Below are 56,367 nucleotides of genomic sequence, written 5' to 3'. Positions count from 1 at the left end.
GAGCGGGCCGGGCGGGTTCGCCGAGCATCTCGACGAGGTTCCCGTCCTGCTCGCGCTCCTGGCCGACCTGCGCGCGCTCGCAGCGGTCGACCGCGGCTTCGACAGGTACACGTTCGCGGGCGGCGCGTCGGTCTACCCGTTCGCGTGGAGCGTGCTCCTCGCGGCGCGCGAGGAAGGGCTCCGCGGCGTGATGACGACGATGCCGATCCGTCGTGAGCCCGAGATGAAGCAGCTCCTGCGCGTGCCCGACGAGCTCGCGATCGCCGCGGTGCTCGCGCTCGGGTACCCGGTCGCCGAGCCGAAGCGGCTGGCGCGCGCGCCCGTCGCCGAGTTCACCACCGTCGACACGTTCGACGGTGCACGCTTCGCCGGCTGACGCCGGCACGGCGGTCGCGTCACGCGGGACGCAGCTCGACGAGACGCACGAGCGGGATCCGGCGGTCGGTGCGCGTCTGGTAGTCGTTGTAGTACGCGCGGTCGGCGGTCAGCCCGGCCCACGTCCGCTCGTAGTCCTCGCCCTCGAGCACCTGCGCGTCGGCCCAGAACGCGCCGCCCTGCACGCGCACGAGGACCTCGGGGTTCTTCTCGCGGTCCGTCAGGTTGAGGTACCACGCGGGGTGCTTCGGCGCGCCGGAGAACGAGGCGACCACCACACGGTTGCCCTCCGGGTCCATCCAGAACGGGAGCGCGACCTTGTGCTCGTTGCCGCTCTTGCGCCCGATCGTCCGGAGCACGACGTGGTGCATGCCCGCGAGGACCCAGATCTCGTCGGCGTCGGACGACTCCATCGCGGCGACGTGCTGCCGGCTGATGCCGGGGATCTCGTCGCGCGACGGCTCGACGAACGCCTCGTTGGCCTGGCCCTCCGGGCGTGTCTGCTCGCTGTCGGACATGGCGCGGCATCGTACGCGACCATGACCGCATGACGACCCTCGGACCGCGACGCATCGCGCTCGACGGGCCCGCGAACTTCCGCGATCTCGGCGGCTATCCGACGGTCGACGGGCGCACCGTGCGCTCGGGACGCGTCTTCCGCAGCGACTCGCTCTCGCACCTGAGCGATGCCGACGTCGCGCGCCTGGTCGACGGGCTCGGTCTCGTCACCGTGGTGGACCTGCGCGCCGCGAACGAGGTCGCGACGTACGGCCCCGCACCGCTCGCCGGTCGCGGCGTCGCCGTGCACCACCTGCCGATCGTGGACGAGACGCGTCGCCGGCCGGGCGACGGCGAGCCCGACCCCGTGTCGCGCCCGATGGCGGAGCTCTACGGGATGATGCTCGAGCGCTTCGCGGATCGGTTCGTCGGGGTTCTGCGGGTCGTCGCCGACCCGGTCAACCAGCCCGTCGTCTTCCACTGCGCGGCCGGCAAGGACCGTACCGGCCTCGTCGCGGCGCTCCTCCTCGGCGTGCTCGGCGTCGACGACGACGTGATCGCGCTCGACTACGCGACGACCGCCGAGCACCTCGACGAGCTGCTGGCGCGTCAACGGTCCCGAGGCGCGGCGGGCAACGAGGCGGGGAACGTCGACCCCGCGCTGCTCACCGCGGAGGCCCACGTGATGCGCGACGTGCTCGCGGGGATCACCACCGCGCACGGCTCCGTCACCGCGTACGTGACCCGGCACGGGCTCGACGCGCGCGAGCTCGCGTCGCTGCGCGCGAGGTTGCTGGCCTGATCGCGCGTCAGTCGTCGACGCCGGGCACGGCCTCGGGATGGTTGAACGAGCCACACCCGTTGCAGCGCAGGACCATCGCGTGGAGCTGGCCGGGCACGACGCCCGTCGTCAACACGCGGCCGCAGACGCCGCAGCTCATCGCGATGTGCGCGGTCGGCCCGATCACGAGCACGGTGCCGTGGTCCCCGGAGCGCGCCTGCACGACCGTCACACCGTCCTCCGGACGCGGCGGCGGCACGGGTCGCAGCGGGAACACGAGCACCGCACCGGTCTAGCGCGCGGAGGTGTTCCGAACGTGACTCCGGTGTGAACGATTGCGCGAACTTTGACGGGCCGCGTCAGCGGAGCGCGACGCCGCGCGCGATGTCCCACCCCGGCCAGTACGGCGCGCTCGGCGCCGCGGGCGGTGCACCCGAGCCGACCGCGAACGCGTGGAGCCCGCCCCAGCCGTCGACGGTCGCACCGCTCGTGCCGTCGGGCGCGAGCGCGACGCCGCGCGCGATGTCCCACCCCGGCCAGTACGGCGCGCCCGTCACCTGCGGCGGGTCGACCGTCGACGACCCGATCCGGAACGGGTGGAGACCACCCCACCCGTCGATCACGTAGCCGAACCTCCCGGAGGGGTCGATCGTGATGCCCCGCGCGATGTCCCACCCGGGCCAGTACGGCACGCCGGTCGCGGTCGGCGCCTTCCCCGAACCGATCGAGAACGGGTGCAGCCCACCCCAGCCGTCGAGCACGAAGCCGCCGGAGCCGTCGGGCATCAACGCGACGCCGCGGACGATGTCCCACGCGCGCCAGTACGCGTTCGACGTGATGACGGGCGCGCTGCCGGCGCCGGCGAGGAACGTGTGCAGGCCGCCCCAGCCGTCGGCGACGACACCCCACCCGCGGCCCGAGAACGCGACGCCGCGCGCGATGTCCCACCCCGGCCAGTACGGCGCGTTCGTGATCGTGACGGCCGAGGCCGACGTCCCGAAGGCGTGCAGGCCACCCCAGCCGTCGAGCGTCCAGCCGCTCAAGGCGCCGCCGGCCGGAGGCGCGGTCGTGGTCGTCGTGCTGGTCGACGTGCTGCTCGTGGTCGAGGTCGTCGTCGGGGGCGGCGAGCCGTTGACGGCGTAGTGCTGCACGTCGAAGCGCGTGCCGTTCTCGTCGATCGGCGTGACCGTGATCCCCGTGCTGTCGACGTCGACCTTGAGGAAGTGGAACACGGACGCCGAGGTGGTGTTGCCGGAGGGGCACGTGCGGCCACCGCTGCCGATGCCGAACGCGTCGTACGAGCTGCACATGTCGAGCGGCTCGGGCGTGGCGCCACCGCCGCCCGTGACGTAGCTGACCATCGGCGAACCGGGGATCATCGGCTTGTTGCGCTCGTAGAAGTGCGCGTGCCCGTTGAACACGATGTTCACGCCCGCGCGCGCGAGCACGCCCTCGAGACCGTTCTGCCCCTCGAGGAACTGGTCGCTCGTCTCGTGGCTGCTGTCGCTGTAGAGCGGGTAGTGGAAGAACGCGAACTTGATCGGCGTGTCGGCGTGCGCCGCGAGGTCCTGCTGCAGCCACTGCATCTCCGCGCCGCACGGTCCGCAGCCGGGCATCCCGTTCGACCAGTGGCCCTCGAAGTCGCTCTGGTAGCCACCGGTGCCGTCGGCCCACGCCGCCTGCAGCACGTAGAAGCGCGCGCTGCCCCAGTCGAACGCGTACCAACCGTCCGAGTACGTCCTCGACCCGGCCATCTGCGTGAGGCAGCAGTACGTCATCGGCCCGAACCGGCCACCCGACGACGCGACCACGGAGTCGACGGGCCAGTCGTCGAGGTGCACGTTGCCGTTCGTGAAGCCGTGGTTCCCGAACGCGGGGAAGCCCGGGGTCGTCGCGCCGATCTTGCCCCAGTAGTCGGGCGTGAAGACGTTGCCGCCGTCGACGTCGCCGTAGTCGGTCTGCGAGCCGTCGTTGTACGCGTTGTCGCCGACCGTCACGACGAAGTTCGGATTGCTCGCCGCGATCTGCGTGAACACCTTCGCCTCGTCGGGCGTGCCGGCACCCCAGTCGCCGATCACCGCGAACGAGAACGCCGAGCCTGCACCCGCCGCGGTGCGGAACGTCGGTGCCGCACCGGCGAGAAGGTCGGTCGTCCCTTGCAGCACGCGGTAGCAGTACGCGGTGTCCGGGGTCAGCCCGTTGATGCGCGCCCCCCACTGGTACGCGGTCGCCGTGCCGACCGTGATGCTCTTGCCGGTGGCCGTCACCGTGGACGTGCCGCACGACCCGCGCGCGGTCCCGTACGTCACGACCGGCGCGGGCGACTGCGTGTCCGTCGCGAAGTTGACGAGCATCGACGACGCAGACGCGTCCGTCAGGTACGGCGTGCGCAGCAGGCGCGGCCCGGCAGCGGACGCCGGGGCGGCGGCCAGGCCCAGGAGCGCGACGAACGTCGTCGTCGCGACGACCACACCCAGCGCCCGCCGGCTGCGCGCCGGGCTCGATCCCTGCCTCACCCTCGTGCCCCCGTCCCCGGTCGTGCCCTCGCCGACCCCGATGTCGCGCGCCACGGCCCGGGACCACCTGCCGGCGCCACGTTAGGGTCCCCTGATCACCGCGGAACAGGGCGCGCGCCGCGAAACGGGTGTTTCTCCCCGGAGCGTCAGGCCGCGGCGTGACGGCGGCGGGCGAGGACGGCCGTCGCCGCGGCCGCCAGGACGGCGCCGTAGAGCATCTCCAGGCCGAGGCGGTCGGGCGCCTCCCGCTGGATCGCGGTGTGGAACCGGTCGACGGCCCGGGGCAGCGGGCTCCGCCCGAGGAAGTGGCGGCCCGGCTTGTCGAGGTCGAGGAGCACCGCGCCGAAGATGGCGGCCGCCAGCGCCCGCCGGGGCGGGACGCCCGCGACGAGCGCGGCCGACAGGGCGCCGAGCCCGAGCAGCCCGTCGCGCTTCGCGATCACGAGGAACCGCTCGTGCGTGATCTCCGGATCACCCCAGTGCGGGGTGAGGTCCATCGCGACGTGCGACGCGACGCCGAGCGCGAACGCGGCGGCGGGGCTGCGCCGACAGGTCGTGCCGACGATCGCGCCCGCGAGGACGTGGCTCGTGACGAACATCGCGAACGTTTCTAGTCGCGGGACAGTGGCCAGCCCGCGCGCCGGACGCGCGCACCGGGGATGGGCATGGCGTGGACGGGTAGCCCCCGCGGCCGCGACGCTGCCCGCATGGCCGACCACGAACCGGACGCGCTGCTTGCCCTGATGCCGTTCGCCCAGACGTGCGGCGTGCGCCTCCTGACCACCACACCGGGCGAGGTCAGGGGCGAATTGGACTGGGCCGCCGAGCGCTGCACGACGGCGGGCGTGCTCCACGGCGGCGCGTTGATGACACTCGCCGACAGCCTCGGCGCCGTGTGCGCGTTCCTGAACCTGCCCGCCGGCGCGACGACGTCGACCATCGAGTCGAAGACGAACTTCTTCCGCGCGGTGCGCGACGGGACGGTCTCCGGCACGGCGAAGCCCGTGCACGTCGGGCGAACGACCATCGTCGTGCAGACGGAGCTCCGCGACGGGCAGGGCCGGCTCGTCGCGCTCGTCACCCAGACGCAGGCCGTCTTGCAGTAAGGGCCCAACGCCGCGCATTCGCGCGCGACGTGACCGGCCTGCAGCGCGTCGTACGCGGGCGGCAACACGTTGCCGCGAAGAGGGGTACTTCTGACGATCCCGCCTGCGCGGGCGCGTCCGTACGCTCGCTCGTGGGCGGGGTCCCGCGTCGGGGGGGCAGGGATCACGCGTGGCGGAGACCTGACGCGAAACGGCGGTACACATGTCCAGTCGGCGGATCCTCGTCTCGAGCGCGCTGCTCGGCGCGCTCGCGCTCGTCCTGTCGGGGTGCCTCTCCCCGTGGTCACCCCCGCCGGCGCCGGACCCGGCCACGTTCAGCAGTCACCTGACGCGCGCGCCGTACCTCACCGACGCCGTCGGGCTGCACGTGCTCGTCAACTGGGGCACCGACCAGTCCGGCACGGTCGGCTCGGTGAAGTGGGGCCCGTTCGACACCGGCAGCGGGACCTGCACGCTGTCGAACACCCAGACCGCGACGAAGCAGACCGTCGTCGTCGCGGCCGCGACCTCGTACCAGTGGAAGGCGCCGCTGACGCTGCCGAACGTCGGACCCTTCTGCTACCGCGTGTACCTCGGCTCGACCGACCTGCTCGGCACGGCGCCGTCGCTGCAGTTCGAGGCCAACGTGCAACCCGGCTCGACCGAGTCGTTCTCGTTCGACGTGATGGGCGACTGGGGCCAGGTCGACGCGAACGGCAACAACCCCGATCAGGCGAACCTGCTGTCGCAGGTGCGCACGAGCGGCGCGCGGTTCGTCGCCACGGTCGGCGACAACGGGTACCCGAACGGCAACCAGCAGAACTACGGGGACCTCCACCAGACCGGTGCCGACACGAGCGCGATCTACGGCCCGACGTTCTGGACCGTCCCCGGCACGTCGATCCCGATCTTCCCGACGGCCGGCAACCACGGCCTCACGACGAACGCGGGCGCGCACACCGACCTCGTCAACTGGCCGCAGGACGTCGCGGTCGCGTCGTCGAACGGTCGCTACACCGGCGACACGTACTGCTGCATCAACGGCACGACGTCGGTGAACTACACGAGCGCGTGGTACGCGTTCGACGCGGGGAACGTCCGCTTCTACATGCTCGACTCCGCGTGGGGTGACACGAACCCCGGGACCGCGTCGCCGTACGCGAACGACGCGGCAGCGCACTTCGCCCCCGGGACACCGGAGTACCAGTGGCTGCTGAGCGACCTGCAGGCGCACCCGACCGGGCTGAAGGTCGCCTTCTCGCACTACCCGGTGTACTCCGACAACAACACCCAGCCCTCGGACACGTTCCTGCAGGGACCGAGCAACCTCGAGGGGCTGCTCACCCAATACGGCGTGAACCTCTGGTTCAACGGTCACGCGCACGTCTACGAGCGCAACGTCCCGAGCGCGCCCGGCGCCCCCGTCACGTACGTGACCGGCGGCGGAGGCGGCACGCTCGAGCCGATGGGGACGTGCCACGCCTACGACGCGTACGCGATCGGCTGGTCGTACTCGTCGAGCAAGGGCTCGAAGTGCGGGTCGGCCGTCGCCCCGACGTCGACCAGCCAGGTGTTCCACTTCCTGAAGGTGACGGTGAACGGCACGTCGATCACGGTCACGCCGACGGACTCGCTCGGCCGGACGTTCGACGTGCAGACCTACGACTTCTCCAGCACCGCGCCGAACACGGTGATCGACGCCGCGCCCGCGTTGCAGACGAACGCGACGAGCGCGTCGTTCACGTTCCACGCGACCGCGACGCCGGCGACGTTCACGTGCAAGCTCGACGGAGGCGCCGCGACCGCGTGCACGAGCCCGGTCAGCTACTCAGGCCTCGCCCAGGGGACGCACACGTTCACGGTCGCGGCGTCGAACAGCGGCGGTACGGACCCGACGCCCGCGACGTACACGTGGACCGTCGACACGACCGCGCCGTCCGCACCGTCGGCCGTGACCGCGAGCGCGGCGTCGCCGACGTCCGTGAACGTCTCCTGGTCCGCCTCCACCGACAACGTGGGCGTGACCGCGTACGACGTGGCGCGCAACGGGACGATCGTCGGGTCGGTCGGCGGCACGTCGACGTCGTTCACCGACACGACCGCCTCACCGTCCACGACCTACACCTACTCGGTGCGGGCGCGTGACGGGGCCAGCAACGCGTCGGGGTTCACCGCCGCAGCGCCGGTGACGACGCCGAGCTCCGTGGTCCCGATCTTCAGTGACGGGTTCGAGTCGGGGAACCTCTCGGCGTGGACGTCGTCGTCCGGCCTGACCGTCGAGGGCACGACCGTCCACTCGGGGACGAAGGCGGCCGAGGGCAACACGACGAACGGTGCGACGTACGCGAAGAAGACGCTGTCGTCGACCTACACGGACGCGTACGCGCGCATCTACTTCGACATCCCGAGCTCGTCGAGCCAGGTGAACCTGCTGCGGTTCCGTGACGCATCGGGCAACTCGCTCGGATACCTGTTCGTCAGCACGTCCGGGACTCTGGGTCTGCGCAACGACGTCGCGGCCACCACGACGACGAGCACGACCGCCGTGTCACCGGGCTGGCACGCACTCGAGCTGCACATGCGCGTGAACGGCACGTCGAGCACGATCGACGCGTGGCTCGACGACGTCCACGTCGACTCGCTGTCGTCGACGACGGCGAACCTCGGCACAGCCGCGGTCGGGCAACTGCAGATCGGCGAGGTGCAGACGGGCCGCACGTACGACGTCGTGTTCGACGACGTCGCGTTCGCGACCCAGCACATCGGGCTGTAGCCGCTGCTTGTGTGGTTCGGCCGGGTGTCACCGGGCCGAACCACACAAGGTCGCTACGCAGGGTTCGGCACGGGACCGGTCCAGCCGGGGAGCAGACCGTGCTCCCACGTGAGCTCCTGCGCGCGCACCGTCTGACCGTCGAGCGCCGCGGCCTCGGGTGCGGTCGCGAGCCAGGCGACCGCGGCGCCCACAGCATCGGGTGGCGCGGCCGCGCTCGCGTCGAAGCCGTACTCCCCCATGTCGATCGCCATGCGCTCGGTCGCGACGAACCCGGGGTCGACGTTGACCGCGACGACGCCGGTGCCCGCGAGCTCGCGGTGCAGCACACCGGCGAAGCGGTGGATCGCGGCCTTCGACATCGCGTACCCGAGCCCCCAACCGCCCTCGCCCGCCGCCGCGGGCGGGTCGATCCACGCGACGCTCGACGTGACGTCGGCGACCAGCCCGCTCCCGCGCTCCACCATCTGGGGGAGGACGAGCCGCGCGAGCACGAGGGGCGCCATGACGTTCGCCTCGAGGTGCTTGTCGAGGAGCTCGATCGGCGTGTCGAGGAACCGGTCCATGTGGCCCGGCCCGATGTAGCGCCCGTTGTTGACGAGGACGTCGACGCGACCCCACCGCTCGAGCACGGTCGCGACGGCGGCGCCGAGCGACGCCCGGTCGAGGAGGTCCGCGGGCAGCGCCAGCGCGTCACGTCCCTCGCCGCGCACGAGCGCCGCCGTCGAGTCGAGGCTGCCGGGCAGTGGGCGCGTGTCGCTCTTGGCCACGGTCGACGAGTGCTCGCGTGCCTCACCCTCACGGACCGTGCGCGCCGTGACCGCGACGTCGAACCCAGCCTTGGCGAGCCAGACCGCGCACGCCTTGCCGATCCCGCGGCTCGCGCCGGTCACGAACGCGACGCGTCTCGTCACTGCTTCGTCTCCTCGATCCCCAACGCGCGCGCCCACTCGAGGTTCACGCGCGCGGATCCGACGTGCGCGATGTGCACGACGTGCCCCTCGCCCTGGTTCGGGTCGCCGTACGTCACCGTCGTCCCGTCGCGCTCGGCTTCGCGCGCGAGACGGTCGAGGTCCTGCCAGTACGCGACGTCCTCGCGCGACGGCGTGAACACCTCGTGCACGAGCGGGACGTGCATCGGGTCGCCGAGCATCATCCCGTAGTAGCCGAGATCACGGAGCTGCTCCGCCCACGCGCGGAGGCCGTCGAGGTCGTCGCGCGCACCGCCCCACATGCCGCTGATCGGGTAGCGGATCCCGGCCGCGCGCGCATCGACGAGCACCTTCGACCGCAGGAACAGCGTCTCGCGACCCTCGGCCGTCCACCGGTAGCCGAGCGCCTGGTGGATGTCGCCGAAGCGCGAGACCGCGCCGCCCATGTACGCGACGCGCGGCGACGCGACCGCGATGTCGTACGCGTTGCGGATCGCGTCGGCAGTCTCCAGGATCGGGTACACCGCGGTCGACCCCGGGACGAGACCGAGATCCGCCTCCGTGCACGTCAGCAGCGCATCGATCCCGTGCACGTCGGCGGGACCGTGGACCTTCGGCACGAGCACCCCGGTGAGCGACCGGCCCATGACGGCACGGAGGTCCTTCAACGTCTGTCCGGTCGGCGGCGGTTGCACGCGCGCGAACACGAGCGGCGTCCGCGTGCCGGCGGGAGGCAGCCCGTCGAGGACCTCCCGTACGACCGCGCGGGCCGCATCACGCGCACGCTCGGGGAACGGCGTGCGCGGCTCCTCGAGGTCGATCACGATCGAGTCGGCGCCCGACGCGAGCGCGTGCTCGATGCCGTCGCGCCGGTCGCCGGCTACGAACAGCACCGAGCGCAGCGGCCGGGCCCGCGTCTTGGCGGCGTCACCGGTCACCGCGCACCTCGGGCTGCAGCGCGCGGACCGCGCCCTCGCACGCGGTCCCGTCGAAGAACGCCGGATTCGTCCGCGTGTGCAGCCGGACCGCGTTCTCGAACACGAGCTCCCGGAACGCACGCGCGTCGAGCAACCCGCGCTCGACGAGCTCGTAGGCCTCCGGCACCGGCTCCGTCATGTCGGGCACGTCCCAGTGCGAGATGTCCGATCCGAGGACCGGCCGCATCCGCGCGCCGAGCGGGTTGACGTCCTCCCGGAAGGCCCAGGTGACGAGCGGGTCGTCGGCCTCGCACCCGAAGTAGAAGTTGTCGACGAACAGGTCGCGCAGCTCGTGCTCCTCGGTGATGCCGCACGCCTCGAACTCGTCCAGCACGGCGGGCCGCGCCGCCGGCCGGGCGTAGAACGCGCGCAACCGGTCGAGCTGACCCCGGACGGTGTCGTCGCCGTACTCCGCGAACCACCCCATGAGCGCGTCGACGTCGAGCCGGTCCGGATCGAGACCGCCGATCGCGTCGCGGTTGCGCTTCTCCCAGTGGCCGACGAGGCCCGCGTACAGCGCGCACGCCCACGCCACACCACCTTCGAGGAAGCCGATGTTGAGCGCCGGGAACCGTCGGGTCACACCGGCGAGGAACAGGGACTTGCACAGTGACTCGTGCGCGGCCGCGAGCCCGTTGACGTGGTTGAACACGTAGTTCGAGATCGAGCGCGTCACACGATGGTGCTGCAGCGCGCTGTGCGCGACGGGCGCGACACCGAGCTCGACGCACGCGGCCCAGAACGGGTCGTAGTCGTGCTCGCTGTCGAGCCCGAACATGTCGAGCCGGTAACCGTCACGCCCGACGGGACGGCGCGCGTACCCGGCGATGAGCACGGACTTGAAGCCGAGCTCACCGACCGCGTAGCACAGCTCCTCGACCGCCTGCGCGGGCGTGTTCATCGGGACGAGCGCGCCGACGGTGCACCGGTCCTGGTACGGCGAGAACACGCGCGCGTGGTAGCGGTTGACGGCACGGCACAGCGCGGACGACAGCTCCTCGTCGGTCACCTCGAAGAACGCCAGGCTCGTCGACGGGTAGAGGATCGTGAAGTCGATGCCGAGCTCGTCGAGCCGCTCGTACAGCAGCGCGGGCAGGTGCGCGGTCGCGCGGTCGCGCGCGTCGTGGGTCGGCCATCCCCACCACGAGGGCATGGCGCGCCACTGCGCGCGGACGGAGGGATCCGCCCGGTCGGCGAGGTTCGACGCGGTGTCGGTCGGCGCGGCGCCGCTCGCGACGTAGCGGTCGCGCAAGCCGGCACCCCCCGCCTCCTCCAGATAGGTGAGCAGCTCGTCGTCGAGCAGCGGCCCGATCTCGACGAAGTGGCCGTCGGCGTCGACGACCGGGTGGTCCAGCGCGGCCCGCACGGTCGCAGCACGGCTCGTCGTCTGGGTCATGGGGAGATATTTTCGTCGGCTCCCTCGGGCCGGGCCGTCCCCCGCATCCGCGCACGGCCCGACTTCGTCCGCACATTCCTCGACGGCCGGCGGGCGCACGCCGCACGAATGAGGCGGGCGGCCCATTGTCCGACGGCTCTGTCGCGCGGATAGTGGTCGCACGTCGTCCCCGGGTGGCCACCCGGGCGGCGCGGGCGACGCTGTGAACCACCGGCTGCAACTGGTCGCCTTGGCCGGCGGGGAGCGAGAGGCGAAACCGACGCCCTGTCGTGTTCACCTCGAGCTCCAAGGAGACAACGTTGCGCCATTGGAAGAAGCTCGCGGCCCTCGGGGTCGCGCTCGTCACGTTCGCCGGCATCGGGCTCGCGTGGGCGGCCTGGACCGCCGGCGGCACCGGCAGCGGCTCGGCCAAGGCCGGGACCGCGAAGGCACTCACCACGTCGGACGCGTCGGCGTCGGTCGTGAACCTGCTCTACCCGAGCGGTTCGGCGGACGTCGCGGTCACGATCAACAACCCCAACCCGTACCCCGTCACCGTCTCGTCGGTCACGGGCAACGGCGCCATCACGTCGGGCAACACGACGTGCGACGCCAGCAACGGCGTCACGTTCACGAACCAGACGGGCCTGTCGATCGTCGTCCCGGCGAACGGCAACGTCACGAAGGTCTTCGCGAACGCGGCGTCGATGAGCAACGCCTCGGTCGACGCCTGCCAGGGCCAGACGTTCACCATCCCGGTGAGCATCAGCGGCGCCAGCAGCTAGCACCCCGACGGCCCGGAGCGCGTTCCCCCGCGCTCCGGGCCGCCGTCACTCCTCCCACAGTCCGCCCGCCCGCCCGACCTTCGATCATCCGGAGCCCCGCAGCCCATGCACCGCTCGAGACCGACCAGGATCACCGCCACGGTCGTCACGGTCGCCGTGATCGCCGTCCTCGTGGTGCTCGTGGTCAGCCACGCGCGCACGCGCCGGCAGGACGCGATGGCGGGCACCCACGGCGCGTCGAACGCGCCGACGGTCCACACGGACGACGCCACACCGCACCCGTTCAGCCTGCGCGGTGAGGTGGACGGGCTCTATCCGAGCGCGACCCGCACGCTCGCGGTGCGTGTCGACAACCCCAACGCGATCCCCCTGCGCGTGACCACGGTCGCCGTGACCGTGCACGACGCGTCGCCGCGCTGCCTCGCGACGAACCTCGCGACGTCGGGCTTCTCGGGCGCGCTCGTCGTGCCCGCGCGCGGCTCGGACTCGATCGGCGTGACCGTGCGCATGGCGCGGACCGCACCCGACGCGTGCCAGGACGCCACGTTCCCGCTGACGCTCTCGGCTCAGGCGGCGAAGGCGTGAACGCCCGGCGGGTGCAGCAGCTCCTCGTCGCGACGGTCATCGCCGTGCTCGCGGCCGCGTCGCTCGACACGGTCGCGTACGCGGCGTGGCAGGCGCACGGCGCGAGCACGACCGCGTGGGGGAAGGCCACCACGATGCCGTCGGGTCCGACACCGAGCGCGTCGGCCTCCGGCACATCGGTCACCGTCTCGTGGAGCACGGTGAAGGTCGGCGGATCGCCCGTCGGCGGCTACGTCGTCAAGTCGTACGACGCCACGACGAACGTGCCCCGCACGGTCGGCGCGTCGTGCTCGGGCACCCTCACGACGACGAGCTGCACGGAGACGAACGTGCCGTCGGGCTCGTGGCGCTACACGGTCACACCTCACAGCGGGAGCTGGACGGGCGCCGAGAGTGCGAAGAGCGCGGCCGTCACCGTCGCGGGCGTCGACCACTTCTCGGTCAGCGCACCGTCGTCGGCGACCGCCGGCAGCGGCTTCAACGTGACCGTCACCGCGCGCAACGCGTCGAACGCGACGCTCACGACCTACCGCGGGACCGTCCACTTCTCGAGCAGCGACGCCCAGGCGACGCTGCCCTCCGACTACACGTTCACGGCATCCGACAACGGTGTGCACACGTTCTCCAACGTCACGCTCGCGACGGCGGGGACGATGACCGTCACGGTGAACGACACCGTCACGACGAGCGCGACGGGGAGCGACAGCGTCGCCGTGAGCGGCGCCGGCCTGGACCACTTCACCCTGACGAACCCGGGCTCACAGACGGCCGGCCAGGCGTTCACCGTGACGGTCGCCGCGCTCGACGCGTACGGCAACCCGGCCAGCGGGTGGACGTCGACGAACGGGTGCGTGACGTTCTCGGGTCCGTCGAGCAGCCCGGGCGGCAACGCGCCGACCTACCCCGCCAACAAGAGCTGCAGCAGCGGGACGAGCCGGCTCTCGTTCGACTCGAACGCCCAAGCCAGCGCGTCGATCACGCTGACCGATGCCGGCAGCACGACGCTGACGGTCTCGAACGGCACGAAGTCCGGGACGACCACGTTCACGGTGCTGACGACGACGGCCGCGAAGCTCGCCTGGACGAACGCGTCGACCAACGGGACGCTGTCGAACCCGTGCCTCTTCACGTGCAGCGCGACCCACGTCAACAACAATGGTCTGTTCAGCGCGACGGTCAGCGTCACGGACACGTACGGCAACACCGTGACCGACGTCGGCACCGGCCGCACGGTGAAGGTCACGACGAACGGCGGCACGTTCACGGCGCCGACGTCCGGCTCGTCGGTCACGTTGACGATCAGCGCCACCGGGCCCGCCACGTCGACCGCGAGCTTCACGTTCGATGGCCAGACCTCGTTCTTCCCGTGGACCGACAACCTGACCGCGGCAACGCAGTCCGGTCCGGTCTACTCGCAGGCGACGGCAACCGTCTCCAAGTAACCGATCGCGCCGGGAGGCCGTCGCGAGGTGGGGCCCATCCCCCTGGGGCCCCACCTCGTGACGTGCTAGACGGACCGCATGGGTGCGCTCCTGCATGCCGCGCGCCGCGTTGCGCGCGCGGTCCGACCGCTCGTCACGATCACGGCACCGCCCGACGGCGTCGTGGTCGAGCACGACGTCGAGGTCCGCGTGCGCGACGGCACGATCCTGCGCGTCAACGTCTTCCGCCCGGCCCGCGACGGTCGGTTCCCGGTCCTCATGTGCGCGCACCCGTACGGCAAGGACCGGCTCCCGCGGCGGCGCGGCGCCCGATACGCGATCCCGCGGCAGTTCCGGTTGCTCCCGCAGAGCGTCCCCTTCACGGTCTCGGCGTGGGCGGGCTGGGAGGCACCCGACCCGGGGTACTGGGTGCCGCGTGGCTACGTCGTCGTGAACGGCGACCTGCGCGGGTGGGGTCGCTCCGACGGCGTGGGCGAGCTCCTCTCCGAGCAGGAGGCCGACGACTACCACGACCTGATCGAGTGGGCGGCGGGACAGCCGTGGTCGACCGGCAAGGTCGGGCTGAACGGCGTCTCGTACCTCGCGATCTCGCAGTGGGGCGCGGCGTCGCGCCGCCCGCCGCACCTCGCGGCGATCTGCCCGTGGGAGGGCTTCGTCGACGCGTACCACGACTTCGCGCGGCGCGGCGGCGTGCGCGAGGACGGGTTCGTCATCATGTGGACCGCGCTGCTCCGGCTGCAACGCCGGAGCCCCGTCGACCTGCGCGCGCAGCAACGACACCGCCCGCTCTTCGACGAGTGGTGGCGTGCGCGCGTGCGCGACGTCGAGCGCGTCGAGGTCCCCGCGCTCGTGTGCGGCAGCTTCTCGGACCACTGCCTGCACAGCAGCGGGACGTTCGAGGGGTTCGAACGCATCGGCTCGACTGACAAGTGGCTGTACACCCACCGGGGACCGAAGTGGGCGATCTACTACTCGCCCGAGGCGCTGGCCTTCCAGGACCGCTTCTTCGGTCACTTCCTGAAGGGCGAGGTCAACGGGATGGAGCGGGTCCCGCGCGTCCGCGTCGAGGTGCGCGAGGACGCGCGCACCGTCGCCGGCGTGCGCGGCGAGGACGCATGGCCGCTCCCGGGCACGCGCTGGACCGCGCTCGCGCTCGATGCCGCGACGGGCACGCTCCGCCCTACGCCGGTCGGTGCAATCTCGTCGGCGTCGTTCGCGACGCGTCACGGCTCGCTGCGCTTCGTCTGGACGCTCACCGAGGACACCGAGCTGACGGGCCCGATGTCCGCTCGCCTGCACGTCGAGGTCCGCGACGCGCGCGACGTCTTCCTGTTCGTCGGTGTGCGCAAGCTCCGCGGCGGACGACCCGTCGGCTTCGAGGGCTCGTACGGCTTCGATCGCGACCTCGTCACGCACGGGATGGTGAAGGCGTCGCTGCGCGCCGTCGATCCCGACCGGTCGCGGCCGGGACGGCCGTGGCACGCGTGCGAGCGTGCCGAGCCGTTGCGTCGCGGCGAGATCGTCGCGGTCGACGTCGCGCTCGCGCCGTCGGCGACGCTGTTCCGCGCGGGTGAGCAGTTGCGGCTCGACGTGCGCGGCCGGTGGTTCTTCCCGCGCAACCCGCTCCTCGGGCAGTTCCCCGCCGGCTACGAGCGCAGCCCGCGCGGCACGTGCGTCGTGCACACCGGCGGCCGCTTCGACAGCGCGCTCCACGTGCCCGTCGTCGCGCGCGACGTGGGATCCCGGGGGTAGCGCCGGAAGGGGATCCTTGTTCCGCGCGCGCCGCGGTGGTCTCATGGTGCGGGCGCGGGGAAGGGGTGGGCAACGGTGGTGCGACTGCACCGGCGCTGGCGTCGCGCGCGAACCAACGACGACCAACTGCTCGTCGCCGCGGTGGTCGCGGCGGTCCTGTTCGTGGGCGCGGCGACGTTCGCGGTCCTGCACCCCGCGAGCGGTGATCACGAGTCCGCCCGCGTCACGACACACGACGACGCGTCGACGACCACGATCGGCGTCCAGGTCCTCGGTGAGACGGTGACGACCGCGCCACCGACACCGCCGACCGTCGCGCTCTCCCGTCGCGCGACCACGACGCGTTCGCCGTCACCCGACCTCGGGTGGCTCGCGGCCGTCCTCGCCCGGCTCGGCTCCGCCCCGAACGCGACCGCGGCAACGGCGCCGACCACGACCACGACGTCGGCGACCGCAGCGCCGTCGTCGACGACGACCACGGTTCCCCCGACGACGTCGACCACCGAGGCGACGACGACGACAACCGGTTCGCACGGAGGGCACTGACCGCGACACTGTCCCGCCATGCCGACGTTGCTCGTCGTCCACCACACCCCGTCGCCGGCGATGCACGCGATGTTCGAGGCAGTGCGCGCCGGCGCGACGACCGACCTCGTCGAGGGCGTCGACGTCGTCTTCCGTCCCGCGCTGAGCGCGACCGCGGTGGACGTGCTCGCCGCGGACGGCTACGTGCTCGGGACGCCCGCGAACCTCGGGTACATGTCGGGCGCGCTCAAGCACTTCTTCGATCAGGTGTACTACCCGTGCCTCGACGCGACGCGACGCCGTCCCTACGGCGTGTACGTGCACGGCAACAGCGACACGACCGGCGCGCTGCGCGCGATCGAGGTCGTGACGACCGGTCTCGCGTGGCGGCGCGTCCAGGAGCCCGTGAGCGTCGTCGGTGAACCGGGGCGCGACGACCTCGCCGCGTGCGAGGAGCTCGGCGGCGCGCTCGCCGCGACGCTCGCGCTCGAAGCGGCGCCGTGACCGACAGCCTGCTCGTCGTCGGAGAGGTCGTCGTCGACCTCGTGGTCGACGGTTTGGACGTCGCGTCCACGCCGCTCGCGGTGCGCGCGCATCCCGGTGGCAGCCCCGCGAACGTCGCGGTCGCCGCCGCCGGGCTCGGCATCCCGACCGCGCTCGCGGCGCGCATCTCGCGTCACGGCTTCGGCCCGTGGCTGCGTGCGCATCTCGTCGCGTCGGGCGTCGACGTGTCGGCATGCGTGGACGTCGACGAGCCGTGCTCCGTCGCGGTCGTGACCAGCGACGTGTCCGGGGTGCCGCGCTACTCGCTCCACGTCGACGGCGCGGCCGACTACCGGTGGCGCGCGGACGAGCTGCCCGATGTCGCCGGCCTCGCGGCCACGGTCGTCCACACCGGGTCGCTGGCCGTCGCGCTCGGTCCCGGCCGCGACGTGCTGGCCGCGTGGCTCGCGCGTGTCCGGGCACACGGCCGTGCCGTCGTCTCGTTCGACCCGAACGTCCGCGAGACGACCGCCGACCCCGATCGCGTCGACGCGCTCGTGCGTCACGCGCACCTCGTCAAGGCGAGCGACGAGGACCTCGCGATGCTCTGGCCCAGGACCGACCCGCTCGAGGTCGCCGCGCGCTGGCTCGAGGCCGGCGTCGAGCTGGTCGTCGTCACGCGTGGCCCCGCGGGCGCCGTCGCGCGCTCGCGGGACGGTGCGCGCGTCGTCGAGCGACGCGCGCCGACCGTGACGGTCGTCGACACCGTCGGTGCGGGTGACGCGTTCACGGCGGGGCTGCTGCAGGCGCTCGCGGCGCGCGGTGCGCTGCGTGCCGGCGGGCTCGCGATGCTCGGCGACGCGCAACTGGCGGCCGCGCTCGACGCCGCGAACGAGCTCGCCGCGCTCAGCTGCGCGCGCCGCGGCGCCGGGCCCGGCGCGCCCGTCGAGCCTCGGCGCTCCCCGCGTGTGTGCTGAGGTCCACGATCAGCGCGACGACCACGAGGATCCAGCCGAAGCCGCGCACGCCGTGACCGGGCGCGTACGCAGCGGCCCACGCGAGCGTCGTCCAGGGCAGGAAGAAGAACCCGACGGCCGCGATCCAGAAGCGGTCGAAGGCCACGCTCATCCTGCTCGTGAACAGCCAGACGAGGAAGATCGCGAGACGCGGCGAGATCCACGCCGCGAGAACGAGCAGGCACCCGCAACCCACGATGCGGAACACTACGTGGGCATGGAGACGATCGCCCCGGTCCCGTTCCCCGATGCACCCCGGCTCGACCCGCCCGACGACGACGAGGTCCGCCTGATCGTCGGTGGGTACAACGGCGCGCTCGCGACCGGTCACCCGCTCACGGACGTCCAGCGCGCGGTGATCGACGCGTTGACGGAGTCGATGACCGGCCGTGCGGTGGACGTCGCGACGGCCACGCCCGTCGGCCCGCGCGAGCTCGCCGAAGGCCTCGCACGCCGCGACCACCGGTTCCGCACGCGGATCTTCCAGACGATCCTGCTCGCCGAGCTGCTGCTCGTCCCGCTCCCGCGCGAGGTCAGCGAGCGCGTCGAGCAGTACGCAGCATGGCTGGGTGTGTGCGACGACATGCAACGCGTCGCGCGCGACGTCGCACGCGGCTCGCTCGGTCTCGCGCTCATGGACTTCCGGCGCTCGGGTTACTTCGAGCACCTGCTCGCGACGCCTCCGGACCACCTGCACGCGTCCGACGCCCTCGAGGACGCGTGGCAATTCGCGTGCGACGACGCCGCCCTCGCGCGGCGCTGGGCCGATCTCGAGGACTGCCCCGCGGGCTCGCTCGGGCACGAGGTGTGGAAGTTCTACCGGGCGCGCGGGTTCACGTTCCCGGGTCTTCCGCAGAGCGCACCGCCGACGCTCGCGCAGCACGACTGGGTGCACGTCCTCGCCGACTACGGGTCGACCGTCGAGTGCGAGATCGAGGTGTTCGGCTTCATCGCGCGCGCCAACGACGACCCGCGTGCGTTCTCGTTGCTCGCGATGGTGCTCGGCCTGTTCGAGACCGGATACCTCCACGACGCCGCCAACCTGTTCGAGTACGACCGCGGTCACCTGTCGCGCGACGCCCGGCGCATGGCCACGCGGCTGGCCGACGCGATGTACCGCGGGGCCATGGTCGGGACCTACCTCGACGCGCACGGGCGGTGCGCGGACACGGACCTGCTCACGATCGACTGGTTCGCGCACGCGTCCCGACCCATCGACGCCGTACGCGCGGACTTCGGCGTGCTGCCCAAGTCGGCGGCCGCGATCGGAGCCGGCTCCGTGTCGCCGTGGGAGCGCGGCGGCATCTCGCCCTTCCAACTCGGGCAAGGACGCGCCGCCGCCGAGGCGGCCGGCCGCGCGTACGACTCCTACGGCGCGTCCGTCGCGTAGGAGCTGACCGCGTTCAGCGGTTGTAGACGTCCTTGCCGAAGCACTGGAGCCCCGGCGCGCCGGCGAAGCCGAGGTGGTCGAGGCCGAAGACGTTCTCGATGCTGCACAAGAGCGCGTAGTGGTTGTACGGCGTGCCGTTCGTCGACCCGGGCTCGACCGCGGACGACACGAGCAGCGCGCCGATCCGCCCGCCGCCGGGACCGTCGCCGCCGGGCTGGCTCGTGTTCGGTGACGGGGGCGTGTTGCAGCACGCGGTGGAGTCCGACGTCTCCGCCTCGTCGAACGTGACGACGAGCAGCCCGTCGTGCTGGTAGGCGGGCGAGGCGAGGATCCTCGGGACCCACTGGCTCAGGAACCGGTCGGCGGACACGAGACCGCCGGGCTGGCCGTCGGCGCAGGGCGAGTCGTGCCCGTCGTTGCAGACGTTCGGCGTGATGAACACGAGGTTCGGCGTCGTCGCCACGGACGCGAGGTCGCCGGGGAGCCGGTCGAGCGGGACGTCGTTCTGGTTGCACGCCGGGGAGTCGATGATCGAGTGGAAGTACACGAACGGGTTGTGACGCGTCGCGTACTGGTCACCCGCGGTCGGGCGGATCGTGTGGTCGGTGCTGCCGATCGCCGGGTGGCGGCACGTCTTGGGCTCGGTGGACGAGTTGCCCATGTCCTCCATGTAGCCCTTCCACGTCTTCCCGGCGGCGACGAGCTGGTCCGCGATCGTCTTCACGGACGCGGGGTACACGCAGCCCTTGCCGAGCGCCTGACCGTCCGCGCCGACTCCGGTCTGTGCGAACTCGGTGTAGGTCGTGCAGTCGGCCTGTGTGCTCGGGTTCGGTGACTGGCCGCTGATCTGCGCGATGTAGTTGTCGAGGCTCGCGTGACCGATCCCGTAGTAGTTCGTCAGCAGCTCGCCCTTGGCGCGCAGCGTCGTGTTCAGGTAGTGCGCCTTCGAGCCGGGCCCCCAGGTCTGGTCGTAGCTCTTGTTCTCGAGGTTGATGACGAAGACGTGACCGATCGTCGGCGTCGCGGCACCGGAGGCCTTCGCGGTCGTCGTCGTCGACGACGGCGACCCGGATGACGACTTCTTCGACGAGCCCGACGAACCCGACGAGCACGCGGCCGCGACGAGCGCGACCGCGACGGCGGCACACAGCAGGCGAGCACGCATGGGCGCAACGTAGCGCGGCGCTCTCGACGCGCCCCGTCATCCGAGCGCGACGGCGATCGCGTGCAACGCGAGACCCGCGAGCGCGCCGACGACCGTGCCGTTGATGCGGATGTACTGGAGGTCGGGGCCCAGCAGCAGCTCCAGCCGGCGGGCGGTCTCGTCGGCGTCCCAGCGCGCGATCGTGCCGGTCACGAGCCCGCGGATCTCGGCGTCGAAGTGGGTCGCGACGTAGCGGACGGCGGACTCCGTCGCGTCGTCGATCGCGCCGGCGACGGTCGGGTCGTCGCGCATGCGCGCGCCGGCAGCGGCGATCAGTGCAGCCGTCCGCGCTCGCAGCTCGGAGCCCGGATCGGCTGCCTGCGCGCGCAGTCGTTCCTTGGCGTCCGACCACGCGGACGCGACCCACTCGCGCAGTTGCGGGTGCGCGAGCACGTCCGACTTGAGCTGCTCGCCGCGCGCGCGGAGCGAGGGCGACGTCTCGAGCTCGGCCGCGAACGACACGAGACGCGTGTCGAAGTACCGGCGGAGCGCGCTGTCGTGGTCGCCGACCATCTCGTGCAGCGCGTCGCGCGCGCCGTCGAGCAGGCGGTCGAAGATCCGCTCCTCGATCGACATCGGCAGCCACCACGGCGCCTGCGCGAGGAACCGCGACCGCAGGTCGGCGCGGTGCTCGTCGAGGAACGCGTCGAGCGACCGGAGCGCGGCGTCGAGGGCCTTCTCGTGACGCCCGTCCTCGGTGAAGAGCCGCAGCGCGCGGCCGGCGATCGGCGCGAGCGGCACCGCGTCGACCTGGCGGCGGACGAGGTCCTCGATCGTCGTGTGCACGTCGTCGTCGCGGAGCAGGTCGACGACGGTCGTCGCGGCGTCGGCGACGTCACCGGCGAGGCGCTGCGCGTTCGCGGGCTGCGTCATCCACGTGGCGAGACGGTCGACGACGTTCGCGGCCCGCACCCGTTCGAGCAGCGCGTCAGGCGACAGGAAGCTCTCCCGGATGAAGTCGCCCAGCGTCTCCGCGAACTGGTCCTTGCGCTCGACGACGATCGCGGTGTGCGGGATCGGCAGGCCGAGCGGCCGGCGGAACAGCGCGGTCACCGCGAACCAGTCCGCGAGACCGCCGACCATGGACGCCTCCGCGGCCGCCTGCACGTAGCCGGCCCAGGTCGAGTGGCCGCCCCGGGCCGTCACCACGAGGAACACGACCGTGACCCCGGCGAGCAGCGCGGTCGCGCGTCGCTTCGTGACCGTCAGCCGGTGACGGCGCGCGGGTTCCGAGCTGACGGCGGGCGGCGCCGGGGTGCTCACTGCCCGAAGGTCTACCCCGGTGGCGCCGTCGCGGCTCCTGCACGCGCCACCGCGCGTGCCGCGAGCTCGAGGTGGGGCCAGGCGAGATCGGGCGGCAACCCGCCGACGAGCGGCTGCAGCTGGAGCACGCCCTCGCGCCGGATGGTGGCGACTGCCTCGTCGGGCGTGATCACGCGGAACGCGGTGCCCGCGCGCAGCTCGTCGACCGTGGACGCGGACGTCACCATCGCGATGCCCGTGCGGCCGCGGTTCCACTCCGCGTACGCGCGCGCGTCGTTCAGCATGTACGGGCCGAGCTCGTGCCACGCGCGGTCGGGGTCGTCGGCGACGAAGAACGTGGACGAGTCGGGCGGCGGGATCATGCAGCCGACCGGGGTGACGCCGACGCGTGCCGCCTCGGCCTCGTACTCCTGCGCGAGCGTGTCGTCGGTCGTGTCGGCGAGGAACGCCATGCCGAGACGCGCCGCGCGGCGCGCCGCCCCCGGCGTCCCGCCCCCGCCCATCAGCATCGGACCGCCGGGTTGGAGCGGCGCCGGCGTGACGCGGACGCGCCGGCCGTCGTGCTCGAACGGCTCGCCCGTCCACGCCGCGCGCAGGATCGCGATCCTCTCCTCGACGAGCCGCGCGCGTCGCGACTTGTCCACACCGAACTGCTCGAACTCCTCGTCCCGGTAGCCGAGCCCGATCGTGTACGAGACGCGGCCGTTGCTCATCAGGTCGAGCACCGCCATGTCCTCCGCGAGCTTGACGGGCTCGTAGAAGAGGACGAGCAGGGCGGCGACCATGATCGGCGTCGTCTCGGTCACCGCGGCCATGCCCGACGCGAGCACGAGCGGCGACGGAAGGTACCCGTCGTCGGCGGCGTGGTGCTGCGAGACGACGAGCGACATGCACCCGTTGTGCTCGCCCCACTCGGCCATCTCGAGCGCGGCCCGGTAGAGCGCGGCGCGCGTCGCGCCGTCTCCCCCGGCCGTCCGCATCGCGAACCGCATCAGGAGCATCGAAAGGTCATAGCCGCGCGCAGCGCGCCCGGGCCAGCGGCCGTTGCGTCCATGCGTCGTTCGTCGTCGTCTGACGACGTCCAGCGACGCATGGACGTCGGGGGAGTTACGACCCCGCGGCGGCGAGACGGGGCGCGACCCCGGGACGGGTCGCGCGACGCAGCGCGTCCTGCATGGCGCGTGCGCTCGACGGGCGTGCGTCCGGGTCGCACGCGAGCGCGTGCAGCATCAGCGCCTCGACGGCCTCGGGGACGTCGGTGCGCGGGATCGGTGGGACGGGGGCCTGCTGGTGCGCCATCGCGAGCTCGAGCAGGCTCCGGCCCGTGAACGGCGGCTTGCCCGCGAGCATCTCGAACAGGACGATGCCGACCGAGTAGAGGTCGGACGCCGGCGACGCGAGACGGCCCTCCGAGCGCTCGGGCGCGAGGTACATCGGCGTGCCGACGACCTGACCGGGACGGGTGACGGCCGACGACGGGTCCTGCACGGTCTTGGCGAGCCCGAAGTCGGCGAGCTTCACGGTGCGGTCGTCGGCGAAGAGGATGTTGCCCGGCTTCACGTCGCGGTGGACGAGCCCGCGCTCGTGCGCGGCGGCGAGCGCGCCGAGCACCTGGTCGGTCAGCGCGACGGCCTGCCGCACGCTCAACGGCCCGACCCGCTTGAGCACGTACGCGAGGTTCGGGCCGCGGACGAGCTCCATGACGAGGTAGAGCCGGCCCCCCTCCTCGCCGGCGTCGAAGATGCGCACGACGTTCGGGTGACTCAGGCTCGCGGCGACGCGCGCCTCCCTCACGAAGCGCGCGATCCCCTCGGCGTCCGCGCTCTCGGTCCGCAGCAGCTTGATCGCGACGTCGCGGTCGAGCACGACGTCGTGCGCCTCGACGACCTGCGCCATGGACCCCGTACCCAACGGCGCCCGCAGCTCGTAACGCCGCCCGAGCGTCATTCCCACGGGCCGGAATGCTACCGACGCGCCTCCCACCGACCGTGGATGGTCGAAGCCTCAGCGCGGCCGTCACGCGAGCGACGGGAGCAGCGGCGCGATCGTGCCGGCGTCGCGGTCGAACACCGTCACGGTGTCGATCGCGGCTTCGTCGCGGAGGCGGTGCAGCTGGTCGAGAATCTCGTGCTCCGTGCCCAGGAGCACGAACGGGCTGTCGAGGTGGGCGTCGGCCGGCGTGCCGGTGAGCTCTGCGAGCTCGCGTGCTGTTGCGCGACGGTCGTCGGTCACGACGACGCGCTGCACCAGAACCGTGCGCGCGACGGGCGTCACGCGCCCGGCCGCGGCGGCCGCGCGCTCGACGAGCGCGATCCGGTCCGCGAGCCCACCCCACGTCCAGTGCGAGAGGTTCGTGTGGACCTGCCCGGTTCCCGACGTCACGCCGACGAGCCCGACCGCACCCGCGCGCTCCCCCGCGACGCGCAGCACACGGTCGCCGTTCCCGCCGACGACGATCCGCGCGGGCGTCGCGACCCGACCGAGCGACGCGCCGCGCAGCGCGAAGCGCTCGTCGTCGACGGTTTGACCGTCGAGCAGCCGGGCGACGACGTCGACGGTCGCGGCGAGCCGGTCCACGCGTTCACCGGCGGGCGGATAGCGCAGGCCCGCCTGTTCGAACTCGACCTGTGCGTGACCCGCGCCGAGTCCGAGGTCGAAGCCGCCCGCGGAGATGGCCGCGACAGTCGACGCCGCGCGGGCGAGGAGCAGCGGGTTCCAGAACGCGACGTTGAGGACGTACGTGCCGACGCGCATGCGCTCGGCGACGGCCGCCGCGGCACCGAGTGCGGCGAACGGGTCGACGAGGCCGACGTGGTCGGGGACGTAGAGCGCACCGAACCCGGCCGCCTCGTACGCGCGCGCCTCGGCCGTCCACGAGCGCACCCGCTCGGGTGACACGACGGTCACTGCGACGTCCACCGGATCCCGTTCCCTCCGAACTCTGGGAGACGGACGGTCCCCTGTCCCGCTCACGTCCCAAAGGTCGTCACAACGCGCGACGGCCTAGGCTCCCACGCCATGGAGGAACACCACATCCGGGAACGCCTGCACGACGCGCTGCACCGCGGTCACCGCAAGGCGACCGAGGAGGACGTCGCCGAGCTGACCGCGATCGTCCTCACGATCGTCACGGAGCTGACGGGTGAGCTCGCCGTCGTGATCGCCGAGTTGGCCGAGCGCCTCGAGGCGCTCGAGGCGCGCACCGCCTGACGCGGGCGATCAGCTCCGCAGCCCGACGACGAGCGTCACGGCGGAGAGCAGCAGGATCAGGACGACGAAGAACGTCGAGAGCGCGTCCACCGGGCCCGCCTCCTATGCCGTCGCCGCGTCGCGGTCGCGCGCCGTGGCAGCGTCGCGGTCGCGCGCGACCTCGTCGAGCACGGCGTACTCCTCGCCGGTGTCGGCCCAGTCCTCGAACTGGATGACACCGATCTCCGTGAACCGCTCGCGCAGCCAGCCACCCGACGCGTCGAGCAGCCCGAGCTTCTTGCAGTTCGGCACGATCTTCGAGAACAGCATCTGCTGGAACATCTGTTGTGCGGCGGGCCGCGTCTGGTCCATCGCGCGGTACAGCGCCTCGGCGTCGACACCGAGCCGCTCCCACATCTCCGTGTGCATGAACCGGCGCTGCAGACGGCGCGCGACCTCGAACGCGAACTCCTGCCGCTCCCGCAGCTCACGGTCGGACAGCCCGCGGTAGTACTCCTGCAACGACAGGACGCCGAACGCGACGTGACGGGCCTCGTCGCTCATCACGTAGCGCAGCATCCGCTTCAGCAGCGGCTCGCTCGTCATCTGGTGCATCAGCCCGAACGCCGCGAGCGCGAGGCCCTCGACCATGATCTGCATGCCGAGGTACGCGATGTCCCAGCGCGGGTCGGCGAGGATCTCGTCGAGGATGCCCTCGAGGTTCGGGTTGATCCCGTACTGGTGACCGAGCTTCTCGTCGAGGTACCGCGCGAACACCTCGACGTGGCGCGCCTCGTCCATCACCTGCGTCGCCGCGTAGTACTTCGCGTCGATCCACGGCACCGTCTCGACGATGCGAGCGGTGCACAGCAGCGCGCCCTGCTCCCCGTGCATGAACTGCGAGAGCAACGAGTTCTGCAGCTCCACCGAGACCCGGGTCCAGTCCGCGTCACCGAAGTGACGGACGGGCGATCCGTCCACCTCGGCCAGCGCCTTGAACCGCATCGTCGCGTTCCCGCCCCCGAGCTCCTGGCCGACCTTCTCCGGGTCGACGTCGACCGACCAGTCGAGATCGGTCGACGCGTTCCACTGCGACGTCTTCGCCTTCTCGTAGAGCTTCACGAGCGCGGGACGGCTCTGCTCGTAGTCCCACGTGAACAACGTGTCGAACGTCGCGCGCACCGAGTGGATCGTGTCGAGCTGCTCGTTCATCATCGGTTCTCCGGTCCACACGCGTCGAGGAGGCGCGTGATCAGCGAGTGCCAGTCGTCGAGCGGGGGCGGCTCGGCCTCGAGCGCGCGCATCGCGACGGCGCCGAGCGACAGCATCACGCAGAACCGCGCGAACGTGGCGGTGTCGACGTCGTCGTCGACGGTGCCGTCGCGCTTGCCCTGCGCGATCAGCGTCGCGACGAGCTCCTCGCGGTCCGCGAGGCGCTCGCGCAACGACTCGGCCAGCTGTGGGTCGCGGCGTGACGCGGCAATCGCGTCGAGCAGGAGCGCGGTCCGGCCGCGACGTTGGACGAGCCGGTCGCCGAGCACGCCGAGGAGCTCGCGGGTCTCGTGCTCGCCGGCGTCGTGGAGCAGCGCGTCCATCTCGGCATCCGCGCGCGCCGTCATCGCGTCGAGGAGCAGCTCGCTCTTCCCGCGGTAGTTGGCGTAGATGGCGCCGGTCGTCAGCCCCGCGGCGCGCGCGATGTCCTGCACGCGCGCCTGCTCGTAGCCCTGCTCGACGAACACCTCGATCGCCGCGGCGACGAGCCGCTCACGCGTCGTCCCGGTGTCCACGATCGCCATCGGTCCCATGATAACGGTCATTATCGACTGCGCCCGCCGTTCTCTGAAGCGTCAACCCCATCGTGTGGCTGAGGCTTTGCCGAAGCGCCGCGGTGGACGTGACGCAGGTGTCAGGTTCGGCACCGCCGTGCGATGATCACGCCGTGACGGACCTCGCCGACCGCCCGCTCCACGAGGATTCGGTCGGCCTGCTCGCGGGGCTGTGCACGACACGGGCGATCCGCCGGTACCGGGACGACCCGATCCCGCCGGACGACCTGCGCGACATCCTGTTCGCAGCGACGCGCGCGCCGAGCGGCTCGAACCGCCAGCCCTTCCGGTTCCTCGTGCTGACCGACGGGCCCAACGCCCGCGAGGCGAAGCGCCTCATCGGCGACGCCGGCAGGCGCGCGTGGTCGGCCAAGCGCGCGGCCGACGGCTACGACCGCGGCTCGGGCGCCGAGCCGACGTCGCCGAAAGCGCGCATGGCGCGGAGCATGGAGCACTACGTCGAGCACTTCGCCGACGCACCCGTGCTCGTCCTCCCGTGTCTCGTCCGCTACCGAGAGGCGAGCTCGTTCGAGGGCGCGTCGATCTACCCCGCGTGCCAGAACCTGCTCCTCGCGGCGCGCGCGCTCGGGTACGGCGGCGTGCTCACCGGCTGGCACGCGCTCGTCGAGCCGCAGTTGCGCGCGCTCCTCCGCGTGCCGGACGGTGTGCACATGGCGGCCACCATCACGCTCGGCAAGCCGGAGGGCGCGCACGGACCCGTGCGCCGGCGCCCGCTCGGCGAGCTGGTGTTCGGCGACCGTTGGGGAGACGCGCCGCGTTGGGCGGTCGACCCGCCCGGCACGCGCCACACGTCGGCGGGACCACCGAACGCGAACACGAACGACCACACGACGACAGGGGGACGACGATGACGTGGGACTTCTCGACGGAGCCCGAGTTCGAGGAGAAGCTCGACTGGATCCGTGAGTTCGTGAAGAACGAGGTCGAGCCGATCGACCTCGCGTTCGACCATCACCTCGTGTACGACAAGTCGCACCCCGTCCACCGCGAGGTGATCAAGCCGCTGCAGGAGCAGGTGAAGGCCCAGGGCCTGTGGGCCTGCCATCTCGGGCCCGACCTCGGCGGGCTCGGGTACGGCCAGCTCAAGCTCGCGCTGATCAACGAGATCCTCGGTCGCTCGACGTGGGGACCGTCGACGTTCGGCTGCCAGGCACCCGACTCGGGCAACGCGGAGATCCTCGCCCACTACGGCACCGACGAGCAGAAGGCGAAGTACCTGCAGCCGCTGCTCGACGGCGAGATCGTGTCGTGCTTCTCGATGACCGAGCCCCAGGGCGGGTCCGACCCGAACGTCTTCACGTGCCGCGCCGAGCGCGACGGCGACGAGTGGGTCATCAACGGCGAGAAGTGGTTCTCCTCGAACCTGCGGTACGCGAGCTTCGCGATCGTCATGGCGGTCACCGACCCGGACGTCCCGATCTACCAGGGCGCGTCGATGCTCCTCGTGCCGACCGACACGCCAGGGATCAACATCATCCGCAACGTCGGGATCGGTGGTGAGCGCGCGGGCGACGGCTCGCACGCGTACGTGCGCTACGAGAACGTGCGCGTTCCCGCCGAGAACGTGCTCGGCGGGCCCGGACAGGCGTTCGTGATCGCGCAGACGCGTCTCGGCGGGGGTCGCATCCACCACGCGATGCGGACGGTCGGCGTGTGCCAGAAGGCGATCGACATGATGTGCGAGCGCGCCCTGTCACGACACACGCAGGGTTCGGTGCTCGCGTCGAAGGAGATGGTGCAGGAGTACGTCGCGGACTCGTGGATCGAGCTGCACCAGTTCCGTCTGATGGTGCTGCACGCGGCGTGGCTGATCGACCAGGTCGGTGGCCACAAGGCGCGCAAGGAGATCGCGGCGGTGAAGGTCGCGACGGCGAAGGTGCTCAAGGACATCGTGTTCCGCGCGATGCACGTGCACGGGTCGCTCGGCGTGTCGAACGAGATGCCGCTCATCGGCATGTGGACGATGGCGCCGGTGATGGGGATCGCGGACGGGCCGACCGAGGTGCACAAGATCACCGTGGCCCGGCAGGTGCTGAAGGGTTACCAGCCGTCGGAGGGTCTGTTCCCGAGCGAGCACCTGCCCCCGCGCGTCGCCGCCGCGAAGGCGCGCTTCGCCGAGCTGATCGACCACGAGGTCGCGAACAACTCGCTGTAGCGGCTACGGCATGACGCGGCGCAGCACTCGCGCGACCGTGTCGCCGGCATCGAGCGCGACGTTCAGCAGGATCGCGGCCGGGTTGCACCCCGGTTGCGCGGCGAGGTCCTCCTCGTCCGCGCGCGTCGGCGGCTCGATCGCCTCGACGGCGACCTCCTCGACCGCGATCTCCTCGATGATCACCGGCTCGACGACGAGGATCTCCTCTTCCTCCTCCGCCGCCGCCTCGTCGCGCTCCCCACGCTCGCCGCGCTCGTCGCGCTCCTCGCGGTGCTCGACCTCGCCGCCGAGCGCGCGCCACACGTCGCTCACCTGAGCGAACTCGACGCCGCCGGGCAGCGTTCCGAGGAGCGCGACGACCGCGTCCGACGCGCCTTCCTGCTCGGCGACCACGACGAGCGCGTCGCGCGTCGCCGGGAAGGCGTGCGGCCGCAGATGCCGCGCGATCTCCGAGCGCAGCTCGACGTCGTCGTGCGAGAGGCCGGGGCCGCCCGCGTCACCAGACCCGACGAGCGCGTCGGGGGTCGGCTCGCCGTCGCCCGGCGGCTCGGCCTCCAGGTCCTCGCGCGCCCGCGACTCGAGCGGCGCGCCGTGGGTCAGCGGCGCGACCTCCTCCGCCATCTCCTCGTCGACCCGGGCCCCGTGCTGGACGCTGCCTCGCTCCACGCCCACCTCCTCGACCGTCCCGCCTCGTTGTACCCCCCGGCGGGCGCGACCGGACACCGGTTCCCCATCCCCGATCTCCGCGCTCCTCGCGGTGACGCGGACGCGTATGGTGAGACAAGACGGTGGGAGCGCGAGGTGCGTACTCGACCGCGACAGGTCCGGGACAGCGTTCACGAGGTGCTCGCGACGGTCGTCTTCCTCGACGTCGTCGACTCGACCCGTCACTGCGCGGAGCTCGGCGACCGGGCGTGGCTCGCGCTGCTCGGCCGCCTGCGCGGGATCGTGCACGCGACGCTCCCCCACTTCGGCGGCCACGAGGTGAAGGAGCTCGGCGACGGGTTCCTCGCGCGGTTCGACCTGCCCGCCCAGGGCGTCCGCTGGGCCATCACGGTGCGCGACGCGGTGCCCGAGCTCGGCGTCGAGGTGCGCGGCGGCGTGCACGTCGGCGAGGTCGAGGTCGAGCCGGGCGACGTGACCGGGCTCAACGTCCACATCGGCGAGCGGATCTGCATGCTCGCTCGGCCGGGCGAGGTGCTCGTCTCGCGAACCGTGAAGGAGCTCGTCCCCGCCGCGGGGATCGTGTTCGTCGACCGAGGCATGCACGAGCTGCGCGGCGTACCCGGGCGGTGGCGTTGCTACGCGGCCGAGCTCACGCGCTGACGCCGTAGGTCGCGAGGAACTCGACGATCGCGCCGCGGAACGCAGGGTCGAACACCGCGGTGAGGTGATCGCCGGAGACGACCTGCGCCCGCGCGCCGGGGATGCGCGCGGCGAGCGCGGCAGGCGGCCCGACGAGAACGTCCGCGTCGCCGGTGACGACCAGCGTCGGGACGCTGATGTCGGCGAGGTCCGCGACCGGCTCCGTGTGCCGCGCGCGTTGCAGCGCCGCGAGCGCGCGCCGGTCCGCGCCCGTGCGCTCGGCGAAGCGCCGGAACGCGCGGCTCGCGGCGTCGAACCCGCGGACGTCGTCGGCGAGGAGCGCGTCGGCGACCCGCGCGCGGTTCATCGGCGCGCGGCCCGCGGCGCGGCCGCCCACGCCACCGAGGACCAACGCGCGCACGCGCGGCTCGGTCGGCGTCACGGACATCGACACGAGCGAACCCATCGAGTACCCGACGAGGTCGACGGCGTCGAACCCGAGGTGGTCGAGCAGCGCGCGCACGTCGCGGACCATGGCGCCGTCGGCGTACGCGGCCGGGTCGTGGGGCTTGTCCGACTGGCCGTGCCCGCGCGCGTCGGGCGCCACGACGAGTCGCCCCGCGGCGACCAGCGCGTCCACGACCCCGGGCGCGACCCAGTTGGCGCGGTGGTCGGCGGCGAAGCCGTGCAGGAGGACGACCGGCGAGCCGGCACCGGTCATCTCGTACGCGATGCCGGTGCCGTCGAAGGACGAGAAGCGCTCCACGGCCCGACATCCTCTCTCAGCCCGCGGCCTCGTGCGACGGCCGCTCCGCGAGACTGGGCCCGTGCGTTCGTGGCCTCATGGCTGGCTCGCTGTCGGTGCAGACGCAGTCTGCCTCGCGCTGTTCGTCCTGCTCGGGCGGGAGAGCCACGGTCTCCACGCGGGCGCGTGGTGGTTCTTCGAGGTCGTGTGGCCGTTCCTCGCAGGCTGGTTCGCTGTCGCGCTCCTGACGCGCGTCTACACGAGGCGCTCGCGGCCGTGGGTCCGGCTCGCCGTGACGTGGGCCGCGGGCGTCGGCCTCGGCCTGCTCCTCCGGGTCGCGCTGACGGACCGCACGGTCGTCGGCGCGTTCCCGATCGTGGTCTACGTGTTCACCGGGCTGTTCACGTTCGGGTGGCGCGCGGTCGTCGTCGGCGTCCGCCGGATCAGCGCGGCAAGCGCGACACGGAGCTAGGGCCGCGCGCCCACCGCGTCGAGCAGCTCTGCGGTCGACGCCTCGATGCCGTCGGCCAGCGAGACGACGTCGGGCACGACCGCAGGATCGGTGTTCAGACCGACGAACATCGTCCCCGCGAGCGAGACCGCCGAGACACGCAGCGCGTGGTGGGGCGCGACCTCCGCGAACGAGTACAGCTCACGCACTGCACCGCCGAGGACCGAGCGCGGCGTGCGCGGGCCGGGGACGTTGGACACGTTCACCATGAACTCGTGCGGGCTCATCGTCACGCGCGTCACCGCGCGGGAGAGCGGCGCGACGCGTTCGAGCGCGTCGATCACCCGCGCGTCCTCGTGACGCTTGCGTCGACGGGTCTCGGCGTGGACGGTGCGGAGGCGGGCGACGGGATCGTCGTGCGACAACGGCACGTCGACGAACATGAACGAGTCGCGGTTGCCGAGGTCGTCGGCCGCGCCGGACACGTGCATGCTCACCGGGACCTTGATCCGCACGACCGGGAGGTGGACACCGCGGTCCTCGGCCCATCGACGGATCGCGCCTCCGACCGCCGTCAGCAGCACGTCGTTCACGGTCACGCCGTCGCCGACCGCGTGACCGATCGCGCGCAGGTCGTCCAGCGCGCAGCGGGCGCACGCGAGCTCGCGTGTGGTGCCGACCGCACCGGCGAACGGCGAGTGCGCCTCGACCGGCCTGAGCTCGCGCGCGAGTGCGCCGGGCGCGTGCTCGGCCAGCTCGGCGATCTCGGCCAGCTCGGCGAGGTGCCGCCAACGGGCGCGGGCAACGGCGCGCTCGGTGGCCTCGTGCTCGGCCTGCGACGTCGAAGCCGTGGTCGCGTCGGCCGGCGCGTCCCACAGCAGCTCGTCCGCCCAGCGCATCAACGTCATGCCGTCGGCCATGCAGTGGTGGACGCGCCAGACGAACGCCCAGGTGTCGTCGTCGAGATGGGGGACGACGTCGATGGACCAGAGGGGGCGGTCGCGGTCGAGCCGGCGCGCCATGAGTCGCCCGGCGACCGCGAGCAGCCCGGCGCGATCGACGGTGCCGGTGACGGGCGCGGCACACACGTGCTCGTCGATGTCGAAGCGCCCGTCGTCCGCCCAGCACCAGGTGCCCGCGGCTCCATCCTGCGCGCGCACGCACTGGCAGCATCGCGGGACGCGGGCGATGCGACGCGCCATCTCGGCGCGCAGCGCGGTCAGCGGGTCGACACCGGGCACGCGCTCGACGATCCCGACCTTGCAGGTGTGACCGACGATCGTCGCCGACTCGAGCGCGAGGATGCGCGCGTCCTCGTGGTCGAGCGGTTCGAACGGCTCCCCGGCGCTCATCGACCGGGGATGATGGCAGACCCGCGAGGGGGGTCAGGGCGTGTCGGGCCCGACGAGCTCCCGGTGCCGGTTCGCCGGCTGCGTCCGCCGCGTCGGTTCGCCGCGGGGACGGGTGCCGTCGGGGCGAGGCCGCGCGAGCACGGGTGCGCCCGTGCGCTCCGCGGCAGGCGCGCCGTCGCCGGCCGCGACCCGGTGGGGCTCGGGTTCGGTGAGGTCGACCACCGGGACGCGCTGCGTCACGCTTCGTTGCAGCGCGCGCCGGTACCGGAACGCGCACCAGAAGCCGATCGGGACGGTGAGCACGTACGTCACCGCGAGCGCGAGCGACATGATCAGCGGGTCGGCCACGAAGATCCATGCGAAGCCGAGGCCCACACCCCCCGACAGGTGGACCTCGGTCAGGGGCAGCCGGCCGCCCGCGAACGCGATCACCGTCGACCAGACCGCGTACACGGTCGCCGCGCTGCACAGGATCATCCCGAAGAACTCGCCGAACGCCGCCGCGCCGGGCGTGCACATGCGGCGCACGGTCGGAGCACGGTCCGCGTCGCTCACCGCGACCCCGCGGCCGCGCGCGTCAGCGCGCCCTGGTCGGCGGACTCCTCGGCGGTGCGGACGACCTCGATGCGGTCGATGGGCAGGGATCCGAACCCGGCGAACGCCGCCGCCTCGCCGAACCGGGCGACGGCTAGCACGAAGGCGTGCCCGACGGCCTGCGCCTCGCCGACCGGGAGGGTCACCTGGAGCCGCCCGTCGCGGCCACGGTCCGCGCTCGCCCCGTACTGGGCGAGCTCGTCGGCGAGTCGCGCGGCCCGTGAGCGGGTCACGAACCCCGGCGGGCACGCGGCTTCGATCGTGACGGTGTAGCCCTGCATTGGCGCGCCCCTCCGAAGACGGCCTCACCCCCGCCGCGGACCCTACCCAGCGGGGGGTTCGTGAACCTGTCTTTCGCCCGGCTCGATCGCGGAAGGGGTATTTCTGACGGCCGTTCGGCCACTCAGAGCGGCGAACCGGCGGGTCGCGGCGTCGTCGGCGGCGGTACCTCGCGCGGAACCTCGGACGGGCGGCGCCGGTGCGAGAAGTCGAGCACCTCGGCGAGGTTGCGGGCGAAGCGGTCACGGGCGTGCATCGGCTCGAGGCCCCAACGCCACTCGATCATGCGCAGGATCGAGCAGTGCTCGTACGGCCCCGCGTGCTCCACCCGCGCGGGTGCGAACGGGCTCATGACGATGCACGGGACGCGGAACCCGAGCCGGGCGTAGTCCGGATGCGGACCGGGGTTGGGGTTGACGTTGTCGTCACGCACGTTGGGCGGCGGGACGTGGTCGTAGAACCCTCCGTGCTCGTCGAACGTCACCACGAACACCATCCGGTCCCACTGCGGGCTCGCCCGGAGGGTGTCGTAGACCTCGCCGACGAACGCGTCGCCGACGAGCACGCTGCCGTGGGGGTGCATGTCGTTCGACGTGCCCTCGAGCTCCGCGACGGTCCCGAAGTCGGGGTCGACGAAGGTGACGTTCGGCAGCCGGCCGGCGGCGGCGTCCGCCTTGAACTGGTCGTAGTGGTGACTGATGTCGTCGTAACGGCGGCTCTCGTACAGGCCGGTCATCGGCTCGCTGAAGAAGTAGTAGCCACCGCTCAGACCCTTGTCGCGCACGCGGTCCCAGATCGCGAGGTCGAGCTTCGACGGCCGCTCCACGCCGGGTGGCGGCAGCGCAGTCGGGTCCTGCGGGTACGGGTAGAAGCCGGTCGCGTCGATGTCCGTCGCCGCGGAGTGCATGTAGAAGCGGTTCGGCCAGGTCGGGCCCATGAGCGAGCAGAAGTAGCGGTCGAGCAGGAGGTTGTCGCGCGCCAGCGCGTGCACGACGGGCAGGTCGCCGGGCTTGTAGTAGCCGATGGGATAGTGGTCGCCGGTCGTCTGCGTGCGCAGGAACCCGTCGCAGCGACCGCCGTCGTACTGGCGCGCGACCGACGGCCAGTCGTGCGCGGGGTCGGCGAAGCCCCAGCCCTGCCAGTCGGGTGCGAGCTCCCACGTCGGTTGGGGTGTGCCGTGCAGGTCCGGGTACTCGAGACCGGCCTGCTTGCCGTCGACTCCGGGCATCCCGCCGACGAGGTGGTCGAAGGAGCGGTTCTCCATCATCAGGAGCACCACGGTGTCGAACGGCGCGTCGGACGGGTGCGGCAGACGTTGCGGGCGCGATCGCGACGCCGCCTTCGACGATCCGTTGCTCCCGCACGCGGGCAGCAGCGCGGCGCCGGCGAGCGCAGCCGCGCCGGAGATGAACGTCCGTCGTGTGATTCGCTCCATCGGGCGGAGCCTGCCACGCGTGCGCGGCGACGGCGTGGACCGCCTTCAGGTACGGTCCGCACGTGCCGTCGCGTGTCGCGCTCCTCGCGCCGATGAAGCCCGAGCTCAAGCCGCTCGTGCGGAAGCTGTCGCTGCAGCGCGACGGCGAGGTGCACGTGGGTCGCGCGGGCGACGTCGAGGTCGTCGCGGTCCTCATCGGGATCGGCGTGCGCGCCGCGGCCGACGCGACCGAGCGGGTGCTCGACACGACGGACGTCGACCTCGCGCTCGTCGTCGGGATCGCGGGCGGCGTCGGCCCGGACCTCGAGATCGGCGACGTCGTCGTCCCCGAGCGCGTCGTCGACCACACGAGCGGCACGGAGTACCGACCGGCGCCGCTGGGCGGTGTCGACGTCGGCGGGGCCCTGCTGACGACCGACGGTCTCATCGTCGACGACGCGGTGATCGCCGACCACGTCGCGCGCGGCGTCGTCGCGCTCGACATGGAGGCGTCCGCGGTCGCGGCCGTGTGCGAACGGCGCGGATGCTCGTGGTCCGTCATCCGCGCCATCAGCGACCGGCCGCGCGACGGCATGGTCGACGACGCCGTGTTCGGCCTGGCCGGTCCCGACGGCTCCCCGAACCTCGGCGCCGTCGCGAAGTTCGTCGCGGCGAAGCCCTCACGGGTGCGCGACCTCGCGCGGCTCGCGCGCGACATGAACACGGCGACGAACGCGGCGGCCGACGCCGCGATCCGCGCGTTGGCCGCGGTGTGACGCTCGACAGGAGGACGAGGTGGACCTCGACGGCAGGACGCTGATCATCTCGGGCGTCGGCCCAGGCCTCGGGCGCGAGACGGCGCTGGTCGCGTACCGCGAGGGCGCCAACGTGGTGCTGGGCGCGCGCACCGAGTCGACCCTGGAGAGCGTCGCGAAGGACGTCGACGCGTCAGGCGGGCGCGTCGCGTACGCGGTCACGGACATCACGAACGAGGACGACTGCCGTCGCCTGGTCGAGACCGCGGTCTCACGCTTCGGCAGCGTCGACGCGCTCGTGAACTGCGCGGCACTGGACACGCTGTTCGGCGGCCTGGAGGCTGCCGGCGACTTCTCCGACTGGCGCGCGACGTTCGACGTCAACCTGTTCGGCTCGTTGCAGATGACACGGGCCGCGCTGCCGGAGCTGCGCAAGACACGCGGGGCCGTCGTCATGGTCAGCTCGCAGACGCAGCACCACCCGCCGCAGGCCGCGCCGCAGATGGGCTACGCGGCGTCCAAGTCCGCGCTCACGGGCGCGATGCGCCATCTCGCGCAGGAGGTCGGTGGCGACGGCGTGCGGGTGAACGAGATCGCGCCGGGGTGGATGTGGGGTCCCCCGGTCGAGACGTTCGTGCGGATGACCGCGCAGGGCCGTGGCGTCGACGAGGACGTCGTGCTCACCGAGCTGACGTCGCACATGCCGTTGCGTCGCATGGCGACCGATGGTGAGGTCGCGGAGACGATCGTCTTCTTCGCGTCGCCGCGCTCGGCCGGCGTCACCGGCCAGACGCTGCTCGTCAACGCGGGCGAGATCATGCACTGACCCCATCGTTTTGGGAAGCGTCAACCACCCATCGTGTGGTTGACGCTTCACAGAACCGCTACAGGAGCTCGTAGTCGGCCGGGTTCGCCTCGCGCGTGCGCTGCCAGTACTCCAACAGCGAGAACGGCCAGTTCTGGGTGACCCGGCCCGTCTCGTTCTTGTACCAGCTGTTGACGCTCGACACGCCCCACGCCATCGCCCGGTTGCCGGCGTCCACCTCGTCCTCGAACGCGTCGTAGACGTCGCGGCGGCAGTCGAGCGCGCGCGCGTCGCGCTCGAACAGCAGGCGGAGGCACTCGAGCACGTAGTGCACCTCGCACTCCGAGAAGAAGATGATGCTGCCGTTCGCGACGATGTTCGTGTTGGGCCCGTAGAGGCAGAACAGGTTCGGGAAGCCCGGAACCGTGATCCCGAGGTACGCGCCCGCGTTCGGGTCCCACTGCTCGTGCAGGTCGACACCACCGCGACCGGTGAGCTTCATCGGCGTGAGGAAGTGCGACGCCTCGAACCCCGTCGCGTAGACGATCACGTCGACGTCGTGCCGGCAGCCGTCGGCGGTGACGATCCCGCGCTCGTCGATGCGCGCGATCGGCTCGGTCACGAGGTCCACGTTCTCGCGGGTGAGCGTTCGCGCCCACGAGCCGTTGTCCATGAGGATGCGCTTCGCGAGCGGCGGGTATTGCGGCACCACCTTCTCGACGAGGTCGGGCGCGGACGCGAACTCTGCCTCGAGGTACATGGTCAGGAACGCGCGCAGCATCTCGTTGAGCGCGCTCACCGTCCGCCCGTCCTCGGACTGCCACTCGGGATCGACGCGCGCGGCGGGGACGAGCCCTTCGGCCATCCGCCAGAACAGGCAGAACCGGTACCACTCGCTGTACGCGGGGACGTGACGGAAGAGCCACCGCATCCCGGTCGGGACGTCGTCGTGGTAGTCGGGGATCGGGAGGAACCAGTTCGGCGTGCGCTGGAAGATCGACAGGTGCGCAGCCTGCTCGGCGACGACGGGGAGCAGCTGCACCGCGCTCGCGGCCGAGCCGACGACGCCGACGCGCTTGCCGGCGAGCTCGACGGTGTCGTCCCAGACCGCGGAGTGGAACGACGGCCCGGCGAACGTGTGCATGCCCGGGATGTCGGGGAGGCGCGGGCGGTTCAGCTGGCCGACGGCGCTGACGATCGCGTTCGCCTCGAACGACTCCTCGCGTCCGTCCTTCGTGCGGACCTGCAACGTCCATGTCGCACGCTCGTCGTCGTACTGCGCGGACGACACCTCGGTCTCGAACCGGATGTGCTCGCGCACGCCGAAGTCGTCCGCGCACTGCCGGAAGTAGTCGAGCAGGACGGCCTGCGGGCTGAACCGTTGCGGCCAGTCCTCCTTCTGCGCGAACGAGTAGCTGTAGAGGTGGTTCGGGACGTCGACGCGGCACCCCGGGTACCGGTTCTCCCACCACGTCCCGCCGACCTCGGCGTTCTTCTCGAAGATCACGAATGGCACGCCCGCCTGCTGCAGGCGGAACGCGGCGAGCAGACCCGACATCCCCGCGCCGACGATCGCGACGCTGAAGTCGCGGTCGGGTGCGAGCGTCGCCTTGTCCCACTGCGGCGCGCGCAGGTCGTCACCCGCGCCGAGCTCCTCGCGGAGCAGTGGCAGGTAGTCGTCGTTCACGGCGTCGTCGCCCGCGATGAACGCCATCATGCGCCGGAGGTCCTCGGTGGAGGGTGGCGGTGCCGGGCGGTTCCCGGAGTCGCGCAAGCGCGTCAACGCGTCGAACGCGAGGTCGCGCGCCTCGGCCTGCGCGGCGTCCGACATGCCCGCCTGTGGATGCTGCATCTGCGTCGCGTCCGGACGCAGCTCGTCGCGCAGCAGCGTCAGGTCGCCGGTCGTGTACGCGAGCGCGGCGAGGAGACCAGGGAGGTACGCGTCCTCGAGCGCGGCGCGGATCGCGGCGTCGTCGTCGGGGATCGGGTCGACCGGCTGCGAGATCGGCACGTCGCATCGCTCCGTGGTCATGTGGGGTCGGGCGCGGGACGAGGTTACCGGCGTAGCGTGACGCGGCGTGCAGGTGCTGGAGCTGTGGCGGTATCCCGTGAAGTCGCTCGGCGGCGAGCGGGTCGACGAGATCACGGTGACGACGGACGGGCTGACGGGCGACCGCGGCTTCGCGATCTTCGACGTCGACACGGGTTACGGGCTCACGGCCCGGCGCGTGCCCGAGATGCTGTTCGCGGCGGCGCGCCTGCGCGACGACGGCACCGCCGCGATCACGCTGCCGGACGGCTCGGACGCGCGCACCGACGACGACCTGTCGCGATGGCTCGGGCGGCGCGTCGCGCTGCGATCCGTCGACGAGGTGGCGCTCCGCCGCTACGAGAACCCGATCGACTTCGAGCACGAGACGACGAGCGACTGGCTCCCGTTCACCGGTGCCGGCAAGGGCGGCCCCTTCCACGACTCGTCGCGCACACGCGTGTCGCTCGTCTCGACGGGCTCGATCGGGACGTGGGACCGGCGGCGGTTCCGCGCCAACGTGCTCCTCGACGGCGAGGGTGAGGACGGCCTCGTCGGATCGGACGTCGAGATCGGCGACACCGTGCTGTCCGTGGGGAAGCGGCTCGCCCGCTGCGTCGTGACGACGCGCCCGCAGCCCGGTGGCGTCGAGCGCGACCTCGACGTGCTGAAGACGATCAATCGCGAGCGCGACGGCTGCATCGCGATCGGCGCGCTGGTGACGCGCCCGGGAACCGTCCGCGTCGGCGACGGGATCAGCGTCCGCGAGAGCGCGGGCTGAAGCCCGGCGCGTCGTCGTCGACGGGCGGGACGTCCGTCCGCGACGCGCGCGGGTGGCACGTGAGGTGCGCGGGGAGCTGCGGGACCCGAGCACCGGCGGCCGAGACGTACACGTAGGCGTCGCGCGCGACGAGCTGCTCGTGCGCGGCGGCGTCCTCCGGCGTCAGCACCGGTGACGCCGGTGCACCGTACGCGTGCAGCCGCTCGAGTACCTCGTCGCGCGACAGTGACGCGATCGCGTCCGCGACGCGATCGTTGACCTCCTCGACGCTGCGCAGCCGGTCGGCGAACGTCGTGTCGGCGAGGTCGTCGAGCTCCAACGCCGCGCAGATCGACCGCCACAGGCGCTCCTCGGCGAGCACGCCGAGCGCGACCCAGCCGTGGTCGCGTGTCTCGAACACGCCGTAGCCCGGCGAGCCGCGCGTCGGCCCTTCGGCGTCGACGTGCGCGGTGCCGCTGCGCGTGCCGACCCACCACGCGAGGACGTCCGCCATCGCGACGTCGATGCGCTCGCCCTCGCCCGTCGTGCAGCGCCGGGCCCACGCCGCGCAGATGAGCACCGCGCACATCGTGCCGCCCTCGAGATCGGCGGCCGGCAGGCGCGGGACGAGCGGGCGGGGCGCACCGGCCGGCGGAGGGAGCAGCGCGCCGGCGAGCGCCTGGTAGTTCACGTCGTGGCCGGGAACGTCGACCCATGGGCCCGTCTGCCCGTAGCCGGTCAGCGAGCAGTAGACGACCGACGGGTTGACCGCGGCGACGGCGTCGTAGTCGACGCCGAGGCGAGCCGCGACACCCGGGCGCCACGCCTCGCAGACGACGTCCGCGTCGCGGGCGAGCTCCAGTGCGCGCCGGCGCCCCGCGTCGGTTCGCAGGTCGAGCTGCACGCTGCGCTTGCCGCGCGCGATCGCGGCGAACAGCTCCGGGTACGCGCGCATCGGGTCGCCACCCGGCGGCTCGACCTTGAGGACCTCGGCACCGAGGTCGGCGAGCACCTGCGTCGCGTGCGGCATCGGGCGCCAGACCGAGAAGTCCAGCACCCGCATGCCGTCGAGCAGGGCCGTCACGACATCCTCATGCGCGCAGCGGGATCTCGAACGGCGGCGGCGCGATCGAGAGCGCGCGGTCGAGCACGTCCGCGACGGGCGCGGGCTCCGCGGTGAACGCGGCAGTGAGGCGCGCCGCGAGCGCGTCGATCTCGGCGGCGTCGGCCTCGGCCGCGTTCCCGGCGGGCTGCCCGAACCACCGACGTCGCATCGACTCGTTCGACGCGAGCTTCTGCGCGGCGACGATCGCGACCGCGACGACGTGCTTGCACGTGCCGCGGCGATGCTCCGCGGCATACGGGCAGTCGCAGGTCCACCGGACCTTGCGCACGACCGGCGGCGCGGGACGGTCGCGCACCGAGAGCTCCACGTGGTAACGCCGATCGGCCGAGCCGAGGACACGGGCCCGAACCGTCCCCGCCGTCACGCGGACCTCGGACACACGCTTGCGCTTCACGTAGCCACGGCCGCGGTTGAGCACCGCGCTCGTGCTGTGCCGCAGGACCGCCTCCTGCAGCGACTGCGAGAGCGCGCGCGCCGCGGGGTCGCCGCCCCGGGACGCGCCGTCCGCGGTGTCGCCGTCCGGTGATGCCGCCCGCTGCTTGATGCGCCCACTCCCCCGCCGGCGGCGCTTGCGCGGCCCGGGCGGGGTGTCGGGCGCGTTCGGCGCGTCGACCGTCCCCGTCCCCTCGGCCGGCTGCTCTTGCGCGCGACCACGCGCACGTCGGCGCCGGCGTGGTGCGCGAGGTCCGCCGTCGAGCGGATCGGGGGTGACCCCCGCGAACGGGTTCTCGACGCTCGCCCGCTCCGTCGTCAGTCCTTCTGTCACGCGCTTCCTCCGGTCACGCCATCTCCCGTGCCCGTTCGGTGTCGAGCTCGACGAGCGCGGCCAGCGCGGCGTCGTCGAGCTCGCTGATCATCTTCTCCGGCGACGAGGCGACCACCGTCTCCGCGAGTGTGCGCTTCTGCTCGAGCAGGTCGGCGATGCGCTCCTCCAACGTGCCCGGGCAGACCAACGTGTGCACCACGACACCGCGGGTCTGGCCGATCCGCCACACGCGGTCCGATGCCTGGTCCTCGACCGCCGGGTTCCACCACCGGTCGAAGTGGATCGCGTGGTTCGCGCGCACGAGGTTGAGGCCCGTGCCGCCGGCCTTCAACGAGACGCACAGCACCGGCGGCCCGTCCGGCTCCGCGAACCGCGCGAGCGCGGCATCGCGCGCCTTGCGGCTCATCTTCCCGTCGAGGCTCTCCACCCCGACGCCGAGCGTCTCGCGCAGGTGCTCCGCGACGCGCCGCAGGAACGTCGCGTACTGGCTGAACACGACGACCGCCTCACCCTCGTCGACGATCTCGTCGACCAGCGCGACGAGACGGTCGAGCTTGCCGGATCGCCCCGCGAGCGCGCCGTCGGCATCGCCGTCCGCGATCGTCGCCGGGTGGTTGCAGATCTGCTTCAGCTTCGTGATGCCCGCGAGCACCCGACCACGACGCGCCATGCCCGTCGCGTCGGCGACGTCCGCGCGCATGTCGTTCACGACCGCCTGGTACAGGCCCGTCTGCTCACGTGTGAGGCTGCAGTCGTCGCGCACCACGATCCGCTCGGGCAGCTCGTCCGCGATGCCCGGGTCGGTCTTGTGCCTGCGCAGCACGAACGGCGCGATGCGCCGCCGGAGCGCAGCGAGCGCGTCGGTGTCGCGCGGATCGCCGTAGCGGTCCTTGAAGGCGGACTGCGAACCCAGCAGCCCGGGGTTCGCGAACGACATGAGGCTCCACAGCTCGCCGAGGTGGTTCTCGACGGGCGTTCCGGTCACCACGAGACGATGCCGGCCGTTCAGCTTGCGCGCGGCGCGCGTCGTCGCGGTGGTCGGGTTCTTGATCGCCTGCGCCTCGTCGAGCACCACACGGTGCCACTGGATGGCGCGCAGCGCGTCGTCGCGCCGCATCACGCCGTAGCTCGTGACGACGACGTCCACGGTGCCGACGTACGCGGCCGGATCCTCGCGTCCGGATCCGTGGTGCAGGACGACACGCAGCTCAGGCGTGAAGCGAGCGGCCTCGCGCATCCAGTTCGACGCGACCGAGGTGGGTGCCACGACGAGTGTCGGCGTCGGCGGCGGATCACCGGATGCGAGGTCGTGCGCGATCACGGCGAGTGCCTGGGCGGTCTTCCCGAGGCCCATGTCGTCGGCGAGGATCCCGCCGAGCTCGTTCTCCTCCAACCACGCGAGCCACGCCAGACCGTCGAGCTGGTAGTGGCGCAGCGTCGCCGTGAAGCTCGCGGGCGGGTCGACGCGCTCGGCCGCGGTCGGCCGGAAGTCGCCGCTCAGCGCGCGGGCGACCCATCCGGTGACGTGCGCGGCATCGACCTCGTCGGCCGTCGCCGCGATCTCGAGCACGTCCGACGTCGACGGGTCGCCCTCCGCGACGCGCTTCGCGAACGCGAGCGTCGCGGCGCGCGTCTGCTCGTCGATGCGCAACCAGCGGCCGCGCACGGCGACGAGCTCGCCGCGTGCCCGCGCCAGCGCGGTCAGCTCCTCGGCCGTCAGCGGCTCGCCGTCGACGAGCACCTCACCGGTCAACGCGAGCGTCTTCGCGTCGAGACCGGCAGAGCCGCCGCTGATCACCACCCGGCGGACGAGTCGCGTCTGCGGCAGGAGCGACGACGGGAGGTGGACGGCGATGCCGACGGCGTCGAGCGCGGTGACGCCCTCTTCGAGGAGATCCGCGACCTGACCGGGGTCGAGCACGACCGTGTCCGTCGGGTCGACGGGCAGCTGCGACCACGCGCGGCGCGCCAGACCCCACTCGCGCGCGACGAGCATGGCGGCGTCGTGAGGGGTAGTCCCGAGCGCGTCGGCGGTGTCGGTGGCGAACGCGGGCAGGACCACCGACGGATCGGCGAGCGACTCGAGCCGCGCGATCAGGAGGAAGTGACCGTCCAGGTCGTCCGGCTCGGCGACGTGGAACCGCAGGCGCGCGCTCGCGGCCGCGCGCGCCGCGACCTGGTCGGCCCAGCGGTGCACCTTCGTCTCGGAGGCGGACGGCGGCAACGGCGGCGCGCCGAGCCGCGCGGTCGCGAGCTCGCCCACGATGCTGTCGAACCAGCCGGCGAGGACCTCGTCGGGGTCCCCGTCGTCGACGGCCTCGGTCGCGCGGAACCACACCTTCCCGATCTCACCGGCGGACTCGACACCCGGCGCCGGGCGCCACGTCCACTCGCGGGCGGACGTGTCGGTCGCGAGATCGGGCGTCAGCTCACCACGGGTCGTGAGCTCGGCCGCCTCGACGACGAGCGCGGCAACCGCGGTGACCGTGACGTCCACGGGTGCCTGCCGGCGCGACACCCAGTCGACGAAGCGCAACGCCCCGACGACGGGCGCGCCGCACCATCGCCCGACGGTTCCGTCGTCGAGCAGGACGGGGACGATCCGCATCCCGGCGGCCTCGACCGGCGCGCCCGCCGCCCCGTCGGTCAGCAGCTCGCGCGCGGGCGCGCACAGATGGAGGCGACCTCCGATGATTCGCACCGTGATCGGTGCCGCCGGCGACGACGCCGGGTCCGTGGTGACGGTCATGCGTTCCGTCTCGTCGTGTCGATGCGTGGGTCCGCGGACGTCGCCGTGCCGTCTCGACGTGTCGCCTCGACGTGCTTCTCGTCGCGCGACGGCGTCACGCTGCGCATCCGGGGAAGGGCGCTCCCCGGTTGCCGGCCCGACCAGGGCCGTACCCCGCTGCAGGCGCCGCGCAACGCGGCCGGCAGCGGGAGACGGCTCCCAGGGTACCACCGAGCCGCCGATGGCTAGCGTGGCCGCCCATGGACTCGGTGAACCTGGGCACGACGGGCATGCGCGTCTCGCGTGTGTGCCTCGGGATGATGAGCTTCGGCAACGACAGCGACCGGCCCTGGGTGCTCGACGAGGACGCCGCCGATCCGATCGTTCGCCGCGCCGTCGAGGGAGGCATCTACTTCTTCGACACCGCGAACGCGTACTCGAACGGCGCGAGCGAGGTCGCCACCGGGAAGCTCGTCCGCAAGTACCTGTCGCGTGACGAGGCGGTGATCGCGACGAAGGTGTTCATGCCCGTCACGCCGGGACCGAACGGCGGCGGCCTGTCGCGCAAGCACATCCTGTCCGCGATCGACGCGTCGCTGCGGCGACTCGACCTCGACTACGTCGACCTGTACCAGATCCACCGCTTCGACGTGCACACGCCCGTCGAGGAGACGATGGGCGCGCTGCACGACGTCGTGCGCGCGGGCAAGGCGCGGTACATCGGTGCGAGCAGCATGTACGCGTGGCAGTTCGCCAAGATGCAGCACGCCGCCGAACGTGAAGGCTTCACGAGGTTCGTGTCGATGCAGAACCACTACAACCTCGTCTACCGCGAGGAGGAGCGGGAGATGATCCCGCTGTGCATCGACCAGGGCATCGGCGTCATCCCGTGGAGCCCGCTCGCACGCGGCGTCCTCGCGGGCAACCGCAGCCGGGAGGGCGAACGGCGGACGACACGGTCCAACACGGACGCGTTCACCGACTACCTCTACAACCAGCCGACCGACTTCGACGTCGTCGAACGCGTCGCCGAGCTCGCCGCCGAGCGGGGGGTGCCACCCGCCCAGCTCGCGCTCGCGTGGCTGCTGCACCGGCCCGGCGTGACGGCGCCGATCGTCGGCGCGACGAAGCTGTCCCATCTCGAGGACGCGCTCGCGGCCGAGCGACTCCCGCTCGACGCCGACGAGATGAAGCGTCTCGAGGCGCCCTACGTGCCGCACCCCGTACTGGGGCACTAGCTCGGTGCGCGGGCGCTGGGCGATCGCGGTGGCGTGCGCGGTCGCACTCGCGACGGCCGCGTGCTCGGGATCGTCCAAGTCCGGCACGAAGAGCACCTCGACGACGGCCGGCAACGCGCGCGCGTCGTCGGTCGTGTGGCTGTGCCGGCCGGGCCTCGCCGGCAACCCGTGCGACAGCGACGAGACGACCACGGTCGTCGCCGCGGACGGCGCGACGCGCGTCGAGCACCCGACACCGGCGAGCAACCCGCCCATCGACTGCTTCTACGTGTACCCGACGGTGAGCGACCAACCGACGCCGGTCGCGAACCTGGACGTCGACCCCGAGGAGAAGGCGATCGCGCTGAACCAGGCGTCGCGCTTCTCGCAGGTCTGCCAGGTGTACGCGCCGATGTACCGGCAGGCGACGCTCGCCGCGATCCAGTCGGCGACCGGGTCCCGCACGTCGACGACGACGACCACGTCGGGCGCGACCACGACGACCGGCGCGCGGCTCTCGCTCGGGAGCGGGTACCAGGACGTCCTCACCGCGTGGCGCGACTACCTCGCGCACGACAACCACGGCCGCGGGGTCGTCCTCATCGGCCACTCGCAGGGGTCGGCCGTGCTGATCCAGCTCGTGAAGTCTGAGATCGACCCCAACCCGTCCGAACGGCGCCTGCTCGTCTCCGCGATGCTGCTCGGCGGCAACGTCACGGTGCCCGTGGGTCGCGACGTCGGCGGCGACTTCCAGCACGTGCCCGCGTGCCGCACGCAGACCCAGACGGGCTGCGTGATCGCGTACTCGAGCTTCCTCTCGCCGCCTCCGCCGAACTCGCTGTTCGGCCGCGCGCGTTCCGGCCCGCGCGCCGGCGGCGGGTCGGCGAGCGGGTTGCAGGTCCTGTGCGTCAACCCGGCCTCACCGTCGGGCGGATCCGGCTCGCTGCTCCCCTACTTCACGACGACGCGCTTCCCCGGGCTCATCGGCACGGTGTCCGGTCCGGTCCCGAGCGCGCCGACGCCGTGGGTCTCGTACCCCGACCGCTACACCGCGAGCTGCGAGACGGCCAACGGCGCGACGTGGCTGCAGATCACGCCGACGCCGAACCCGAACGACACGCGGCCGGTCGTCACGCAGACGCTCGGTCCGACGTGGGGCCTGCATCTCGTCGACGTGAACATCGCGCTCGGCAACCTCGTCGCGCTCGCACGCTCCGAAGGTACCGCGTTCCACGGTTGAGCGAGCGGAGGCGAGCGGAAGCGTGGCCGAGCGGCCCGGCGCCGCAGGCGCCAAGAGCGGAGACGCTGAGCCCGCCGGGTCGGGAGCATCAGGGCCCGGTCTCGACACTGTCCAGCACGTCGCGCGCGCGGTCGACCATCGCGACGACGGGCGCGAGCACGACCGAGAGCTTCGGCGCGGACGGCAGGTCGGGATGCGGACGCGTCGGCGCCCACCGGAGGTCGCGCGCGATGCGCCGGGCGAGCGCGTCGCGCTCCGTGGGCGTCATCGCGTCGCGGAGACGGCTCGCGACCCGCTCCTCGTTCGCGAGGTAGTGGTCGATGCACTCGACGAGGTCGGCGACGCACGGGTTCCGGAGCGTGTCCCGGTCGCCGAACCACTGCAGCTTCACCATGCTCCGCTCCGCGCCGAGCTTCCGCGCGAGGGCGTCGTCGATCGCGTCCGACTCCTCCGGGAAGCGCGCGCGTGCGGCGCGCCAGACATGGCGTTCGGCGGCGGTCGCGTGCGACACGAACGCGATCCGCAGACGGCGCAGGACGGCGCGTCGCGTGCGCAGCTCGTCGCCCGTCGAACGGTCGTCGGCAGGCGGGAGCGCGCGCACGTCGCGCAGGATCCCGCGGACGACGCCTCGGTGCTCGGCCAACGGCGTCGTGTCCTCCACGGTGCACATCGTTCCCCGCGACCTGCGCGCCCGACGCTGGTTTCGGCTCCGCGCGCACGGGGTACGTCCGGCGCCGCGTGAGGCGCGTGACCGAGGTCGTCGTCTGGTCGGCACTCCTGCTCGGAGTGTGGGTGCTCACGCTGTCGTCGGTCAGCACTCCGGAGCTCGCCGTCGCGTCCGCGTGCGCGGTCCTCGCGGCCGTCGCGACGCTCGGTGCGCGTGTCGTGAGCGGAGGCAGCTGGGCGCCGTCGCCCGGCTGGGCGCGATGGCTCGTCGCGCTGCCGGTCGCGATCGTCGCCGACACGGCCCGCATCTTCGGGCTCGCGCTGGCGCAGCTCGCACACGGGCGCCGGCGCGAGCCCGGTGACATCCGCCCGGTCCCCATCGGCGACCGCGGCGACGACGCGCGTGCGGCGGCCCACCGCGCGCTCTCGACGTTGTGCGTCACGTCGACGCCGGGCTCCTTCGTCGTCGACGCGCGACCCGACGACGGGAAGCTCCTCGTCCACACGCTCGTCGAAGGCGCGCCGTCGATCGCCAAGGTGGTCTCGCGATGACCGGCGCGGCGACACGGCGATGACGGCCGCGGTGACACGGCGATGACGGCCGCGGTCACACCGCCATGACGGCCGCGGTCACACCGCCATGAATGCATGGTCGTGGGCGGCCGTCGCCCTCCTCGCAGGCGCGCTCGCTCCCGCGCTGATGCTCGGCGCGCGGGGAAGCTCGATCGACCGGCTCGTCGGGCTCGAGCTGGCCGGGTCGGTCGCCACGATCACGCTCCTCGTCATGGCGCAGGCCGCGAGCCAGTCGTCGTACCTCGTCGTCCCGCTCGTGCTCGTGCTGCTGTCGTTCGCGGGCACGCTCGTGTTCACGCGGCTGCTCGGCCCGCGGTCGAGCTGAGGTCCCGGTGTCGGCCGGCTACGTCGTCTCGCGTGCGTTGCTCGTCGCGGGTGTCGCGGTGACCGTCGCGTCGGCGTGCGCCGCGTTGAGCATGAAGAACGTCGTCAACCGGATCCACTTCCTCACGCCGATCACGTCGCTCGGCGGTCCGCTCGTCGGGCTCGCCCTCGCGGTCGAGAACGGTTGGGGGCTCGAGACCGCGCAGATCCTGTTCATCGTCTTCCTCCTCGCGCTCGCAGGGCCCGCGCTCGCCGCCGCGACGGGCCGGGTCGCCGCGCAGCGCGAGGGCCTGATCGAACGCGAGGCTCCACGATGAGTGAGGTCGTCGTCGCGATCGCATTGACGCTCGTCCTCGTCGCGGGGACGGCGGTCGTCATGACGAACGACCCGGAGCGACAGGCGGTCACGCTGTCGGTGCTCGGGATCGTCCTCACGGTGCTGTTCGTCGCGTTGCAGGCGCCCGACGTCGCGCTCTCGCAGCTCGGGGTCGGCGCTGCGATCGTCCCGTTGATGGTGATGCTCGCGATCCGGAAGATCCGGGCGACGCGGTGACCCGGTGACGCGGCTCACGCGCATGGTGCTGTTCATCATCGGGGGCGGGTGCGTCGCGGCGATGCTCGTCCTGGTCTTCCTCGACATGCCCGCGTTCGGCGGGAAGCACCATCCGTACCGCGACTACGCGGTCCCCGCCGCGGTGCAGCACGGCACCGCGAACGTGGTCTCGGCGGTGAACTTCGACCAGCGCGGCATCGACACGTTCGGCGAGGAGACGATCATGCTCGGCTCCGTCGTCGGTGTCGCGGTGCTCCTGCGTCCGGGTGAGCACGAGCACGAGGAAGAGGGGCCGGCGACGGGGCGCGTGCTCGACTCGACGCGGCTCGCGGCGTACCTCGTCCTCGCGGTGACGATGATCGTCGGGCTCGACGTCGTGCTCCACGGTGCGATCACGCCGGGAGGCGGCTTCCAGGGCGGCGTCGTCCTCGCGACGGGCGCGCACCTCCTGTACGTCGGCGGTCGCTACCCGGCGCTCCGGCGCGTCACGCCCGAGCCCGTCTACGAGGCCGGCGAGGCGTTCGGCGCCGCGGCCTTCGCCGGACTCGGGCTCGCCGGCATCGCGGTGGGCGGCGCGTTCCTGGCCAACCTTCTTCCCAACGGGACGTTCGGCCAGCTCTTCTCCGCCGGGAGCGTGCCGTTGCTCAGCATCGCGGTCGGCATCGAGGTCGCGTGCGGCACGGTGGTGCTGCTCGCGCAGTTCCTCCGCCAGGAGCTCGCCATCCGCCCGAACGAGAGCGGGTGACGGACATCCGATGACGTACTACGCCTACTTCGTCGCCGGCTGGCTGCTCCTCGTCGGCGTGTACGGGATCGTGCGCAGCCGCGACCTGGTGCACGCGGTCGTGTCGCTGTCGGTCTGCCAGTCCGGGACCTACGTCCTGCTGCTCTCGGTCGGCTATCAGAAGGGCGCGGTCGCTCCGGTGTTCGGCTCGACGCTGCCGACCTCGACGCCCGTCGTCGACCCCGTCGTGCAGGCGATGACGCTCACCGACATCGTCGTCGGCGCGACGGTCACCGCGTTGCTGCTCGCGATCGCGGTGCAGATCGCCAAGCGCCACGGGACGGTCGACCCCGACGAGCTCGTCTCCCTCGAGGGCTGACGTGTTGGCCGTCGCGCCGGTGCGCTTCGACGCCACCGCCGCGCACCTGCTGCCGATCGCGATCACCGTCCCGATCGTGATCGCGTGCGTGCTGATCGCCGGCCGCGCGATGCCGCGGTGGACGAGCGACGCGCTCGCGGTCGCCGCCGCGCTCGGCGTCGCCGGCATCGACGGTGCCGCCTTGGCGAGCACGACCGCGAACCGCGTCGTGGCGTGGGCCGGCGGCTGGCAGCCCAGGCACGGCTTCAGCGTCGGTGTCGTGCTCGTCGCCGATCCCCTCAACGCCGGGCTCGCGCTGGTCACCGCCGCGCTCATGGCCGCCGCGCTCCTCTACAGCTGGCGCTACTTCGAGTCCGCAGGCGCGCACTACCAGGCGTTGATGTTGCTCTTCCTGGCCGGGATGCAGGGGTTCGCGTTCAGCGGCGACCTGTTCGACATGTTCGTGTTCTTCGAGCTGATGGGCGCAGTCGCGTACGCGCTGACGGGCCTGAAGATCGAGGACCGGACCTCCGTGCAGGGTGCGCTCAACTTCGGGATCATCAACTCGCTCGGCGCGTACCTGTCGCTGGCCGGCGTCGCCGTCCTGTACTCGCGCACCGGTCAGCTCGGGCTCGCGCAGCTCGGGCACGCGCTCGACCATCAACAGCCCGATGCGCTGATCGTCGGCGGCTTCGTGCTCGTCTCGTGCGGCTTCCTGGTGAAGGCCGCGGTCGTGCCGTTCCACTTCTGGCTCGCGGACGCGCACGCCGTCGCGCCGAGCTCCGTGTGCGTCCTGTTCTCGGGGGTGATGGTCGAGCTCGGGCTGTACGGCTTCGCGCGCGTCTACTGGATCGTGTTCGGCGGCACGCTGCCGGGTGACGACATCCGGCGTGCGTTCGTCGTCATCGGGCTCGTCACCGCGGTGGTCGCGGCGACGATGTGCTTCTGCCAGCGACACGTGAAGCGCCTGCTCGCGTACTCGACGATCGCGCACGTCGGCCTGTTCCTCGTCGCGGTCGCGACGTTGACGGCCGAGGGCACCGCGGGCGCGGCACTGTACGTCGCCGGTCACGCAGGGGTGAAGGCCGCGCTCTTCCTGCTTGCCGGTCTCGCGCTGAACCGCTACGGGTCCGTCGACGAGTGGGAGCTCTACGGCCGCGGGAAGGACGACCGGCTGACCGGTGTGCTGTTCCTCCTCGCGGGGCTCGCGCTCGCGGGGCTGCCACCGTTCGCGACCGCGATCGGGAAAGGCGTCGCCGAGGAGGCGGTCGCGAAGGCGGGGTACCCGTGGGGGCCGGCGCTGTTCGTGATCGTGTCGGCGGTGACGGGCGGCGCGGTGATCCGCGCGGGCTTGCGGATCTACTTCGCCGCGGGACCGCGCCCGCACGGTCAGGGACAGCCGGCGACACGCGGCGACGAGGAGCGCGACGTCAGCACGACCATCCCCCGGCACCCCCCGACGATGATGCTCGCGATCGTCGGCCTGCTCGCGGGGTCGTTCGTGCTCGGCGTCGTCCCGCGCTGGTACTCGGCGTTCGGGAACGCGGCCCAGCGGTTCGTCGACCGGAACGGGTACATCGCGCAGACGCTGACCGCCGCGCCCGCGACCGTCGTGCACCACCTCCCGGACGTGTCGTGGACGGCGTCGTCCGTCGTGCTCGGCACGGTGTCCGCGCTGCTCGCGGTCGTGTTCGCGTTCGCCGGTCTGTACCACGAGCGCGCACCGCAGCCCGTCGCGCTGGTCGGACGCGCGTTCGGTCCGCCGCTGCGCGTGCTCAGGGGCGTGCACTCCGGGCACATCGGCGACTACGCGGCCTGGGTGCTCGTCGGCCTGGCCGGCATCGGCGCGCTCGTCGGCCTCCCGCTGCGCTGACCGATCGATTGCTCGTTGAGCGAAATCCGTCGATCGGCGGTACTCACGTCTCAATGAGCCATGAGCGCGGGCGACGGTAAGGTCCGCGTCCATGGACGACCTGTTCGACGGCGACGACGCGACCGGCATCGCGGCCGCGATCCGCGCGGGAGACGTGTCGGCGCGCGAGGTCGTGGAGGCCGCGGTCGCGCGCATCGAAGCGCGCAACCCCGTGATCAACGCCGTCACGGAACAGCGCATCGAGGCCGCGCTCGCCGAGGTGGCCGACGGTCCCCCCGCCCGGGGTGCTCGGCGGCGTGCCCTTCGCGGTGAAGGACCTCGGCGCCGACGTCGCGGGCATGCGCTCGACCGGCGGCTCGCGCCTGCAAGCCGACGTCGTCGCGCGGGAGGACTCCGCGGTCGTGGCGCGCTACCGGGCGGCCGGGCTCGTCGTCGTCGGGACGACGAACGCGCCCGAGTGGGGCCGCAACGCGTCGACCGAACCCGTCCTGCACGGTCCCACGCGGAACCCCTACCGGTTGTCGCACTCGGCCGGTGGGTCGTCGGGCGGGAGCGCGGCCGCCGTTGCGTCGGGGATGGTGCCGGTCGCGCACGGCAACGACGGCGGCGGCTCGATCCGCATCCCGGCGTCGGCATGCGGTCTCGTCGGGCTCAAGCCGACACGGGCGCGCACCCCGAACGCGCCGCGCCGCACCGCGTTCGCGTATCCGGTCGCGGTCAACCACGTTCTCGCGCGCAGCGTCCGCGACAGCGCGCTGCTCCTCGACATCGGGACGGGCCCCGCGATCGGCGACCCGTACGTGACGCCACCGCCGGCGCGCCCGTACGTCGAGGAGGTCGGCGCGCCCGCGGGGGCGTGCCGTGTCGCGCTGAGCACGGTCTTGCCGAACGGCACGCCCGCGCACGAGGCATGCGCGGCGGCCGCCACCGAGACCGCCAAGCTGCTCGAGTCGCTCGGCCACGAGGTCGAGGAGGCGACGCCGCCGTATCCGGTGGACGCGCTGCGGCTCGTCATGACGACGGTCATGGCGGTGCCGATGGCGGCCGAGATCGACGCCCGCCTCGCGCAGCTCGGGCGCGAGCTGCGCGAGGACGACATCGAGCCGTTCACGCGCGTCCTCTACGACGTCGCGTGCGCGACGTCCGGACGCGAGGTCGTGCGCGGGCTGCAGGCGCTCGAGGACGCGGGGCACGCGCTGGGCCCGTTCTTCGAACGCTACGACCTGCTGGTGACGCCGACCATGCCCGTCCCCGTCCCGCGCCTCGGTGTGCTCGACACGACCGACATCGACGCGATGTACCGCAACGCCGCGCCGTACGCGTCGCTGACGAGCTTCTGCAACGCGACGGGGCAGCCCGCGGTCTCGCTGCCGGCCGGCGTCGACGCCGACGGGCTGCCGCTCGGCGTGCAGCTCGCCGCGGCATACGGGCGTGAAGACCTGCTCCTGCGGGTCGCCGCGCAGGTCGAGCAGGCGCGACCGTGGCCCACCGCGCCGGTGTGGCCCCCGCTCGGGTAGCGCCGCGGCTAGCGCGCGGGGTGGTGACGGCTCAGGAAGTCGACGACCGCGACCGTGAACGCGTCGTTGCGGTCGCCCGCGACCATGTGCCCCGCGCCCGACACGTCCGTGAACTCGACGGTCGGGAAGCGGGCGAGGAACGCGGCCGCCTTCTGCTCGCTCACGAGGTCGCTGACGCGTCCGCGCACGAGCATCATCGGGAGCCCCCGCCCGAGGATCGCGTCGACCGCGGCTTCGAGCCGTGGGACGTCGTGGATCTCGGACGGCGGGAAGTCGGCGGTCCCGCCGATGAAGCGCGGATCCCAGTGCCAGTACCAGCGGCCGTCGCGCATCCGCAGGTTCTTCTCGAGCCCCGAGAGGTCCTTCGGGCGCGGACGGTGCGGGTTGTACTCGGCGATGGCGTCGGCCGCCTCCTCCAGCGACGCGAACCCGGTGCGCGCGTTGCGAGCCATGAACTGCTGGATGCGGTCGGCGCCCGCCGGCTCCATGTCGGGGACGATGTCGACGAGCACGACGCCGTCGACGTTGCGCGGCGCGCGCTCGCCGACGAGCAGGATCGACGTGAGGCCACCGAGTGAGGCACCGATGAGCACCGCCGGACGGTCGAGCGTCTCGAGCACGCGCTCGACGTCGCCCGCGAAGCTCGACAGCCGGTAGTCGCCGTTCGGCGGCCACTCCGTCTCGCCGTGCCCGCGCGCGTCGAGCGTGATCGCCTGCCAGCCGCGCTCCGCGACCGCGGACGCGGTGCCACCCCACGAGTGGCGCGTCTGACCGCCGCCGTGGAGGAAGACGACGGGCGGCGCGTCGGACGGTCCGCGCCGGTCCCCCGCGAGCGCGATGCCGCCCACACCGTCGAAGGTCACGCGGACGGGGGCGACGCGGTCGCTCGGCGCAGGGCGCGTGCCGACGCGCCGGGAGGACTCGGTCATGCGAGGGATCTTGTCACGTGCGGCGCGACGACCCGGATGCCGCGCTCACCGCGACGCCGGCGTCACCGTCGCGAGCTCGCGGACGACGTCGAGGAACGAGGCGCCCGCGCCCGACAGCTCGCCGTCGCGATGCACGAACGACAGCGTGCGACTCATCGCCGGTCTGAACCGCCGCGCGACCGCGCCCTGCCGCGCGGCGTCCTCCGCGTTGTCGGCGAACCACAGGACCGACCCCACGTTGGCGAGCACGGCGGTCGTCCACGACGACCGCTCGTCGGTCTCGAGCGCGACGACGGGACGCACGCCGAGGGACGCGAAGAAGTCGGCGTACTCACGGCGTCGTGACGACCCCGGCGCCGGCAGGATCAGGCGCATGCCGTCGAGCGCGTCGAGCGAGACGGGGTCCGGAAGGTCGACGCCGGGCGGCGACACGAGGACCACGTCCTCCTCGACGAACGGCGTGACGGTGAGCGCGCCGGCGGGGCGCCGGTCGGTGAAGCCGATCTCCGCGTCGCCCGCGACGACGCGGTCCTCGATCGCGGCGGTGCCGTCGGCACGGACCATACGGACGGCGTGATCGACGCGACGCACGTAGGTCGGCATGACGTCGCGCGTGAGCAGGAGCTCGAGACTCGACGTCGTGCACAGGGAGAGCGGCGGTCCCGCGACCGTGCGCGCGCTCGCTCGGATCGCGTCGACGCGCTCGACCACGACGCGCGCATGCTCCAGCACCGCGTCCGCGTCGGCGGTCGCCACGACGGTGCGACCGGCCCGTTCGAACAGCGTGGCGCCGAGCTCGCGCTCGAGGTCCCGGATCGCGCGTGACAGCGCGGGCTGCGAGACGTGCAGCTCCGCCGCGGCCGCGGTCATCGTCCCGCGATCCGCGAGGGCGACGAGGTACCGCAGCTGCTGCAGGTTCATGGGGCCGCCACGGTAGGCCGATCCATGCGCGTGCCGCATGGATCGGACGCGGGATCGGCATTGGACACGCCGCACCGGCCCGGTCAACGTGGCGCCATGCGCCGACCTGCCACTGCTTCCCGCGCCCTCGCCGTCGCGGCGCTCGCCGTCGCGACGTTCGTCCTCGCCACGCCCGCCGCGGGCGCCGCACCGGCGCGCGCGACCGCGCCGGCGCGCCCGGCGGCCGCCACGACGACGCCCGTGCCGGCGCTCAAGCACGTCTTCACGATCGTGCTCGAGAACTACAGCGCGGAAGAGGTGACGCCGCAGCTCGCGCCGTACCTCTCCGGCCTCATGAGCCAGGGCGTCACGCTCGACCAGATGTACGGCGTCGACCACTTCAGCCTGACGAACTACATCGCGATGACGAGCGGCAACGCCGCGAACGCGAACACCAAGCTCGACTGCCTGACCGTCGCGTACTCGAGCTGCATCTACACGCCGCCCGACGACACGAACATCGGCGACCAGATGGAGCTGACCGGCCACACGTGGAAGGCCTACCTGGAGTCGATGCCGGCTCCGTGCACGCACCCGAACGTCGTCGGCGCGAAGGACACCTACCTCGTCGGCTACGCGACCCGGCACAACCCGTTCGTGTACTACCAGGACGTCGTGGGCACCGACATCACGACGACGCCCGCGCGCTGCGTCGCTCACGACGTCCCGTACACCGACTTCGCGACCGACCTGGCCGCCCAGGCGCTGCCGAACTACGCGCTGATCGTCCCGAACACGTGCGACGACGCGCACGACCGCGGGACGTCGTGCAGCCTGAGCACCGCGGACACCTGGCTCTCGCAGAACGTGCCCCAGATCCTGAGCTCGCCCGAGTACCAGGACCACGGGGCGCTGTTCATCACCTTCGACGAGTCCGACGTCACCGACGCCCGCGGCTGTTGCGGCAACGCGCAGGGCGGTCACATCGCGACGGTGGTCCTCTCGCCGCTCGTCGGCACCCCCGGCGCGCACACGGCCGTCCCGTACAGCCACTACTCGCTGTTGCGCACGATCGAGGACGGGTTCGGGCTGCCCTGCCTGCGGCACGCATGCGACGCGGGCAGCCAGCCGCTCGGCAACGACGTCTGGGCCACGGGCCAGGAGGTGACGACCGGTTACACGGCGACCGAGGCGCCGTGGCTGACGACGGTGCAGAACCGGATCGGCGGGCCGCTCGACCAGGTGCAGCACAAGGCCGTCTCCGGCCTCGCGTTCGTCACCGGCGCGAGCGGCAAGCCGGGACCGCAGCCCGTCAACCCGCCGCCGGGCACGACCGGACCGACCTCGGTCACGACCGGCTGGGGCCCGAGCGAGCTGCCGCTGCTGCAGTCGATGGAGCAGTACTTCGCGCTGAACGCGGCGCAGGTGCAGAAGCTCGC

Annotated in this window: 59 protein-coding genes and 1 riboswitch (1 of these 60 only partly in view); of the genes, 31 read left to right on the top strand and 28 right to left on the bottom strand. The window is 72.4% G+C overall.

What is annotated here, in order from left to right:
* Positions 1-376: the 3' portion of a nitroreductase family protein gene (locus VFC33_02235; protein ID HZR12046.1), read on the top strand. It extends 314 nt beyond the left edge of the window; only the last 376 of its 690 coding nucleotides appear in the window; its start codon lies beyond the left edge, outside the window; it ends in the stop codon at positions 374-376.
* A 19-nt stretch (positions 377-395) separates the two neighbouring features.
* Here VFC33_02235 and VFC33_02230 read toward each other — a convergent pair whose 3' ends face one another.
* Positions 396-893, bottom strand: coding sequence for a nitroreductase/quinone reductase family protein (locus VFC33_02230; GenBank protein ID HZR12045.1), 498 nt, complete (start codon positions 891-893; stop codon positions 396-398).
* Between the two features lie 29 nt (positions 894-922).
* On the opposite strand from VFC33_02230, the gene VFC33_02225 reads away from it, so the two are divergent.
* Positions 923-1,675, top strand: coding sequence for a tyrosine-protein phosphatase (locus VFC33_02225; protein HZR12044.1), 753 nt, complete (start codon positions 923-925; stop codon positions 1,673-1,675).
* A gap of 7 nt (positions 1,676-1,682) precedes the next feature.
* On the opposite strand, the gene VFC33_02220 is transcribed toward VFC33_02225, so the two are convergent.
* From VFC33_02220 to VFC33_02210, 3 genes are all read right to left on the bottom strand, one after another.
* A complete protein-coding gene (locus tag VFC33_02220; protein ID HZR12043.1) occupies positions 1,683-1,937 on the bottom strand; it encodes a hypothetical protein in 255 nt (84 codons plus the stop codon).
* A 76-nt stretch (positions 1,938-2,013) separates the two neighbouring features.
* Positions 2,014-4,224 (bottom strand): metallophosphoesterase family protein, encoded by a 2,211-nt coding sequence (locus tag VFC33_02215; GenBank protein ID HZR12042.1) that lies wholly within the window; start codon positions 4,222-4,224, stop codon positions 2,014-2,016.
* Between the two features lie 92 nt (positions 4,225-4,316).
* A complete protein-coding gene (locus VFC33_02210; protein HZR12041.1) occupies positions 4,317-4,769 on the bottom strand; it encodes a hypothetical protein in 453 nt (150 codons plus the stop codon).
* A gap of 108 nt (positions 4,770-4,877) precedes the next feature.
* Between VFC33_02210 and VFC33_02205 the strand changes: the two genes are divergently transcribed.
* Together VFC33_02205 and VFC33_02200 are read left to right on the top strand one after the other, a co-directional pair.
* Positions 4,878-5,276 carry a PaaI family thioesterase gene (locus tag VFC33_02205; GenBank protein ID HZR12040.1) on the top strand — a complete coding sequence of 133 codons (399 nt, stop codon included), beginning with the start codon at positions 4,878-4,880 and terminating at the stop codon, positions 5,274-5,276.
* A 202-nt stretch (positions 5,277-5,478) separates the two neighbouring features.
* The gene (locus VFC33_02200; GenBank protein HZR12039.1) at positions 5,479-8,028 is read left to right on the top strand and encodes a metallophosphoesterase; all 2,550 of its coding nucleotides are present in this window, start codon (positions 5,479-5,481) and stop codon (positions 8,026-8,028) included.
* Positions 8,029-8,081: 53 nt separating this feature from the next.
* On the opposite strand, the gene VFC33_02195 is transcribed toward VFC33_02200, so the two are convergent.
* From VFC33_02195 to VFC33_02185, 3 genes are read right to left on the bottom strand one after another with little or no spacing between them, the layout of a single operon-like run.
* Positions 8,082-8,939 (bottom strand): SDR family oxidoreductase, encoded by an 858-nt coding sequence (locus VFC33_02195; protein ID HZR12038.1) that lies wholly within the window; start codon positions 8,937-8,939, stop codon positions 8,082-8,084.
* Complete coding sequence (locus VFC33_02190) at positions 8,936-9,895, bottom strand: aldolase/citrate lyase family protein (GenBank protein HZR12037.1); 960 nt, start codon at positions 9,893-9,895, stop codon at positions 8,936-8,938. Before VFC33_02190 ends, VFC33_02195 begins: the two co-directional genes overlap by 4 nt.
* Positions 9,885-11,330: an amidohydrolase family protein gene (locus VFC33_02185; GenBank protein ID HZR12036.1), complete on the bottom strand. Its 1,446-nt coding sequence runs from the start codon at positions 11,328-11,330 to the stop codon at positions 9,885-9,887. The genes VFC33_02190 and VFC33_02185 overlap by 11 nt, the downstream gene beginning before the upstream one ends.
* A 186-nt stretch (positions 11,331-11,516) precedes the next feature.
* Positions 11,517-11,600, top strand: a riboswitch (cyclic di-GMP riboswitch).
* Positions 11,601-11,629: 29 nt separating this feature from the next.
* On the opposite strand from VFC33_02185, the gene VFC33_02180 reads away from it, so the two are divergent.
* The 7 genes from VFC33_02180 to VFC33_02150 all read left to right on the top strand — a co-directional run bounded on the left by VFC33_02180 (position 11,630) and on the right by VFC33_02150 (position 17,858).
* Positions 11,630-12,094, top strand: a complete 465-nt coding sequence (locus VFC33_02180; GenBank protein ID HZR12035.1) for a hypothetical protein — start codon at positions 11,630-11,632, stop codon at positions 12,092-12,094.
* Between the two features lie 105 nt (positions 12,095-12,199).
* Positions 12,200-12,679: a hypothetical protein gene (locus VFC33_02175; GenBank protein ID HZR12034.1), complete on the top strand. Its 480-nt coding sequence runs from the start codon at positions 12,200-12,202 to the stop codon at positions 12,677-12,679.
* Positions 12,676-14,121, top strand: a complete 1,446-nt coding sequence (locus VFC33_02170; GenBank protein HZR12033.1) for a hypothetical protein — start codon at positions 12,676-12,678, stop codon at positions 14,119-14,121. Before VFC33_02175 ends, VFC33_02170 begins: the two co-directional genes overlap by 4 nt.
* Positions 14,122-14,199: 78 nt before the next feature.
* The gene (locus tag VFC33_02165) at positions 14,200-15,873 is read left to right on the top strand and encodes a CocE/NonD family hydrolase (protein ID HZR12032.1); all 1,674 of its coding nucleotides are present in this window, start codon (positions 14,200-14,202) and stop codon (positions 15,871-15,873) included.
* 75 nt (positions 15,874-15,948) lie between these two features.
* Positions 15,949-16,419, top strand: coding sequence for a hypothetical protein (locus tag VFC33_02160; protein HZR12031.1), 471 nt, complete (start codon positions 15,949-15,951; stop codon positions 16,417-16,419).
* An 18-nt stretch (positions 16,420-16,437) separates the two neighbouring features.
* On the top strand, positions 16,438-16,902 hold the full coding sequence (locus VFC33_02155) for a flavodoxin (protein ID HZR12030.1): 465 nt from the start codon (positions 16,438-16,440) through the stop codon (positions 16,900-16,902).
* Positions 16,899-17,858 (top strand): PfkB family carbohydrate kinase, encoded by a 960-nt coding sequence (locus tag VFC33_02150; protein ID HZR12029.1) that lies wholly within the window; start codon positions 16,899-16,901, stop codon positions 17,856-17,858. Before VFC33_02155 ends, VFC33_02150 begins: the two co-directional genes overlap by 4 nt.
* Here VFC33_02150 and VFC33_02145 read toward each other — a convergent pair.
* Complete coding sequence (locus VFC33_02145; GenBank protein HZR12028.1) at positions 17,788-18,093, bottom strand: hypothetical protein; 306 nt, start codon at positions 18,091-18,093, stop codon at positions 17,788-17,790. The two genes, VFC33_02150 and VFC33_02145, sit on opposite strands and share 71 nt — an antisense overlap.
* A gap of 21 nt (positions 18,094-18,114) precedes the next feature.
* Between VFC33_02145 and VFC33_02140 the strand changes: the two genes are divergently transcribed.
* Positions 18,115-19,287 (top strand): hypothetical protein, encoded by a 1,173-nt coding sequence (locus VFC33_02140; protein ID HZR12027.1) that lies wholly within the window; start codon positions 18,115-18,117, stop codon positions 19,285-19,287.
* 13 nt (positions 19,288-19,300) lie between these two features.
* Here the strand turns inward: VFC33_02140 and VFC33_02135 are convergent, their stop codons facing one another.
* The 5 genes from VFC33_02135 to VFC33_02115 form a co-directional block, all read right to left on the bottom strand.
* Positions 19,301-20,452, bottom strand: coding sequence for an alkaline phosphatase family protein (locus VFC33_02135; protein ID HZR12026.1), 1,152 nt, complete (start codon positions 20,450-20,452; stop codon positions 19,301-19,303).
* A gap of 36 nt (positions 20,453-20,488) precedes the next feature.
* A complete protein-coding gene (locus tag VFC33_02130) occupies positions 20,489-21,754 on the bottom strand; it encodes a DUF445 domain-containing protein (protein ID HZR12025.1) in 1,266 nt (421 codons plus the stop codon).
* Positions 21,755-21,765: 11 nt separating this feature from the next.
* Positions 21,766-22,755 (bottom strand): LLM class flavin-dependent oxidoreductase, encoded by a 990-nt coding sequence (locus VFC33_02125; GenBank protein HZR12024.1) that lies wholly within the window; start codon positions 22,753-22,755, stop codon positions 21,766-21,768.
* 106 nt (positions 22,756-22,861) lie between these two features.
* Complete coding sequence (locus tag VFC33_02120; GenBank protein ID HZR12023.1) at positions 22,862-23,701, bottom strand: serine/threonine-protein kinase; 840 nt, start codon at positions 23,699-23,701, stop codon at positions 22,862-22,864.
* A 69-nt stretch (positions 23,702-23,770) separates the two neighbouring features.
* Positions 23,771-24,673, bottom strand: coding sequence for a TIGR03621 family F420-dependent LLM class oxidoreductase (locus VFC33_02115; GenBank protein ID HZR12022.1), 903 nt, complete (start codon positions 24,671-24,673; stop codon positions 23,771-23,773).
* Between the two features lie 99 nt (positions 24,674-24,772).
* Here VFC33_02115 and VFC33_02110 point away from each other — a divergent pair, with 99 nt between their 5' ends.
* Positions 24,773-24,964 (top strand): hypothetical protein, encoded by a 192-nt coding sequence (locus tag VFC33_02110; protein HZR12021.1) that lies wholly within the window; start codon positions 24,773-24,775, stop codon positions 24,962-24,964.
* 102 nt (positions 24,965-25,066) lie between these two features.
* Here the strand turns inward: VFC33_02110 and VFC33_02105 are convergent, their stop codons facing one another.
* Positions 25,067-26,158, bottom strand: coding sequence for a ferritin-like domain-containing protein (locus VFC33_02105; GenBank protein ID HZR12020.1), 1,092 nt, complete (start codon positions 26,156-26,158; stop codon positions 25,067-25,069).
* Entirely contained in the window at positions 26,155-26,739 is a 585-nt protein-coding gene (locus VFC33_02100) for a helix-turn-helix domain-containing protein (protein HZR12019.1), read from the bottom strand. The genes VFC33_02105 and VFC33_02100 overlap by 4 nt, the downstream gene beginning before the upstream one ends.
* Positions 26,740-26,882: 143 nt before the next feature.
* Here VFC33_02100 and VFC33_02095 point away from each other — a divergent pair, with 143 nt between their 5' ends.
* Entirely contained in the window at positions 26,883-27,641 is a 759-nt protein-coding gene (locus VFC33_02095; protein HZR12018.1) for a nitroreductase family protein, read from the top strand.
* Positions 27,638-28,945: an acyl-CoA dehydrogenase family protein gene (locus VFC33_02090; protein ID HZR12017.1), complete on the top strand. Its 1,308-nt coding sequence runs from the start codon at positions 27,638-27,640 to the stop codon at positions 28,943-28,945. The genes VFC33_02095 and VFC33_02090 overlap by 4 nt, the downstream gene beginning before the upstream one ends.
* Positions 28,946-28,948: 3 nt before the next feature.
* On the opposite strand, the gene VFC33_02085 is transcribed toward VFC33_02090, so the two are convergent.
* Entirely contained in the window at positions 28,949-29,611 is a 663-nt protein-coding gene (locus VFC33_02085) for a DUF2795 domain-containing protein (protein ID HZR12016.1), read from the bottom strand.
* Between the two features lie 177 nt (positions 29,612-29,788).
* On the opposite strand from VFC33_02085, the gene VFC33_02080 reads away from it, so the two are divergent.
* A complete protein-coding gene (locus VFC33_02080) occupies positions 29,789-30,271 on the top strand; it encodes an adenylate/guanylate cyclase domain-containing protein (protein HZR12015.1) in 483 nt (160 codons plus the stop codon).
* On the opposite strand, the gene VFC33_02075 is transcribed toward VFC33_02080, so the two are convergent.
* Positions 30,261-31,016 (bottom strand): alpha/beta hydrolase, encoded by a 756-nt coding sequence (locus VFC33_02075; protein HZR12014.1) that lies wholly within the window; start codon positions 31,014-31,016, stop codon positions 30,261-30,263. The two genes, VFC33_02080 and VFC33_02075, sit on opposite strands and share 11 nt — an antisense overlap.
* Positions 31,017-31,077: 61 nt before the next feature.
* Between VFC33_02075 and VFC33_02070 the strand changes: the two genes are divergently transcribed.
* Complete coding sequence (locus VFC33_02070; protein ID HZR12013.1) at positions 31,078-31,467, top strand: DUF3054 domain-containing protein; 390 nt, start codon at positions 31,078-31,080, stop codon at positions 31,465-31,467.
* On the opposite strand, the gene VFC33_02065 is transcribed toward VFC33_02070, so the two are convergent.
* From VFC33_02065 to VFC33_02050, 4 genes are all read right to left on the bottom strand, one after another.
* A complete protein-coding gene (locus VFC33_02065) occupies positions 31,464-32,798 on the bottom strand; it encodes a wax ester/triacylglycerol synthase domain-containing protein (GenBank protein HZR12012.1) in 1,335 nt (444 codons plus the stop codon). The two genes, VFC33_02070 and VFC33_02065, sit on opposite strands and share 4 nt — an antisense overlap.
* Before the next feature lie 33 nt (positions 32,799-32,831).
* Positions 32,832-33,317, bottom strand: coding sequence for a hypothetical protein (locus tag VFC33_02060; GenBank protein HZR12011.1), 486 nt, complete (start codon positions 33,315-33,317; stop codon positions 32,832-32,834).
* A gap of 32 nt (positions 33,318-33,349) precedes the next feature.
* Complete coding sequence (locus VFC33_02055) at positions 33,350-33,673, bottom strand: hypothetical protein (protein ID HZR12010.1); 324 nt, start codon at positions 33,671-33,673, stop codon at positions 33,350-33,352.
* 122 nt (positions 33,674-33,795) lie between these two features.
* Positions 33,796-35,106: an alkaline phosphatase family protein gene (locus VFC33_02050; protein ID HZR12009.1), complete on the bottom strand. Its 1,311-nt coding sequence runs from the start codon at positions 35,104-35,106 to the stop codon at positions 33,796-33,798.
* Positions 35,107-35,168: 62 nt separating this feature from the next.
* Between VFC33_02050 and VFC33_02045 the strand changes: the two genes are divergently transcribed.
* Together VFC33_02045 and VFC33_02040 are read left to right on the top strand one after the other, a co-directional pair.
* Positions 35,169-35,861 carry a 5'-methylthioadenosine/S-adenosylhomocysteine nucleosidase gene (locus VFC33_02045; protein HZR12008.1) on the top strand — a complete coding sequence of 231 codons (693 nt, stop codon included), beginning with the start codon at positions 35,169-35,171 and terminating at the stop codon, positions 35,859-35,861.
* Between the two features lie 19 nt (positions 35,862-35,880).
* Positions 35,881-36,666 carry an SDR family oxidoreductase gene (locus VFC33_02040; GenBank protein ID HZR12007.1) on the top strand — a complete coding sequence of 262 codons (786 nt, stop codon included), beginning with the start codon at positions 35,881-35,883 and terminating at the stop codon, positions 36,664-36,666.
* A gap of 58 nt (positions 36,667-36,724) precedes the next feature.
* Here the strand turns inward: VFC33_02040 and VFC33_02035 are convergent, their stop codons facing one another.
* The gene (locus tag VFC33_02035) at positions 36,725-38,656 is read right to left on the bottom strand and encodes an NAD(P)/FAD-dependent oxidoreductase (GenBank protein ID HZR12006.1); all 1,932 of its coding nucleotides are present in this window, start codon (positions 38,654-38,656) and stop codon (positions 36,725-36,727) included.
* A gap of 67 nt (positions 38,657-38,723) precedes the next feature.
* Between VFC33_02035 and VFC33_02030 the strand changes: the two genes are divergently transcribed.
* Positions 38,724-39,455 carry an MOSC N-terminal beta barrel domain-containing protein gene (locus VFC33_02030; GenBank protein HZR12005.1) on the top strand — a complete coding sequence of 244 codons (732 nt, stop codon included), beginning with the start codon at positions 38,724-38,726 and terminating at the stop codon, positions 39,453-39,455.
* On the opposite strand, the gene VFC33_02025 is transcribed toward VFC33_02030, so the two are convergent.
* Genes VFC33_02025 through VFC33_02015 form a run of 3 tightly spaced genes read right to left on the bottom strand, consistent with a single transcriptional unit; the run spans position 39,430 to position 44,075 of the window.
* Positions 39,430-40,518, bottom strand: a complete 1,089-nt coding sequence (locus VFC33_02025; GenBank protein ID HZR12004.1) for a CoA transferase — start codon at positions 40,516-40,518, stop codon at positions 39,430-39,432. The two genes, VFC33_02030 and VFC33_02025, sit on opposite strands and share 26 nt — an antisense overlap.
* 7 nt (positions 40,519-40,525) lie before the next feature.
* Positions 40,526-41,326 carry an SWIM zinc finger family protein gene (locus VFC33_02020; GenBank protein ID HZR12003.1) on the bottom strand — a complete coding sequence of 267 codons (801 nt, stop codon included), beginning with the start codon at positions 41,324-41,326 and terminating at the stop codon, positions 40,526-40,528.
* Between the two features lie 13 nt (positions 41,327-41,339).
* Positions 41,340-44,075 carry a DEAD/DEAH box helicase gene (locus VFC33_02015; protein ID HZR12002.1) on the bottom strand — a complete coding sequence of 912 codons (2,736 nt, stop codon included), beginning with the start codon at positions 44,073-44,075 and terminating at the stop codon, positions 41,340-41,342.
* Positions 44,076-44,314: 239 nt separating this feature from the next.
* Between VFC33_02015 and VFC33_02010 the strand changes: the two genes are divergently transcribed.
* Both VFC33_02010 and VFC33_02005 read left to right on the top strand, forming a co-directional pair.
* The gene (locus VFC33_02010; protein ID HZR12001.1) at positions 44,315-45,292 is read left to right on the top strand and encodes an aldo/keto reductase; all 978 of its coding nucleotides are present in this window, start codon (positions 44,315-44,317) and stop codon (positions 45,290-45,292) included.
* A gap of 4 nt (positions 45,293-45,296) precedes the next feature.
* The gene (locus VFC33_02005; protein HZR12000.1) at positions 45,297-46,511 is read left to right on the top strand and encodes a DUF3089 domain-containing protein; all 1,215 of its coding nucleotides are present in this window, start codon (positions 45,297-45,299) and stop codon (positions 46,509-46,511) included.
* An 88-nt stretch (positions 46,512-46,599) separates the two neighbouring features.
* Here the strand turns inward: VFC33_02005 and VFC33_02000 are convergent, their stop codons facing one another.
* Positions 46,600-47,172: a hypothetical protein gene (locus tag VFC33_02000; GenBank protein ID HZR11999.1), complete on the bottom strand. Its 573-nt coding sequence runs from the start codon at positions 47,170-47,172 to the stop codon at positions 46,600-46,602.
* Positions 47,173-47,249: 77 nt separating this feature from the next.
* On the opposite strand from VFC33_02000, the gene VFC33_01995 reads away from it, so the two are divergent.
* From VFC33_01995 to VFC33_01960, 8 genes are all read left to right on the top strand, one after another.
* Positions 47,250-47,729 carry a Na+/H+ antiporter subunit E gene (locus VFC33_01995; GenBank protein HZR11998.1) on the top strand — a complete coding sequence of 160 codons (480 nt, stop codon included), beginning with the start codon at positions 47,250-47,252 and terminating at the stop codon, positions 47,727-47,729.
* Positions 47,730-47,817: 88 nt separating this feature from the next.
* Positions 47,818-48,075 carry a monovalent cation/H+ antiporter complex subunit F gene (locus VFC33_01990; protein ID HZR11997.1) on the top strand — a complete coding sequence of 86 codons (258 nt, stop codon included), beginning with the start codon at positions 47,818-47,820 and terminating at the stop codon, positions 48,073-48,075.
* Positions 48,076-48,082: 7 nt separating this feature from the next.
* Entirely contained in the window at positions 48,083-48,391 is a 309-nt protein-coding gene (locus VFC33_01985) for a monovalent cation/H(+) antiporter subunit G (protein HZR11996.1), read from the top strand.
* Positions 48,388-48,627: a DUF4040 domain-containing protein gene (locus VFC33_01980; GenBank protein HZR11995.1), complete on the top strand. Its 240-nt coding sequence runs from the start codon at positions 48,388-48,390 to the stop codon at positions 48,625-48,627. The genes VFC33_01985 and VFC33_01980 overlap by 4 nt, the downstream gene beginning before the upstream one ends.
* A 4-nt stretch (positions 48,628-48,631) precedes the next feature.
* Positions 48,632-49,372 carry an MnhB domain-containing protein gene (locus VFC33_01975; GenBank protein HZR11994.1) on the top strand — a complete coding sequence of 247 codons (741 nt, stop codon included), beginning with the start codon at positions 48,632-48,634 and terminating at the stop codon, positions 49,370-49,372.
* 10 nt (positions 49,373-49,382) lie between these two features.
* The gene (locus VFC33_01970; protein HZR11993.1) at positions 49,383-49,730 is read left to right on the top strand and encodes a cation:proton antiporter subunit C; all 348 of its coding nucleotides are present in this window, start codon (positions 49,383-49,385) and stop codon (positions 49,728-49,730) included.
* A 1-nt stretch (position 49,731) separates the two neighbouring features.
* Positions 49,732-51,582, top strand: a complete 1,851-nt coding sequence (locus VFC33_01965) for a complex I subunit 5 family protein (protein HZR11992.1) — start codon at positions 49,732-49,734, stop codon at positions 51,580-51,582.
* Between the two features lie 296 nt (positions 51,583-51,878).
* Positions 51,879-53,099, top strand: a complete 1,221-nt coding sequence (locus VFC33_01960) for an amidase (GenBank protein HZR11991.1) — start codon at positions 51,879-51,881, stop codon at positions 53,097-53,099.
* A gap of 8 nt (positions 53,100-53,107) precedes the next feature.
* Here VFC33_01960 and VFC33_01955 read toward each other — a convergent pair whose 3' ends face one another.
* On the bottom strand, positions 53,108-54,028 hold the full coding sequence (locus VFC33_01955; protein HZR11990.1) for an alpha/beta hydrolase: 921 nt from the start codon (positions 54,026-54,028) through the stop codon (positions 53,108-53,110).
* A gap of 45 nt (positions 54,029-54,073) precedes the next feature.
* The gene (locus VFC33_01950) at positions 54,074-54,949 is read right to left on the bottom strand and encodes a LysR family transcriptional regulator (GenBank protein ID HZR11989.1); all 876 of its coding nucleotides are present in this window, start codon (positions 54,947-54,949) and stop codon (positions 54,074-54,076) included.
* A gap of 96 nt (positions 54,950-55,045) precedes the next feature.
* On the opposite strand from VFC33_01950, the gene VFC33_01945 reads away from it, so the two are divergent.
* A partial coding sequence (locus VFC33_01945; protein HZR11988.1) for an alkaline phosphatase family protein occupies positions 55,046-56,367 on the top strand: 1,322 nt, incomplete at its 3' end.

This window comes from Acidimicrobiia bacterium (genome assembly GCA_035651955.1).
In the GTDB taxonomy this organism is placed as follows: Bacteria; Actinomycetota; Acidimicrobiia; order IMCC26256; family JAMXLJ01; genus JAMXLJ01.
The sequence above is the reverse complement of the archived record's forward strand: the minus strand, read 5'-3'. Positions and strand labels throughout refer to the sequence as shown.

What these genes read in the sequence shown, in the direction of transcription:
- VFC33_02230 (HZR12045.1), bottom strand. Translation starts at nt 893, where the DNA reads ATGTCCGACAGCGAGCAGACACGCCCGGAGGGCCAGGCCAACGAGGCG.
- VFC33_02225 (HZR12044.1), top strand. Translation starts at nt 923, where the DNA reads ATGACGACCCTCGGACCGCGACGCATCGCGCTCGACGGGCCCGCGAAC.
- VFC33_02210 (HZR12041.1), bottom strand. Translation starts at nt 4,769, where the DNA reads ATGTTCGTCACGAGCCACGTCCTCGCGGGCGCGATCGTCGGCACGACC.
- VFC33_02205 (HZR12040.1), top strand. Translation starts at nt 4,878, where the DNA reads ATGGCCGACCACGAACCGGACGCGCTGCTTGCCCTGATGCCGTTCGCC.
- VFC33_02200 (HZR12039.1), top strand. Translation starts at nt 5,479, where the DNA reads ATGTCCAGTCGGCGGATCCTCGTCTCGAGCGCGCTGCTCGGCGCGCTC.
- VFC33_02185 (HZR12036.1), bottom strand. Translation starts at nt 11,330, where the DNA reads ATGACCCAGACGACGAGCCGTGCTGCGACCGTGCGGGCCGCGCTGGAC.
- VFC33_02175 (HZR12034.1), top strand. Translation starts at nt 12,200, where the DNA reads ATGCACCGCTCGAGACCGACCAGGATCACCGCCACGGTCGTCACGGTC.
- VFC33_02165 (HZR12032.1), top strand. Translation starts at nt 14,200, where the DNA reads ATGGGTGCGCTCCTGCATGCCGCGCGCCGCGTTGCGCGCGCGGTCCGA.
- VFC33_02155 (HZR12030.1), top strand. Translation starts at nt 16,438, where the DNA reads ATGCCGACGTTGCTCGTCGTCCACCACACCCCGTCGCCGGCGATGCAC.
- VFC33_02140 (HZR12027.1), top strand. Translation starts at nt 18,115, where the DNA reads ATGGAGACGATCGCCCCGGTCCCGTTCCCCGATGCACCCCGGCTCGAC.
- VFC33_02135 (HZR12026.1), bottom strand. Translation starts at nt 20,452, where the DNA reads ATGCGTGCTCGCCTGCTGTGTGCCGCCGTCGCGGTCGCGCTCGTCGCG.
- VFC33_02125 (HZR12024.1), bottom strand. Translation starts at nt 22,755, where the DNA reads ATGCTCCTGATGCGGTTCGCGATGCGGACGGCCGGGGGAGACGGCGCG.
- VFC33_02120 (HZR12023.1), bottom strand. Translation starts at nt 23,701, where the DNA reads ATGACGCTCGGGCGGCGTTACGAGCTGCGGGCGCCGTTGGGTACGGGG.
- VFC33_02110 (HZR12021.1), top strand. Translation starts at nt 24,773, where the DNA reads ATGGAGGAACACCACATCCGGGAACGCCTGCACGACGCGCTGCACCGC.
- VFC33_02105 (HZR12020.1), bottom strand. Translation starts at nt 26,158, where the DNA reads ATGATGAACGAGCAGCTCGACACGATCCACTCGGTGCGCGCGACGTTC.
- VFC33_02100 (HZR12019.1), bottom strand. Translation starts at nt 26,739, where the DNA reads ATGGCGATCGTGGACACCGGGACGACGCGTGAGCGGCTCGTCGCCGCG.
- VFC33_02090 (HZR12017.1), top strand. Translation starts at nt 27,638, where the DNA reads ATGACGTGGGACTTCTCGACGGAGCCCGAGTTCGAGGAGAAGCTCGAC.
- VFC33_02065 (HZR12012.1), bottom strand. Translation starts at nt 32,798, where the DNA reads ATGAGCGCCGGGGAGCCGTTCGAACCGCTCGACCACGAGGACGCGCGC.
- VFC33_02060 (HZR12011.1), bottom strand. Translation starts at nt 33,317, where the DNA reads ATGTGCACGCCCGGCGCGGCGGCGTTCGGCGAGTTCTTCGGGATGATC.
- VFC33_02055 (HZR12010.1), bottom strand. Translation starts at nt 33,673, where the DNA reads ATGCAGGGCTACACCGTCACGATCGAAGCCGCGTGCCCGCCGGGGTTC.
- VFC33_02050 (HZR12009.1), bottom strand. Translation starts at nt 35,106, where the DNA reads ATGGAGCGAATCACACGACGGACGTTCATCTCCGGCGCGGCTGCGCTC.
- VFC33_02015 (HZR12002.1), bottom strand. Translation starts at nt 44,075, where the DNA reads ATGACCGTCACCACGGACCCGGCGTCGTCGCCGGCGGCACCGATCACG.
- VFC33_02010 (HZR12001.1), top strand. Translation starts at nt 44,315, where the DNA reads ATGGACTCGGTGAACCTGGGCACGACGGGCATGCGCGTCTCGCGTGTG.
- VFC33_01990 (HZR11997.1), top strand. Translation starts at nt 47,818, where the DNA reads ATGAATGCATGGTCGTGGGCGGCCGTCGCCCTCCTCGCAGGCGCGCTC.
- VFC33_01980 (HZR11995.1), top strand. Translation starts at nt 48,388, where the DNA reads ATGAGTGAGGTCGTCGTCGCGATCGCATTGACGCTCGTCCTCGTCGCG.
- VFC33_01970 (HZR11993.1), top strand. Translation starts at nt 49,383, where the DNA reads ATGACGTACTACGCCTACTTCGTCGCCGGCTGGCTGCTCCTCGTCGGC.
- VFC33_01955 (HZR11990.1), bottom strand. Translation starts at nt 54,028, where the DNA reads ATGACCGAGTCCTCCCGGCGCGTCGGCACGCGCCCTGCGCCGAGCGAC.
- VFC33_01950 (HZR11989.1), bottom strand. Translation starts at nt 54,949, where the DNA reads ATGAACCTGCAGCAGCTGCGGTACCTCGTCGCCCTCGCGGATCGCGGG.